Below are 47,500 nucleotides of genomic sequence, written 5' to 3' on the forward strand. Positions count from 1 at the left end.
GACTTGATCGACTTGAACCCGTATTTCCACGGCACGACCAGCCGGATCGGCGCACCGTTCTGCTTGGGCATGGGCTCGCCATAGATCCCCGTCCCCATCAGGGTCAGCGGATGCATCGCCTCATCCATGCGCAGCCCCTCGCGATAGGGCCAGTCGATATTGCTGCGCCCGGCCTGCCCGCGCATCTCTTCGGGGCGCACCAGCGTCTCAAAGGCCACGTATTTCGCCCCGGGCTGCGGACCGAACTTGGCGAGGATCTTGCTCAGCTCGATCCCGTTCCACGGAATGACCATCGACCAGGCCTCGACACAGCGGAAGCGATAGATCCGCTCCTCGATCTCGGCCTCATCCACCAGATCCGCGATGTCATAGGTGCCGGGCCGGTCCACGAGACCGTCCACCTTGATCGACCAGGGGTCCGTGGTCAGCGCCGAGGCATAACGCGCCGGATCCCCCTTATCGGTGCCGAACTCGTAGAAATTGTTGTAGCTGGTGATCTCTTCAAAGGTGTTGGGCTCTTCCCCGCCCGCGAAATCCCGCGCCGAGACCTGGCTTCCGGCCATGATCCCGGCCGCAGCCGCGCTGGCGAGAAAGCTGCGCCGGTTCAGGAACACGTCCTTGGGGGTGATGTCGGAATATCTGAGGTCTGGGCGAAAGCGCGTCATGGAGGTCTCCGGTTCTATTCGCTTGAGATAGGCGAACTGAGGCCGAGGTCCAAAACACAGGCGCTCACGTTGTAGCGGGTTCCTGAAATACGGGGTGCAACTGGTCGAACGGGACCGATGTGCCGTTGGGCTGCACAAGGCGCACATGATGACGGCGCATCTGGCGCGGCTCCTGCACCCCCACGGAATGAGAGATCGTCTCGACCTCCTTCACCAGACCGGTCGCGTAATTCGCCACGCGCTTGTACTTCTCCTCGACCACGAGCCCTTTCTGAAACCGGGGATCATGGGTGGTGATGCCCGTGGGGCAGGTGTTCTTGTTGCATTTGAGCGCCTGGATACAGCCCAGACTGAACATGAAGCCCCGCGCCGAGGTCACGAAATCCGCCCCCGCCGCCAGGGCCCAGGCCACATCGCCCGGATTGACCAGCTTGCCCGAGGCGATCAGACGGATCCGCTCGCGCAGCCCGTATTCACTGCGCAGGTCATCGACCATGGGCAGCGCCTCGCGCACGGTCATCCCCACCAGATCGATCAAAGGCATGGGCGCGGCCCCGGTGCCGCCCTCGCCCCCGTCCAGCGTGATGAAATCCGGCGCACTCTCGGGGCCGCGCCGGTTGATGGCCTCGAAAAGCTCGCGAAAGGGGCGTTCCGCCCCGGCCACCATCTTGATGCCCACGGGCTTGCCGGTGACCTCGCGCACATGATGCACGAAATCCAGCAGGTCCTCCCAATCGTCGATCTCCACATGGCGGTTGGGCGAATAGCTCGTCTGCCCCACCGCAAGACCGCGCACCTCGGCGATCTCGGCGGTCACCTTCTCGCCGGGCAGGATCCCGCCCTTGCCGGGCTTGGCCCCCTGGCTGAGCTTGATCTCGAACATGCGCACGGTCTCATGGGCGGCCATCTTCGCCAGTTTCTCGTCATCCAGCGCCCCCTCGGGCGTGCGCACCCCGTATTTCGCCGTCCCGATCTGATAGACGATATCCGCGCCCCCGGTCAGGTGATGCGCGCTCAAGCCCCCCTCGCCCGTGTTCAGCCAGCATCCCGCCGCCTTGGCCCCCTTGGACAGGGCCAGCACCGCCGGTTTCGAGATCGCGCCATAACTCATGCCCGAGATGTTGAAGATCGAGCGGGCCACGAAAGGCTGTCGCGCCGTGGGACCGATCAGCATGGGCCCGGCGGCGCTCGCCTGCTCGTCCAGGGGCGGAAAGGCCGCGTTCACGAAGATCGGTGTGCCCACCACGCTCAGATTGCGGGTCGACCCAAAGGCCACCGTGTTGCCCTTGCCCGAGGAGGCCCGGCTCACCCATTCCCGCTGGGCGCGGTTGAAGGGCAGCTCCTCCCGGTCCATTGCAAAGAAGTATTGGCGAAAGAATTCGCCCAGGGTCGAGAAGATATGCCGGAACCGTCCGATCACCGGGTAATTCCGCCGGATCGCGTCGGCGGTCTGCATCCGGTCGATGACAAAGAGCACGACAAGCCCTGCCGCGATCGCCCCCAGAACCAGAATGAACCCGTTCGACAGGACCCGGGCGACCCAGTCCGCGCTCTCCATCATATCCATCGCTCACCTCCGCAATATCTTGCCAAGGCTAGGCATCCCCCCGCCGCAAAACCAGCCCGGAGGCGATGAATTCCGAAACACTTTGCCGTCATTTGTCACGACGCTTCACAAAAATGTGTCTCGCATTCAGCTTTTCAGAGGGCTTAGGCCCAGCGCCGCTGTCGTCAACTCCGTCGGCGGAAAGCCCCGCTCGAAAACACACCTAACTGCCCGTCATCGAACAAGAGATCCGCCATGGGGGCGGATGTTTGACAGGGAGATACACTCATGATCCGCAGAACTTTTCTCGCCGCTTCCACCGCAGTGATGATGGCCGGTGCGGCCTTCGCGATGAGCGACGACGACAAGGCAAAGGATATCGTTGACGTGGCCGTGGAAGCCGGCAGCTTCGGCACGCTGGTCGCCGCCGTTCAGGCCGCCGGTCTGGTCGAGACCCTCAAGAGCGAAGGTCCCTTCACGGTCTTCGCACCCACCGACGAGGCCTTCGCCGCCCTGCCCGCAGGCACGGTCGAAGACTTGCTCAAGCCCGAGAACAAGGATCAGCTGACCGCGATCCTGACCTATCACGTGATCCCGGCCAAAGTGATGTCCGGCGATCTGTCCAACGGCATGGAAGCAGCCACCGTGCAGGGCAGCTCGGTCAAGATCATGACCGAGGGCGGCGTCACCGTGGATGGCGCGACCGTCACCGCGGCGGATATCGAAGCCTCCAACGGTGTCATCCACGTGATCGACACGGTCATCTTGCCGACCATGTAAGGTCACCCGCCCACTGGTTCGGCCGGGGTTCCGGCCGGACCAGCACCACACTTTTGAAGAAAAGAGAGACCCCAATGAACCGTCGTTTCGCACTCAAGTCCTTGGCAGCCGCCGGTGCCGTCGCCTTCGTCGCAGCATGTGACCCCATGGCCAGCACCTCCCCCGATATTGTGGATATTGCCGCATCTGATAGCCAGTTCTCCACCCTGGTCGCCGCCGTGGGCGCCGCCGGCCTCGTGGACACCCTCAAGAGCGACGGCCCCTTCACCGTCTTCGCCCCGACCGATGAGGCCTTCGCCAAACTGCCCGCCGGCACCGTGGAATCCCTGCTGGAGCCGGGCAATATCGATCAGCTGACCGCGATCCTGACCTATCACGTGGTGCCCGGTGCGGTGACCTCCGGCGATCTGGCCGGCGCCATGCTCGACGTCGCCACCGTGCAGGGCGGCACCGTCAAGGTCGACGGCACCGACGGCGTGAAGGTCAACGATGCCACCGTCATCGCGGCGGACATCATGGCCTCCAACGGCGTGATCCACGTGATCGACACGGTTCTGCTGCCCTGATCGGGACCCGACCCGCGTTACCAGTGCTCTGATTTCGAGTACCCAAGCCCCCGGCGCCGCCGCGTCGGGGGCTTTTTCGTGCAAGCCCCGCCCCCTCTTGTCTGCGCCCGGAGCTTCCCGCACTCTGAGCCCAAAGCGCCCCGCGCAAATGGGAGATCACATGTCCGAGAAAATCGCCGTCGTCACCGGAGCCGCCCGCGGCATCGGCCTCGCCACCACGCGCCTCTTCACCGATTCCGGCTGGAAGGTCGCGATGATCGACCGCGACGGAGAGGCGCTCGCCGATGCGATCACCAGCCTCGACAATGTCCACGGGATCGATTGCGACGTCTCGGATGCGGACTCGGTCTCGGGGATGATCGCCGAGACCCTGCGCAAGTTCGGGCGGATCGATGCGCTGGTCAACAATGCCGGCGTGGCCGATTTCGGTCCGATCGAGGATACGACCTACGCGCGATGGCGTACGGTGATGGCCACCAATCTGGACGGCCCCTTCCTCTGCGTGCAGGCCGCGACCCCGGCCCTGCGCGAGACCGGCGGGGCCATCGTCAACATTTCCTCGATCTCGGGCCTACGCGCCTCGACCCTCCGGGTGGCCTATGGCACCTCCAAGGCGGCGGTGATCCAGCTCACCCTGCAACAGGCCGTCGAGCTCGGCGAATATGGTATCCGGGCCAATTGCGTCTGCCCGGGCCCCGTGCGCACCAAGCTCGCCATGGCCGTCCACTCGCAAGAGATCATCGACGCCTATCACGACGCGATCCCGCTCAACCGCTATGGCTCGGAACAGGAAATCGCCGAGGCGATCGCCTTTCTATGCTCGGACAAGGCCAGCTATATCACCGGGCAGGTGCTCGCCGCCGATGGCGGGTTCGAGGCCACGGGCATCGGCCTGCCCGCCCTGCGCCGCTAGGGGCGTCGCCCCTCAGGCGCGACCGGCCGTCAGCGCATCATCGTGGCGTGGCCCGAGGCGATCAGGGCCGCGCCGATATCCTCGCCATCCGCCTGACAGGTACCCGAGGCAAAGCTCTGGATGCCCGCCCCCTGCATCTGGCAGGTCACGAGCTTGCCCTCGACAATCGCGCGCAACATCTCGGCCGCCGCTTCGCCCTGCGGACTGTTCGGCGGGGGCACCGCGATCCCTTCGAGCCGAACCGCCGTTCCGGACATCACGAGGGTTCCGGCATCGGCCACATAGACATCCCCCTTGGGAGCCGCGAGCAACAGAACGAAGGCCACGAGGGGAAACATGCGAAGGCTCCTTTTCTACGGTTCGGGACAGGATCCGCCGATCCCGTCAAGAAACCGTTAAAAGCCTAATGATTTATACTTTTTGTATCAACTATCATCTTCTGCGTTGCCATAGATTAACGCCTGTGACACATACCTCGCCATGAAGATCGGAACCATCATCGCGCGGGCGCGCCGGGCCACGGGGCTCAAGCAGAAAGAGCTGGCCGATGCGGCCGGCGTGCATGTGCAGACCCTCAAACGCCTCGAGGGTGGGTCCGGGGCGGGCTATGACACGGTCCGGGCCCTGGAAAAAGCGCTGCGCAAACATGGCGCGCGGTGGGAAGAGACCGAGACGGGCGTGCGGCTGACCGTGGATCTGGACGGCTAGGCGCCCGCGCGACCGCTAGCCGTTCTGCGCCGCATTGCAGTCGCGCGCAGCCTCGATCGCCTTCATCGTCCCGGTCAGATCGACCACGAATGCGAAATCCGTCTCGGGCAGAACGATCATCTCGTATTGCTGCATGATATCGGTGACGAATTGCGGATCATCCGAGATGATGTAGCCACCCTGATACCCGTCCCGCAGGCCCGAGCTGAGCGTGCGCGCCGAGCCCACATAGAGGTTCTCGCCCAGCAGCACCGCGACCGTTTCCTCCCCCGTCTCCAACGGGGTGTCCTGTTTGGTGAACACGCCCAGATAGCCAAAGCCGCGATCCACGGTCAGGCCCATCTGAACAACATTCTCCGCCGCATCGACCTTCTCGATCATGCAGGTCTTCCGGTCCTCATTGACAAAGACCGTCCAGCCTTCGATCGACCCATAGGCGCTGAACGTGGTGCCCGGAGCGGGCAGGACATCGGAATTGGCCTGCGCCATGGGCGCGGTGCAGGCGAGCGCTGTGGCAAACACGAGGGGTCGGAACATGGCTGGGCCTCCTGATCTGGCGATGTCCTCCTGACACTGACCGGCCCCCGTCACGGACGCAAACAAAAAAGGCCCCCGCATCCGGGGGCCTTCCTCAGGTGCCGTCTGGCGTCAATGGACCACCGCATCCTCCGGCGGTGTGCGCTGGGAACTCGACACGCGGTCCCCGACCAGAAGACCATCGGCCCCGGCACTGATCGGAATGCTGTCGCCATCGGACAGATCCCCCGACAGGATCATCTCCGCCAACTGGTCCTGCAGGGCCCGCTGGATCACCCGCTTGAGCGGGCGCGCGCCAAAGACCGGGTCATAGCCCTCATCGGCAAGCCAGGTCCGCGCACTGTCATCCAGTGCCAGCGTCAGCTTGCGCCCATCCAGCCGCTTTTGCAGCAGGGCGAGCTGGATATCGACAATCGCGTCCATATCCTCGCGCACGAGCCGGTCGAAGATGATCGTCTCGTCCAGCCGGTTGAGGAATTCGGGCCGGAAATGGGCCCGGACCGCATCCATCACGTCGCGCTTGGCCCCGCTCGTATCGGCCCCGTCGGGCAGCTGGCTCAGCGCCTGCGCCCCGAGGTTCGAGGTCAGCACGATCAGCGTCTGCTTGAAATCGACGGTCCGGCCCTGCCCATCGGTGAGCATCCCGTCATCCAGCACCTGCAACAGCACGTTGAAGACATCCGGATGCGCCTTCTCGACCTCGTCGAACAGCACGACCTGATAGGGCCGCCGCCGCACCGCCTCGGTCAGCACGCCGCCCTCGTCATAGCCGACATAGCCCGGAGGTGCCCCGATCAGCCGCGCGACCGCGTGTTTCTCCATGAATTCGGACATGTCGATGCGCACCATCGCGCTGTCATCGTCAAAGAGGAACTCCGCCACGGCCTTGGTCAGCTCGGTCTTTCCGACCCCGGTCGGCCCGAGGAAGAGGAACGAGCCCAGAGGCCGGTTCTCGTCGTTCAGCCCCGCCCGCGCCCGGCGCACCGCATTGGCCACCGCACGCACAGCGGATTTCTGACCGATGACCCGACGCCCGATCTCATCCTCCATCCGGAGAAGCTTCTCACGCTCGCCCTCCAGCATCTTGGAGGTCGGAATGCCGGTCCAGCGCTCCACCACCGAGGCGATCTGCTCCGGGCGCACGGCCTCCTCGACCATCACGTCGCTCTCGCCATTCTCGGCGGCGGCCAGCTGCTTCTCGAGCCCCGGGATCACGCCATAGGACAGCTCCCCCGCGCGGCCCAGATTGCCCTCGCGCTTGGCGATCTCGAGCTCGGCCCGCGCCTTGTCGAGCTGCTCCTTGAGGTCCCGCGCCGCGCTCAGCTTGTCGCGCTCGGACTGCCACTGGGCGGTCATCTCTGCGCTGCGCTGCTGCAGATCCGACAGATCCTTTTCCAGGCTCGCGAGACGGTCGCGCGAGGCCAGATCATCCTCCAGCCGCAACGCCTCCGCCTCGATCTGCTTCTGCAGGATCTCGCGGTCCAGCGCGTCGAGCTCTTCGGGCTTGCTGTCCACCTCCATGCGCAGCCGCGACGCCGCCTCATCCACGAGGTCGATCGCCTTGTCCGGCAGGAACCGGTCGGTGATATAGCGGTGGCTCAGGGTCGAGGCCGCCACCAACGCACTGTCCGAAATCCGCACCCCGTGATGCAGCTCGTATTTCTCCTTGATGCCCCGCAGGATCGACACCGTGTCCTCGACCGTGGGCTCCTGCACGATCACCGGCTGGAACCGGCGGGCCAGGGCGGCGTCCTTCTCGACATATTTGCGGTACTCATCGAGCGTTGTGGCCCCGACACAATGCAGCTCCCCGCGCGCCAGCGCCGGTTTCAGCAGGTTCGAAGCATCCATCGCCCCATCCGCCTTGCCCGCGCCCACAAGCGTGTGCATCTCGTCGATGAACAGGATGATCTCACCCGCCGCCGCCGTCACTTCCGACAGCACGGATTTCAACCGCTCCTCGAACTCGCCGCGATATTTCGCGCCCGCGATCAGGCTGCCCATGTCCAGCGCCATCAGCTTCTTGTTGCGCAAGGATTCAGGCACATCGCCATTCACGATCCGCAGGGCGAGCCCCTCGGCAATCGCGGTCTTGCCGACGCCCGGCTCGCCGATCAGCACCGGGTTGTTCTTGGTGCGACGGCTCAGCACCTGCATGGCGCGGCGGATTTCCTCGTCGCGCCCGATGATCGGGTCGATCTTGCCATCGGCCGCGGCCTCGGTCAGGTCGCGCGCGAATTTCTTGAGCGCATCATAGCCCGATTCCGCCGAGGCCGTATCCGCCGTCCGCCCCTTGCGAATGTCGTTGATGGCCCCGTTCAGCTTCTGGGCGGTCACGCCACCCGCCTCCAGCGCGCTCTTGGCGCCGGATTTCGTCACGGCCAGCGCGGTCAGGATGCGTTCCACCGGGACAAAACTGTCGCCGGCCTTGGTCGCGATCTTTTCCGCCTCGTCCAGCACCTTCGAGGTCTGGGCATCCAGATAGGTCTGCGCGCCATCGCCCGACACTTTGGGCAGCTTGTCCAGCGCCGTCTCCAACGCCTCGCGCACCCGCGCCAGATCCCCGCCCGCGCGTTCGATCAGGTTGGCCGCCAGGCCCTCGTCATCATCCAGAAACGCCTTCAGAAGATGCTCGGGCACCATCCGTTGGTGATTTTCCCGCATCGCAATGGTCTGGGCGGCCTGAAGGAAGCCGCGCGACCGCTCCGTGAACTTTTCCAGGTTCATCGGTTTCTCCTTTTTCCAAGCGCTTGCCCGGTGAGACGCCCGCTTCGCGGCACATCTGTTGCAAGCCTCACATCTCAGATGGGCGTGAAGAAACCGTTGCGCAAGAGCCACAGACCCGAAATCGGGCGCGAAAAAGCGCCCCTTGCAGGGGGGCCGGGCCTCTGGCAGGGGAAGGCAGCAACCATGGAGGCCCCGATGACGCAAACCGCAGATGATCGCCTGATTGTGGCGCTGGATGTTCCCAACGCGCTGGCCGGGCTCGAACTCGCCGGCAAGCTCGGGGATGCGGTGTCCTTTTACAAGATCGGGCTGGGGATGCTGACCGGCGGGGGGTTGGCGCTGGCCAATGAGTTGAAGACCGAGCATGGCAAGCGGATCTTTCTCGACATGAAGCTCTTCGATATCGGCGCGACCGTCGAGGCGGCGGTGCGCGGGCTGGCCCAGTTCGAGATCGATTTCCTGACCGTCCATGGCGATCCCCACGTGGTCGCGGCCGCCAAGCAGGGCGCCGCCGGGTCGGACATGAAGATCCTCGGGGTGACGATCCTGACCTCGCTGGACCGGGCGGATCTGGATGCCTGCCTGATGCCCGAGGGGCCGGTGCAGGATCTGGTGCTCGAACGCGCGGGCCGCGCGCTGGAGGCCGGGGCCGATGGCGTCATCGCCAGCCCGCAGGAGGCCGCGGTGATCCGCGCCCTGCCCGAGGCGAATGGCAAGCTGATCGTGACACCGGGCGTGCGCCCGACCGGCGCCGCGCTGGGGGATCAGAAACGGGTGGCCACACCCGCCAAGGCAATCGCCGACGGGGCCGACCATATCGTGGTCGGGCGCCCGATCTGGCAGGCCGCGGCCCCGGCCGCCGCCGCGCGCGCCGTGCTGGCCGAGCTGCCCACCGCCTAGCGGCCGTGGCGCGAGCCCGGCCTAGTCGTCGTTGATGTCATGCTCGAAGGTCTTCACCTGCCCCTGACGCAGGCCGAAGATCCGCCGCAGGGCCAGCCACGCGATCAGCGACAGCACCGCAAAGATCAGGCAGAGGATCGGGACGGATTGCGTCCAGCCGAGCTCCGCCGGGGTGACAAGCAGCAGCCCACCCACGAGCCCCGCGCCGATCGCGATCCCGAGAAAGATATAGCCGGGCGCCAGCATCTCGACAAAGCCGAGGATCAGCGCCGCCGCGAACCAGAACCATGGCGTGACCAGCATCAGCCGCGCCCTTTCAGCATGTGGAAGGCATTGGTGAAGGCATCCACCGCATCCGCAGGGACGATGACCGTCTGTGTGCCTTGGGAAGACCCCACCGCCGTGAGCGCCTCGACCTGTTTCAGCGCGACCTGATACTGCGCCGCCTCCAGCCCGTTATCCTGAATGGCCCGGGCCACGGCGCTGGTGGCATAGGCCTCTGCATCGGCGAGCACCCGGCGGGCCTTCGCCTCCTGCTCGGCGGCATAGAGCTCCGCATCGGCGGCCAGCTCCACCGCGCGTTTCTGGCCCTCGGCCTCGGTGACCTGGGCCCGGCGCGCGCGCTCGGCATTGAGCTGCTGCAACATCGCCTCGCGCGTGGCCGCATCCAGATTGACGTCGAGGATCTCGGCCCGGGTCACCTCGATCCCCCAGTCATCCACTGCATCCTCGACCAGCGCCTTGATCTGGCTGATCAGCTGGCTGCGGTTCGACTGCACCTCGTCCAGCTCCATCTTGCCGATCTCGGCCCGCACGATCCCGGCGACGGTGGTGGCAATCGCGCCGTCCACATCGCGGATCCGGTAGACCGTGCGCTCAGGCTCCAGGATCCGGTAGAACACGCTGGTCTCCACCTGCACCAGCACGTTGTCACTGGTGATCGCGTCCTGGCTGGCATTGGGCAATTGCCGCTCGAGGATCGACACCTCATGGGCGACCCGGTCGAGAAACGGCACGATGAAATTGATCCCCGGCCCCAGCACCGCGCGCAACCGCCCGAACCGTTCCACCACATGCTTCTCGGATTGCGGCACGATCCGAATCCCGAGGAACACGCAGAGCAGGATGAACGCCGCCAGCAGCAGGATCACGAGATTTTCCTGTACCAGCGTGAGAAGCAGGTCTTCCATGGCAAAGCTCCGTTACCGGCACGCCCCCTTGGCCTGCCCCGGGCGTGTCCGCCGCGCCCGCAGAGTAACAGTATCCACGGGGCCGTAAACGGCCCGATAACGTCTCGGCGACCTCCAACCAAAATGGCGATTGGGCGCTCGCCAAATTGTCGCAGCGCGCTAGATATGAGCGATCACTCAAGGAGACGAGACATGAGCACATTCACACGCCGCCAAGCCCTCGCCGCAGGTGCCGCCCTGCCCCTGGCCGCCGCCGCCGGCAGCCCGGCACTGGCCGCCGCCGACATGAAGGGCGCCACGGTGCCGACCCATAACCGCATCAAGCTCGGCGGGTTCGAGGTAACGACCCTCTTGGCCGGCACCACCAAGCGCGACGAGATCCAGTCGATCTTCGGCATGAACGTCTCGCCCGAGGAATTCGCGAAGGTCAGCGAAGAGAACTTCATCCCCGCCGACGCCTCGCAGTTCTTCTTCACCCCGACGGTCGTGAACACCGGCAGCGAGCTGGTGCTTTTCGACACCGGCCTGAACCCCGACGGCATCACCAGCGCCCTCGCCGCCGCAGGCTACAGCCCGGATCAGGTGGACACGGTGGTCCTCACCCATATGCATGGCGACCATATCGGCGGGCTGATGTCCGGCGATGACCCGACCTTCGCCAATGCGCGCTATATCACTGGCGCGGCCGAGCATAACCACTGGTCCAACGCGGCCAATGACCGGTTCAACACCAATGTCGCGCCGCTGAACGAGCAGTTCTCCTTCCTCGATGATGGCGGCTCGGTCGCCTCGGGCATCACCGCCATGGCCGCCTTCGGCCACACCCCCGGGCACATGACCTACCGGATCGAGAGCGAGGGCCAGGCCCTGATGCTCATCGCGGATCTGGCGAACCACCCGATCTGGTCGCTGGAGCGTCCCGACTGGGAAGTGCGCTTCGACATGGACAAGGCCGGGGCCGCCGCCTCCCGCCGCGCGGTGCTGGGCCAGATCGCCGATGAGCGGATCCCGATGATCGGCTACCACATGCCCTTCCCCGGGGTCGGCTTCGTGGAAACCCGCGGCGACGGCTTCCGCTACATCCCGCACAGCTACCAGCTGATGCTCTGAACACGCCCCCTCTCGGGACGACAAGCAGGCCTCCGGGCCTGCTTTTGCGTTTAGGGGGGCTGAAGGCTCTGTGGGCTCTGCTCGCGGTGTGTGTCGCGAACAGAGCCCGCCCGGTCTCGTGAGTGGTGACGCCCAGCGCCGTCCAACAGGGTGTGCGCCCTAAGGTGTGTCAGACGCTCGCCACGGTGCATAGCGACACGCATGCACCGGGCGTTTGGGGCCAGGAGGACCGGGTGTTCCCGCCTGTGAGTGACATTTAGGGATGCGCCGATACCGCTACCATCGCGCGATTACGTGACAAACCCGCAGGCCACCCCGCATGTATGTGCGCGCCCCGATCCCCGGGCCGGCACTCCGGCACATTTCTGCCACCCGACCGAGTTCGTCGCATGACGGCTTGTCTCCGGAACGACAAAGGCGGAAGCCATGTCCGACCCCAATGCGGCCCAACCCGCCGACCCTTGTGGCCTCCCGCCCGGATGGTCAGCGCCGATTGGACATGACAACACCCAACCACAGTGACCTGCCCCATGCCTTTCCAGACCGCCATCGCCGCTTGCTCCGTCTGCGCTCTGATCGCCTGTCTCGCGGGCGAGGCGCGGGCCGAAACACGCAGCGTCATCGCCGCAGCCCCTCTCGCCAAGGAGATGACCGGGCGCGATGTCAGCTTCCTGGCCCGCGATCTCGAAACGCAGGAGGCCTGCCTCCTCGAGAACAGCGATCTCGAAACACGCCATGGCCCCTGGTCAAGCTTCAAGATCCCCAATCTGTTGATCGCGCTGGAAACCGGCGCGGCTGACGGTCTGCATGCCGCGCGATCCTGGGATCCGCAACGCCGACCGGCGGCGGGATACTGGCCCGAGGACTGGCGCCGGGACCAAACACTCGAAAGCGCCTTCAGACGGTCGGCCGCCTGGTATTTTCGGGATATCGCCCTCGATGTCGGCGCGCAGACCTACCGGACAGTTCTCGACGCGTGGCGCTATGGCAATGCCGCCGCGCCCGAAGCGTCGGACAGGTTCTGGCTGGACCGAACCCTGCGCATCTCGGTCTCGGAGCAGGTCGCATTTCTCTCCCGCTTGCTCTCGGGGTCTCTCGATGTGGCGCCAGAAAACCTAGAGGCGCTCACCACAGCAAGCCTCGACCGTCGCAGCCCCGAGCTCAGCCTCCACGGCAAGACCGGATCGGGGCCCCTCGTCCCGGGGGATTTCTCACGCCCCTTCGAAGGTTGGTATGTGGGATGGGTGGCCAGAACCGGAATGCAACCGATCCCCTTCGCGCTCTATGCCCGTGCCGCCACCTATGGCGAGATCAGGAATTTCCGGCGCGAGTTTGCCCTCCGGATGCTCACGGAGTGCGGTTATCTCCCGGACGGGTTCGACCGCTGACCGACGGCACGCGCCTCGGGCAGCCGGTCGCGACCCCGCCGCGGAACCGATCAGACGGATCTTGCTGTTGTCGACAAGCGCCCCGCCGATCCCGATGCAGCTCCGGCCTCTCGCGGACCGCCAGTCGCTCAGCCCGGAAACCTCTGGCGCGACCAGACGCATAGGTGGCGGAAGTTGCCGAGCTCAGAGCCACCGCTCAGAGTGCTGGCATGAGCAGGTCGACATAAGTCTTGGAGGAGCTCGGGCAGGCGAGATGCTCCGTCGATCATTCGGAACTCCGAAGTGACTGCCGATACGCGCAAAACTTACGGCAGGGAACATCCGGGGGGACACCAAGGGGCGTGGTCGTCCATCTGTCTACATTGCGAGGGCTCTGGACCAGGACTGACTTGAGTGCATTCCAGAGGCTATCGCAGGATGTGCCCACCGAGCGACCAGACACAGTGCGGCGAGGGGCCGTGGCCGCAACTGTCGCCGAAGCGGCGAAAACACGATCTATCGGCTCGGGCTCAAATGCGTCCTTCGAAACAGTGGCGGGCCGCTCCTGCCCCTCTCTTCCCTCGCCGCCCCGTGCCTGCGATAGAGGGTCATGTCTGACCGCGCCCCCGATCTCACCGCTTTTCTACAGATGGCCCGCGCCACGGTGGCCGAGTTTCCCGCGCCCTTTGCGGCGCTGGCGGCGGAGGTTTCCATCGTCATCGAAGAGATGCCTCAGGACTGGATGCTCGACGATCTCGACATCCCGGATCCGCTCGATCTGACCGGGCTCTATGACGGGGTGCCGCTGACAGAGAAATCCGTCTTCGATCAACCGATGCAGCCGGACACGGTCTGGCTCTTTCGCCAGCCGATCCTCGCAGAATGGCGCGAGCGCGAGGGCGTGCGCCTTCCCGATCTGATCGCCCATGTGACCGTCCACGAGTTCGCCCATCACTTCGGCTGGTCCGATGAGGATATCGCCGCCATCGACCGCTGGTGGGAGTAGTGTTGCGCGATTTGGGGGGTAACGCGCGCCCGTGCCCGACACTTGCCCGACACATGTCCGACAGCTGTCCGACGGGGGGCCGACCGCCGTCTGGCAGGCCCGGCGCGCCCCTTTCCGGGGCCGCGTTGCGCCGGTTCGCACCGGTCTGCAGCGGGCTTGCGCGGGTGGATCAGGGCGCGATCCGCGAGGGCATAGGAGACGTCGGCCCGCACCGCTCGGCCCTGCCGTCGCGGGACCAGACCCGCCGCGCCGCACCTGCGCGCAAGCCGTTCCGGCGGACCTGTTAGAAGGGCACGGGTCCACTGCTTCCGCGCCCCTGAGCGCCAGCCTTCCGACCCCCAGGACCCGGTTTCAGCGTGGTTCAGAGCGTGTCAGTGGTTGCGCGTCGCCGAGGTGTCGCGCCAGCGGTTCACAATGGGATAGCGCCGGTCGAGCCAAAAGGCCCGCTCGGTCAGCCTTGCGCCGGGTGCCGATTGGAACCGCTTGTATTCACTGATGAAAATCAGGTGTTCGACTTTCTTGACCGTCTCAAGCTCGAACCCTTCGGCGACCAGTTCCGCCACCGAGGCTTCGCGGTCGATCAGGCCTTCGAGGATCGCGTCGAGCACCCCATAGGGCGGCAGGCTGTCCTCGTCCTTCTGATCCTCGCGCAACTCCGCCGACGGGGCCTTGTCGATCACCCGCTGCGGGATCACCTCGCCCGCCGGTCCCATCATCCAGTCGCGATGGTTCTCGTTGCGCCAGCGGCAGGTCTCGAAAACCCGGGTCTTGTAGAGATCCTTGATCGGGTTGTAGCCCCCCGCCATGTCGCCATAGATCGTGGCATAGCCCACGGCGACCTCGGACTTGTTGCCCGTGGTCAAAAGCATCTCGCCGAACTTGTTGCTCAGCGCCATCAGAAGCAACCCGCGCAACCGCGATTGCACATTTTCCTCAGCAATCCCCGGCGAGGTCCCGTTGAAGAAGGGCGCCAGCGCCTCCGAGACTGCGGCGCGCGGCCCGGCGATGGGCAGCGTATCCAGCGGGCAGCCAAGGCGGTCGGCCACGCCGGCCGCATCCTCGAGCGAGTGCTCCGAGGTATATTCCGACGGCAGCATCACGCAGCGCACGTTCTCCGGTCCGATCGCGTCGGCCGCGATCGTGGCAACGATCGCGCTATCGATCCCCCCGGACAGGCCGAGCAGCACCTTGCCGAAACCCGACTTGCGCAGGTAATCGCGCAGGCTCTCGACCATCACCCGGTAATCGGCCTCCCATTCGTCGGGGAGCGCGGCCTTCTCGCCCTCGCGGATCCGCCAGCCCTCGGGCGTCTCGTCGAGATCCAGATGGGTGATCGCCTCATCCATGGCGGGCATCTGCAAGGCCAGCGCCCCATGGGGGTTCAGGGCAAAGCTCGCCCCGTCAAACATCTGGTCGTCCTGTCCGCCCACCATGTTCAGATAGATCAGCGGCAGACCGGTCTCGATGACCCGTGCCACCATCAGGTTGAGCCGGGTGTCATGCTTGTTGCGGTGATAGGGCGAGCCATTGGGTACCAGCAGGATCTCGGCCGCCGATTCCGCGAGGGTCTCGGTCACATCCGGATACCACGCATCCTCGCAGATCGGCGTCCCGATGCGCAGGGGCCCGATCCGGTACGGCCCGCTCACCGGCCCCGAGGTGAAAAGCCGTTCCTCGTCAAACACATCCGCATTGGGCAGGTGATGCTTGAGCACCCTCGCCACCACGCGCCCGCCTTCGAGAATGGCATAGGTGTTGTAAAGCTTGCCGCCTTCGATATGCGGCGATCCGATGCCCAGCGCGGGCCCGTCGGCGCAATCCTGCGCCAAGGCGGCCAGCACCCGCTCCGCATCGGCGGCAAAGGCCGGACGCATGACCAGATCCTGGGTCTGGTAGCCGGTCAGGAACATCTCGGGCAGGGCCACGAATTGCGCGCCCGCCGCTTTGCCGGCCTCCCAGGCCGACAGGGCCTTGGCCGCATTGTCATCCAGCGCCCCGAGGGTCGGGTTCAGCTGGGCCAGGGTCAGGCGAAAGGTCTGGGTCATCTGGGGCGCCTCGGATTGACTGTCGCTGCGAAGCATCGCTTCGCCGTTGGGGCGTTTGTAGCAGGTCCTCCGCCGGGCGAAAGGCTCGGCGCGCCTTCGCGGCCCCCCGCCTAGCCCATTGCCCCCTGACGGGAGGTCCATTAGCCTTTTGCCCAACGAGAACGCCGCCGCATCCCGCGCGCAGGCCCGACAGGACAGAACCCATGCCGCATAAGTCTCCGCCCGTCTCTTCCCTGCGCCGGATCGCCCTGACGGCGGGCCTTCTGCTGGCCGCGCAGGGCCCGGCACTGGCTCAGGACGGGGCCATTGTGAAGCAATTCGACGATGGCGGGATCTATGAGGGGACCTTTGTTGACGGGCTGCAGGACGGGGTCGGCACCTATACGCTCCCCAATGGCTATGTCTATTCCGGCGAATGGGTCCGCGGCGAGATCCGCGGACAGGGCGAGGCCCGCTTCCCCAATGGCTCGGTCTATGTGGGCAGCTTCGTGAAGGGCAAACCCGAGGGGCAGGGCCGGATCACCTATCCCGATGGCGCGACCTTCGAAGGCGACTGGGTCGATGGCCGGATGACCGGAGACGGCACAGCGAGCTATGCCGATGGCGCGCTCTACACCGGCTCTTTCCTCAATGGCCGCCAGAACGGTCCGGGCCGGATGGAGGCCGCGGATGGCTATATCTATGACGGAGACTGGGTCGACGGCGTGATGCATGGACAGGCCCGGATCACCTATGCCGATGGCGCGGTCTATGAAGGCACGGTCGTGGCGGGCGAACGCACCGGGGCGGGCCGACTGACCCGACCGGACGGGCTCGATTACGATGGCGAATGGGCGAATGGCCAGTTCAACGGACAGGGGCGCCTGATCCAGCCCAATGGCGACATCTATGAAGGTACGCTGGTCAATGGGTTGCTGCAGGGCGAAGGCACCATGATCTATGCCAGCGGGCTGCGCTATACCGGCAGCTTCGCCGACGATCAGCGCCACGGGCAGGGCGTGTTCGAAGGCCCCGATGGCTACCGCTACGAAGGCAGTTGGGTCGAGGGCAAGATCGAGGGCGAAGGCACCGTCGTCTATCCCGACGGCTCGCGCTATGTGGGCAGCTTTGTGGACGAGAAGCCCCATGGCATGGGCGAGATCACCTATCCCGACGGTTCCACCTATGCGGGCACCTGGGTCGCGGGCGTGATCGAGGGCGACGGTGTGGCGCGCTACGCCAACGGCATCGTCTATGAAGGCCAGTTCCGCAACGCGCTGACCGACGGGACCGGCACGATCACCTATCCCAACGGCTACAGCTATACCGGCGGCTGGGTCGCGGGCGAGAAGGAGGGCGAAGGCACCGCCACCTATCCCGACGGCTCGGTCTATAGCGGCGCGTTCCGGGGCGGGATGCGCGAGGGCGAGGGCGTAGTCGTGCTTGCGGATGGGTTCCGCTACGAGGGCAACTGGACCGGCGGCGAGATCAACGGCTTTGGCCGCGCCACCTATGCCAATGGCGATGTCTATGTGGGCACGTTCGAAGGCGGCAAACGCTCGGGCCAGGGCACGCTGACCTATGTGGGCGGGCAGGTCGAATCCGGCGAATGGCAGAACGGCGCGCTGTTGCGCAATGGCGGCGAAGCACCGCCCAGCCCTGCCACCCAGGATGACGACGCGGCCACGCCGACCGAGTAACCCCGCCTAGATCCGTTCGCCCCGGTCGAGCCGCGCCAGCAGGTCCTCGGCCTCGGCCAAGACAGTCTCGCGCCGTGTCTCGTCCATCCGGTCAAAGGTCCGGTACATCTGCGCCATGCGCGGATTGCCCTCGAACTTCGCGCGATGCCGGATCAGGAACTGCCAATAGAGCAGGTTGAACGGGCAGGCCCCCTCCCCTGTCTTCTGCTTAACCTTGTAGGCGCAGGATTTGCAGTAATTCGACATCCGGTCGATATAGGCGCCGCTCGACACGTAAGGTTTTGAGCCCAGCACACCGCCATCGGCAAACTGGCTCATGCCGATGACATTCGGCGCCTCAACCCATTCATAGGCATCTGCATAGACCGCGAGATACCACTCATGCACCGCCGCCGGATCGATCCCGGCCAAGAGCGCGAAATTGCCCGTCACCATCAGCCGCTGGATATGGTGGGCATAGGCCTCGTCCCGGGTCTGGCCGACCGCCTGCGAGACACAATGCATATCCGTGTCGGCATCCCAATAGAAGGCCGGCAAGGGCCGGTCGTGGCCCAGCGCGTTGCGCTGCGTATAGTCGGGGCCTTCGCGGAAATAGATCCCGCGCATGTATTCCCGCCAGCCGATGATCTGGCGAATGAACCCCTCTACTGCGTTGAGCGGCGCGGTTCCGTCCCTGTAGGCGGCCTCCGCCGCGTCACAGGCCGCGCGCCAATCCAGCAGGCCCGTATTGATGTATTGCGCGATCACCGCGTGATAGAGAAACCGGTTCTCTGACAGCATCGCGTCCTGATAATCCCCGAATTTCGGAAGCGCATGCCGGATGAAGTGATCCAGCGCCTGCTGGGCCTGCTCTGCATCGGTGGCGAACCAGAAGGGCGTGAGCTCTCCGAAATTCTCGCCGAAACGGTCCGCGACGAGGGCGAGCACCTCTTCGGTGACCGCATCGGGCGCAAAACGCAGCGGCCCCTCGAAAGCCACATCCTCGGGTGCGGGTTTGCGGTTGTCGTGGTCGTAGTTCCACTTGCCGCCCTCGGGCTTGCCCCCCTCCATCAGGTAGCCTGTCTTGCGCCGCATTTCGCGATAGAAATACTCCATCCGCAGCTGCTTGCGCCCCTCGGCCCAGGCATCGAATTCCGCGTGGCTGGCCAGAAACCGCGTGTCGGGCATCTGGTGGACCGGCAGCGGGCAATCCTCCAACGCCGAGATGAGCCGCCATTCCCCGGGTTCCGTGGCGATGACCTCGGTCGCGCCCAGCGCGTCGGCACGGCGGAGAAGCTCGCCGGGGATCGACTGCGTGTTCTCCGGATCCTCCAGCTCGGTATAGGCGACAGTCCAGCCCTGATCGCGCAGCCGGGCCGCGAATTTCCGCATGGCGGCAAAGAGAAAGGCGATCTTCTTGGGGTGGTGGGGCACGTAGGAGGCCTCGTCCATCACCTCCGCCATGACCACCACGTCGCGGCCAGCCTCCGCCTCGGCCAGGGCGGCGATCTGGGGCGAGAGCTGGTCGCCGAGGATCAGGATCAGTCGCAGCGCGCTCACCAGGGCACCTCGGCCCCGGACCAGTCGAAGAACTGCCCCGTCTGGGCCGCGCCCACCCGGTCCATGACCCGGACCAGATTGGCCGCAGCCTCGGCCGGCGGAACGGACGGGTGGCGGCCGAGATACTTGGCCGTAAAGGGCGTCGCGACCGTGCCCGGATGCAGGCAAACCACCGCGGCCTCGCGATGGGTGCGCGCGATTTCGATCGCCGCCGTGTGGACCAGCTGGTTCACCGCCGCCTTCGCCGCGCGGTAGCTGTACCACCCGCCCAGCCGGTTATCCCCGATCGATCCGACCCGCGCCGAGAGCACCGCAAAGACCGCAGGACGGTCCTTGGGCAAGAGCCGTTGCGCATGGCGCAACACCAGCGCAGGCCCCGCTGCGTTCACCAAGAACTGGTCCAAAAGGGCCTGCGGCGTGAGGTCGCGCAGGGATTTTTCGGGGGCAGAACCGGCAATTTCCAAGGCACCGGTCGCAACGATCACCCGGTCGAACACCCCCTCCAGCGCGCCGAGCTGGGTGTCGACCGCTGCAGCGTCCGTGACATCGAAGCCCGTCTCACTCCTGGACAGACCTATGATTTCATGTGTTTTTTCGAGCTCGACCTGCAACGCGGCACCGATACCGCCCGAATTGCCGAGGATCAGCGCGCGCGGGGCCATAGCGTCTCTCCTTGTCATCGGCGTGACACTTAGGTCGCAGCGGCAATCTGCCGAGGGCTTTTATTAAGGAATTCAGAGTAGCCTTTCAGAAGGCTGAGGGAGGTAATGTAGAGTGAGACTGACGAATGACCAGACTATTCATTGCCGCGCTCGCATCCCTGTTGCTTGGGGCTCCTGCGTCCGCGATTGAGCTACACCTTCTGAGAAGCTTCCCGTCCGATGGCCCCTCGGGCCTCGCCTATGATCGCAATTTCTGCGGCCTTTGGGTTGCGAACGAGACCGGCACGGTCCGGCTCATCGACCTCTGGGGCAACGAGGTGCGCAGCTTCGAAGCGCCGCTTCACCGGGTTGATGCGGTCGCCGTCGAAGGTGACCACCTGCTGATCTCTGACGGCTCGGGCCTCTATCAACGGGTCTCGCGCGATGGCAAGGCTCTGGGCGAGCCGTTCCGGCTGTCCCTGACCCTGCGGGATACGGACGGCCTTTATGTGGACAATAGCAGTTCGGACTACTGGGTCGCGGATGACACGGCAGCCGAGATCGTGCAGATCCGCCAGGATGGGACCACGGTGCGCCGCCTGATCGGCTACATGCAGAGCCCGCAACTGATGGAGCCTCAGGGCATCACCCAGGACCCGGTCCATGGCACGATCCTCGTGGTGGATGACGCCGATGCGTCCGACAGCCTGTTCGAGTTCGATGCCGATGGCGTGCTGCAATCGGTGACCTCTCTGCAATTCGCGGGCAATGACGCCGAGGGCGTCACGATCAATGCAGAGGGCACCCAGGTCTATGTGGCCTTTGACGAGGGCGGCGTGATCGCGGTCTTCGACTACAGCCCCACAAGTGTGGGATCGTTTGGCGAAGCGCTGCCGTCGGCCTGCATGATTTCCAGCTTGGAATTCGCGGAGCCGCCCGTATAAAGGGGCCCATGACGCTGCAAACCGCCTCTGACACGATGTTGCCGCGCGCCATGACCGGCGCGCGCCTTCCTGCACGTCTCCTTCTTCTTAGCCGCCTCTGAGCGTGCCGTCCGGCGCGACCGCTCAGAGGTATTCGCTGCGCCACTTCGCGACAGAGACAAACGGCTAAATCAAGAGACATCCCATGACCGACAAGACGAAACAGGACCGCGTGTTGATTTTCGACACGACCTTGCGCGACGGCGAGCAGAGCCCCGGCGCGACCATGACCCATGACGAGAAGCTGGAGATTGCCGGTCTGCTCGACGAAATGGGGGTCGACATCATCGAAGCGGGCTTCCCCATCGCATCGGATGGCGACTTTGCCGCGGTGAGCGAAATCGCCAAGAATGCTCAGAATTCCGTGATCTGCGGGCTGGCGCGAGCGAATTTCAAGGATATCGACCGCTGCTGGGAAGCAGTGCGCCACGCTCGCCAGCCCCGGATCCACACCTTTATCGGCACCTCGCCCCTGCACCGGGCGATCCCGAACCTGACCATGGACGAAATGGCCGACCGGATTCACGACACGGTCACCCATGCGCGTAACCTGTGCGATAACGTTCAATGGTCGCCCATGGACGCCACGCGCACCGAGTATGACTATCTCTGCCGGGTGATCGAGATCGCGATCAAGGCCGGGGCCACCACCATCAACATCCCCGACACGGTGGGCTACACTGCCCCGCGCGAGAGCGCCGACCTGATCGCGCGGCTGATCGGCGACATCCCCGGCGCGGGGGACGTCACATTTGCCACCCATTGCCACAACGATCTGGGCATGGCGACCGCCAATGCCCTGGCCGCCGTGGATGCGGGCGCGCGCCAGATCGAGTGCACGATCAACGGCTTGGGCGAGCGCGCGGGCAACACCGCGCTGGAAGAGGTCGTCATGGCCCTGCGCGTGCGCAATGACATCATGCCCTACCAGACCGGCATCGACACGCAGAAGATCATGAACATCTCCCGCCGGGTCGCCTCAGTCTCGGGCTTTGCGGTCCAGTTCAACAAGGCGATCGTCGGCAAGAACGCCTTCGCCCATGAGAGTGGGATTCACCAGGACGGCATGCTCAAGAATGCCGAGACCTTCGAGATCATGCGTCCTGAGGATATCGGCCTCAGCGAAACGAACCTGGTCATGGGCAAGCATTCCGGTCGTGCGGCCCTGCGCGCCAAACTGTCCGATCTGGGCTATGAGCTGGGCGACAACCAGCTCAAGGATGTGTTTGTCCGGTTCAAGGCCTTGGCCGACCGCAAGAAAGAGATCTATGACGAGGATCTCGTGGCGCTGATGGGCGAGGCCAGCACGGATCCCGCCCGCGAGCGGCTGCAGGTCAAGTTCCTGCGGGTGATCTGCGGCACCGAAGCACCGCAATCGGCGGATCTGACTCTGACCGTCGATGGTGTCGACACCCAGATGACGGCCCAGGGCGATGGTCCGGTGGACGCGACCTTCAACGCGGTGAAGGCCCTGTTCCCCCATGCCGCGCGGCTGCAGCTCTATCAGGTGCACGCGGTCACCGAGGGCACCGACGCCCAGGCCACCGTCACCGTCCGGCTGGAAGAAGATGGTCGTATCGTCTCGGGCCAGGCGGCGGATACGGACACGGTGGTGGCCTCGGCCAAGGCCTATGTTCAGGCGCTGAACCGTCTGCTGGTGCGGCGCGAAAAGACGCCCGAAGGCAGCGACCGGCGCGAGGTGTCCTACAAGGATGTGAGCTGACCGGTCCGAAGACCGACGACGGCGGGCCATCCCGGCCCCCGTCAAGACCCCGCCCCTTCGGCTTGGCCTGATGGCGGAAAGCTGCCATAGGCTGGGGGAATGGGTCTTTACCCGCTGCGGTGCAGCGGTCATTAAGACGTGCACCTCGGCGCGCCCGAGTCTGTGCCAAGGATTCTAGACGTGGGGTAGGCGGGCAATGGCAGGTGGCTTTTCGCTCTTTTCAACGGATATGGCGATCGACCTCGGGACGGCGAACACGCTGGTCTATGTCAAAGGCAAGGGCATCATCCTGAATGAGCCCTCCGTGGTGGCCTATCACGTCAAAGACGGCAAGAAGCAGGTTCTGGCCGTGGGCGAAGACGCCAAGATGATGCTGGGCCGGACGCCCGGTTCGATCGAGGCGATCCGTCCCATGCGCGAGGGTGTGATCGCTGATTTCGACGTGGCCGAAGAGATGATCAAGCATTTCATCCGCAAGGTGCACCGCCGGACTTTCTTCTCGAAGCCCAAAATCATCGTCTGTGTCCCCCATGGCGCCACCCCGGTGGAGAAACGCGCGATCCGCGATTCCGTGCTCAAGGCGGGCGCGCGGCGCGCGGGTCTGATCGCCGAACCCATCGCCGCGGCCATTGGCGCGGGCATGCCGATCACCGATCCGACAGGCTCCATGGTGGTGGATATCGGCGGCGGGACCACCGAGGTCGCGGTGCTCAGCCTCGGCGATATCGTCTATGCGCGCTCGGTTCGCGTGGGTGGCGACCGCATGGATGAGGCGATCATCAACTACCTGCGCCGCCAGCAGAACCTCCTAATCGGGGAGGCGACCGCAGAGCGCATCAAAACCTCCATCGGGACGTCGCGGATGCCCGATGACGGGCGCGGGGCGACGATCCATATTCGCGGCCGCGACCTTCTGAACGGGGTGCCCAAGGAGGCCGAGCTCAATCAGGCGCAGGTCGCCGAGGCGCTGGCCGAGCCGGTGCAGCAGATCTGCGAGGCGGTGATGACCGCGCTCGAAGCGACCCCGCCGGATCTGGCCGCGGATATCGTGGATCGCGGCGTGATGCTGACCGGGGGCGGCGCGCTTCTGGGTGAGCTGGATCTTGCCCTGCGCGAACAGACCGGCCTGCCCATTTCTATTGCCGACGAGTCGCTGAATTGTGTAGCCTTGGGCACAGGCAAGGCACTGGAATACGAGAAGCAGCTGCGCCACGCGATCGACTACGAAAGCTAACGCAACCCGGCGGCACCGCCCGCTGAGGAGGGGCCTTGGCACGATACCGCAACGACGACGACAGTTACTTCAAGCCGATCCGCCGTGTGCTGGTCGGCTGTCTCGTTGTGGGGCTACTTGGTCTCTTCCTGCTCTGGCGCATCGACAGCCCCCGGGTCGAGCGGATTCGCATGGATATCGTCGAGCGCGTCGTGCCCGGGCTCGACTGGGCGATGGCGCCGATCACCGGGCTGTCGCGGATGGCCGAGGACTTTCAGTCCTATGCCCGGCTCTATGAGCAGAACGAGGAATTGCGCCGCGAATTGCAGCAGATGAAGGCCTGGCGCGAGGCGGCCTTGCAGCTGGAACAGGAGAATGCCCAGCTTAAGGATCTCAACACCGTGCGGATCGAGCCGGAGCTGACGTTCATCACCGGCGTGGTCATGGCCGATAGCGGATCGCCCTTTCGCCGCTCGGTGATCCTGAATGTGGGGGCCGAGGATGGGGTTCAGGATGGCTGGGCGACCATGGATGGCCTGGGCCTTGTGGGGCGGATCGCCGGGACGGGCGAATCCGTGGCGCGCGTTCTGCTCCTGACCGATCCATCGAGCCGCGTGCCCGTGATCCTGCAGCCTTCGGGCCAGCGCGCGATGCTGGTGGGTGACAATTCCGGCACGCCTCTGATCGATTTCATCGAAGCGCCCGAGCAGGTGCGCCCGGGCGACCGGGTGGTGACCTCGGGCGATGGCGGTCTGTTTCCCGCGGATCTTCTGGCCGGTCAGGTGGCACGCGCCACGGATGGACGGTTCCGCCTGCGGCTCTCGGCGGATTACGAGCGGCTGAAATTCCTGCGCGTGCTGCGCAGCCAGCCGACGCCGCCTCTGCCCGAGGCCGCCCCAATCGACGGCATCGTCACCCCGCCCCTCGCCGCACTAGAGGCGCTGGCCGATGGATAGCGCGCTCGATCTCCGACGGTGGAGCCTGCGGACCATCTTTGCGCTGATGGTTGCCGTGGTGCTGATCACGGCCCTTTTGCCCCTGCGGGTCGAGGCGCCGCGCTTTCCGGGCCCCGACCTCGTGCTCTGCGTGACGCTGGCCTGGGTGCTGCGGCGGCCCGATGTCCTGCCGGTGCTCTTTGTCGTGGCGGCGGTCCTGCTTGAGGATTTCCTGTTCCAGCGGCCGCCCGGGCTCTGGGCCCTGCTGGTGCTGATCGGCTCCGAGGTGATCCGGCGACAGGCTTACCGCGAGGGCGAGATCCCCTTCCTTCTGGAATATGGCATGGTGGCCGCGACGATCACCGGCATGATGGTGGCCGAACGGGTCCTGCTGGCGGTGGCCTTTGTGCCCCAACCGAGCCTCGGCGCGCATCTGCTGCATCTGGCAACCACCATTGCGATCTATCCGGTCGTCGTCGCGATCAGCGTGTTCATGCTCGGGGTGCGCCCGCTTGCCACCGATGGCCCGCGAATCCGGGGGATGCGTCCATGAAACGCTCCGAGAAAGACAGCAAGTTCAGTGTGCGCACGATCACCCGGCGGGGCCTGATCCTCGGCGGGTTGCAGACCGGTGTGCTGGGCGTGCTCGCGCTCCGGATGCGCGAACTGCAGGTCGAACAGGCCGAGCAGTTCCAGTTTCTCGCCGAGGAAAACCGGATCAACATTCGCCTGCTGCCCCCGGCACGGGGGCTGATCTATGACCGCAACGGGGTGCTTCTGGCCGGGAATGCGCCGAATTACCGGGTGGTGATCGTGCGCGAGGATGCGGGCGATGTGGACGCGGTGCTCAAGACACTGACTGATATCGTCCCCCTGCCCGAAGAGGATCTCGTCCGAGCCCGCCGCGAGATGAGCCGCCGCTCGCCCTTTGTCCCGGTGACCATCGCGGACCGCCTGACATGGGAGCAGTTCTCCGAGATTGGCGTGAACGCCCCCGCCCTGCCCGGCATCACCACCGAGGTCGGTCTGAGCCGGGTCTATCCGCTGGATCAGGATTTCGCCCATTCCATCGGCTATGTGGGCCCGGTCAGCGATTACGATCTGGAGCGCTTGCAGGATGATGACCCGCTGCTGCAGATCCCGCGGTTCCAGATCGGCAAGACCGGGGTTGAGGCCAAGCTCGAGCGGGACCTGCGCGGCTCCGCCGGGACGCGCCAGATCGAGGTCAATGCCGCGGGCCGCGTGATGCGCGAGCTGCGCCGGGATGCGGGCAATTCCGGCGCGAATGTGCAACTGACCCTCGATCATGCCTTGCAGAACTTCACCGAGGCCCGGCTGGCCGGGGAAAGCGCGGCGGTCGTCGTGCTCGACATGGCGGATGGCGATATCCGCGCCATCGCCTCGGCGCCCAGCTTTGATCCCAACAAGTTCGTGCGCGGCATTTCGGGCCCCGACTACCGCGCCCTGCTGGAGGATGAGTACCGCCCGCTCGCCGACAAGACCGTGCAGGGCACCTATCCGCCGGGCTCGACCTTTAAAATGATCACGGCGCTGGCCGCGCTCGAGGCCGGGCTGATCGACACCGAGGAGCGTGTCTGGTGCGGCGGCTATACAGAGCTTGGGCGGCGGCGCTTCCACTGCTGGAAGCGCGGCGGTCATGGTTGGATGAACATGGTCGACAGCCTGCGCGAGAGCTGTGACGTCTATTACTACGACATCGCCCAGCGCGTCGGGATCGAGAAGATCGCCGAGATGGCCCGCCGGTTCGGGCTGGGCCAGCGGTTCGATCTGCCGATGTCGGCCGTGGCCGAGGGCCTGATCCCCGACAAGGCGTGGAAAAGCGCCAATCGCGGCGAGGATTGGCTGGTGGGCGATACGCTCAACGCCTGTATCGGGCAAGGCTTCGTGCTGACCTCGCCCCTGCAACTGGCGGTGATGACCGCGCGGCTCGCCACGGGGCGCGAGATCATGCCCCGCCTCGTGCGCAAGGTCGACAACACACCCGTCCCCGTGGCCGAGGCCTCGTCTCTGGGCATCCGCCGGCGCTATCTCGAGGTGATCCAGCGCTCGATGTACGAGGTCAGCAACCTGCGCAAGGGCACCGCCTATGGCAGCCGCGTCACCGAGAAGGCGTACCGCATCGCGGGCAAGACCGGCACCAGCCAGGTCCGCAACATCACCGCCGAAGAGCGCGCCCGCGGGGTGTTCCGCAATGCGGATCTGCCCTGGAACCGGCGCGACCACGCGCTGTTCGTGGGCTATGCGCCGTTTGATGCGCCGCGCTACGCGATCTCGGTCGTGGTCGAGCATGGCGGCGGTGGCTCCAAGGCTGCGGCCCCGATCGCCCGGGATGTCCTGTTGCAGGCGCTCTATGACGGGCTGCCACCGCTCAGCGCCTACCCGGCCCACCAGCACAACATGATCGAGGAACGTCAGCGCGCGCTGGAACTGCGTCCGCGTCTCGAGCCGACCGAAGGGCGCAGCCGCGCATGAGTTATCTTGAGTCCCAGATTCAGCGCGTCCCCTCCGGCTTTGCCAAGGCGCTGCATCTCAACTGGGGCTTGATCCTGCTGCTGATCGCGGTCGCGTGCTTTGGCTTCCTGATGCTCTATTCGGTGGCGGGCGGGTCCATGACGCCCTGGGTCGAGCCGCAGATGAAGCGCTTTGCCCTCGGCATGACGCTGATGTTCATCGTCGCTTTCGTGCCGATCTATGTCTGGCGCAACCTCTCGGTGCTGGCCTATCTCGTCTCGCTGGTCCTGCTTCTGGCGGTGGAGTTCTTCGGGGTCGTGGGCATGGGGGCCCAGCGCTGGATCGATCTGGGCTTCATGCGGCTGCAACCTTCCGAGCTGATGAAGGTGACCCTTATCATGTTGCTCGCGACCTATTACGACGTGCTCGACGTCAAGAAGACCTCGCGCCCGCTCTGGGTGATCCTGCCGCTGATCGCGATCATGGTGCCCGTGGCACTGGTGCTGAAACAGCCCGATCTGGGGACATCGATCCTGCTCATGGCGGGGGGCGGTGTGGTGATGTTCGCCGCCGGGGTGCACTGGCTCTATTTCGCGGTGGTGATCTGTGCCGGGGTCGGTCTTGTCACTGCGGTGATTTATTCACGCGGGACGGAGTGGCAGCTCCTGCAGGATTACCAGTACCGGCGCATCGACACCTTTCTGAACCCGGAAAACGACCCCCTTGGCGCGGGCTATCACATCACCCAGTCGAAGATCGCCCTGGGATCCGGCGGGTTCACCGGCAAGGGCTTCATGGAAGGCACCCAGAGCCGTCTGAACTTCCTGCCCGAGAAGCATACGGATTTCATCTTCACCACGCTGGCCGAGGAGTTCGGTTTTATCGGCGGGATCTCCCTGCTGGCGCTTTACGGGCTGATCATCGCGTTTTGCCTGGTCTCGGCCCTGCGCACGCGGGACCGGTTCTCGAGCCTGCTGATCATCGGCGTCGCGGCGACCTTCTTCTTCTTCTTTGCGGTCAACATGGCCATGGTGATGGGGCTGGCCCCGGTGGTGGGCGTGCCGCTGCCGCTGGTCAGCTATGGCGGCTCGGCGATGCTGGTGCTGCTCGTTGCCTTCGGCCTTGTCCAGAGCGCCCATATCCATCGACCAAGGTAGCCTGCCCATGCCCCCTCGCATTCTCTTTGCCGCCCATGCGCAACGCTGGGCGCAGTATGAGGCCCCCTTGCGCGCCGCACTGGCCGACGCCGGGATCGAGGCGCGGCTCGATTGCGATCTGAGCGATCCGGGCAGCGTGGATTACATCATCTTTGCCCCTGCAGGGGATGTTGAGGATTTCACACCCTTCACCAACGCGCGGATGGTCCAGAACCTCTGGGCCGGGGTTGAGGGGGTGGTGGGCAACCCGACCCTGAACATTCCGCTGACGCGGATGGTCGATACCGGGCTGACCGAGGGGATGGTCGAATGGTGCACGGGCCATGTGCTGCGCCATCATCTGGGGATGGACCAGATGCTCGCGGCGCAGGACGGTATCTGGCGACATTTCGAGTTCATCCCGCCCCTCGCCCGGGATCGCCGGGTCACGGTGCTGGGGCTCGGGGCGCTGGGGGCGGCGGTCTGTGCCTCTCTGGTCGGGCTGAACTTTCAGGTGCGCGGCTGGTCCCGCCGGCCGAAATCCCTGCCCGGTGTCGACAGCTTCCACGGCGACGATCTGCACGCCGCGCTGGAGGGGGCGGAAATCGTCATCCTCCTCTTGCCCTACACCCCGGCCACGGACGGGATCCTGACCACCAATGGCTTGGACCAACTGGCCGAGGGCGCCGTGGTGCTGAACCCCGGGCGCGGTGGGTTGATCGATGATGATGCACTTCTGGCCGCGCTCGATCGCGGGCGGGTGGGGCACGCCACGCTCGATGTCTTCCGGACCGAGCCCTTGCCGCCAGAGCATCCCTATTGGTCCCATCCCAAGGTCACGGTCACCCCGCATATTGCGTCGGAGACCCGGCCCGGCACCGCAAGCCGCGTGGTGGTCGAGAATATTCGCCGCGCCGAAGCCGGGGAGCCGCTGCTCCATCTCGTGGACCGCAGCGCGGGGTATTGAGCGTTTATTGCAGGCGTGGCGGGCGGTCGGGGTCCATGCCCGGCGCTGCGGGGCCGGTATAGCTCTCGGCCTCGGGCAGATCGAACCGCAGCCCGTGGCGCGCAAGCGCACTGGCCACCGGGTCGCTGTCGCGCAGGAAGCCCACATCGAGCGCCCCTGCCTCGATCCCGGAGAAGACGAGCGCCTCGCGCGCGGCGGCCGCTAGTGCCGGTTCCGCCCCCGGGACAGTCCCGAGGAAGCCCAGCAGGTGACCCATGCGCCCGCCCTCGTAGCGCACGCCCGCAAGATAGGCCGTGCGCGCAAGCCCAGCGCTGGTTGCAAGCTTGGTGTCGAGCGCCGTCAGCACCGCCTCGGGCAGGCCCTTGGGGGGCAGGATCTCTTCGGGGGTGGCGGCGACCTCCTCGGGGTCTTCGGCCACGGTTTCGGCCAACCACGCCACAGCGGCCGGCGGCAAGAGCGTCGCCGACGGCGCCACATCGAGATTGACACCCAGCCCAAGCCCCTGATCCGCCAAGAGCTGCACCACCGTGCGCCCGGAGAGCCCCGCATATTCCGCAGCCCCCTCGGCGAACCGCGTCAGCCGATCCTCGCGGTCAAAGACCAGCACGTAGGTATCGTCCTCGACCGGAAAGAGCTGCGGCGCGACCTGATCGCCCTCTGCCTCCCCCGCGAGCAGCATGAACAGCTCCGCATCCGCCAGCCGCTCGTAAAATCGCAGCCGCGCCGCGTCATCTTCGGGGGCCGCCTCCATTGCTGCATGGGCAATGTCGAGCGGGCTGAGATCGGTCATGCAAGCACCTCGGCCAGACGGGTTCGCAGGGCGGGCAGGACCTCCGCCTCGAACCAGGGGTTTTTCCTGAGCCAAGCGGTATTGCGCCAAGACGGGTGCGGCAAGGGGAAAACCTCGGGCGCAAAGTCGCGCCAGTGTTGGACCGTCTTGGTCACGCCCCCCTTGCCTCGGTCGCCCAGATGCCATCGTTGGGCATAGGCACCGATCAGCAGGGTCAGGCGGATCTCGGAAAGCGCCTCAAGCACCGGCGCGCGCCATGTCTTGGCGCAGATCTTGGGCGGGGGCAGGTCGGATTTCCTGGCGTCATAGCCCGGAAAGCAAAAGGCCATGGGCACGATCGCCACCTTGCTGCGGTCATAAAACAGGGTGTCGGACACCCCCATCCAGTCGCGCAGCCGGTCGCCGGAGGGATCCGTGAAGGGTTTGCCCGACAGATGCACCCGCATCCCCGGCGCCTGCCCCGCGATCAGAATGCGCGCCGCCGGGTCGAACCATGTCACAGGACGAGGGCTGTGCCCGGAGGCGGTTGCCGCAAAACGCTCGGCACAGAGGGTACAGCGGCGCAACTCCTCCGTCACTTGGGACACGGTCATAACTTAGAATGCGGCAGGATGGCGTTTTCACCAAGGGGGTTGCTTTTTTCTACATTTCTACAATTATAGAAATATGGAAACATCTGAGTCCCCTCCCCGCCTTGCCCCCACGCGCCTCGACGCCGCCGCGGCCTTTGCCGCGCTGGGTGCGCCCCAACGGCTGGGCGTTCTCGAAGTGCTCGTGCGCGCGGGTCCCGAGGGCCTGCCGATCGGTGTACTGGGAGAGCGTGCGGGAGTGACCGGCTCGACCCTGACCCACCATGTGAAAGCGCTCGTTCAGGCCCGGCTCGTAACGCAAACCCGTGAGGGGCGGATCATGCGCTGTACCGTGGCCTATGGCCGGGTCGAGGCGCTTTCGGATTACCTTCTGGCGCAATGCTGCGCGGACACCACCACAGGACATGACCATGGCCGAGACCTCGACACAGCCTCCTAAGCTGCGCGCGCCCGCTCCGCGTCGCCGCCTGCCCCGCCCCGATCCGGCCCTGAGCCTGATCGCGTTGGCACTCCTGGCGCTTGCCCTGTTGGATCGCGCGGCCCTGAGACCCGTGATCGAGAACACGCTGGGCTCGTTCGGGCACACCCTGATCTTCATCCTCTTTGCCATTGGCAGCGTCGCCTATCTGCGGGCGACCGGGGCGACCACGCTGCTGGCCAAGGCCTTTCAGGGCAATGAGACTCGCATGATCCTGATGGCGGCGGCCTTTGGCGGGCTTTCGCCCTTCTGCTCCTGCGAAGTGATCCCGTTTGTGGCCGCGTTGCTGGCGGTGGGTGCGCCCCTGAGCGCGGTCATGGCGTTCTGGCTCGCGTCGCCGCTGATGGATCCGGCGATGTTCTTCATCACCTCCGGCGCCTTGGGGATCGAGTTTGCCCTGGGCAAGACCGTCGCTGCCATCGCGCTCGGCATGATGGGAGGCTTCTCAGTCAAACTGCTGGCGGGCACCGCGCTCTACGCGGACCCGTTGAAATCCGCGCCGAAGCTGAGCTGCTGCGGCAGTTGCGGCCCCGCAGAACTGGAGGGCAAGCCGGTCTGGAAATTCTGGACCGAGGCGCCGCGGCGTCAGGAATTCCGCGAGGTTGCGGTGCAGAACACGCTGTTTCTCGGGAAATGGCTGCTGCTGGCCTATGTGCTGGAATCCCTGATGCTGCGCTACATTCCCTCGGAGATGATCGCAGGCGTGCTTGGCGGTGACGGCGTTGGTCCGATCCTGATCGCGAGCCTTGTGGGGGCGCCCGCCTATCTGAATGGTTATGCGGCCGTCCCGCTGGTGGCCGGACTGCTGGAGCAGGGCATGTCCCCCGGCGCCGCCATGTCCTTTGTCATCGCAGGCGGGGTCAGCTGCATCCCGGCGGCAGTGGCGGTCTGGGCTCTGGTCAAGCCCCGGGTCTTTGCCTCCTATCTCGGCTTCTCGGTCACGGGCGCCATTCTCGCCGGGCTCGTCTGGAACATGGTGGCCTAGCACGCGCCCTCCCGGGGGCAGACGCCCCCGCCCCCTCTTTTTGCCGAAACATCCCCGGATAGGCAGGCCGCACCGCCCCGCTCCGGCCGAGATTGGCCGGGGCTGCGATATAGATGGCATTGAAGCTAAATTTCTGGAACATCTGGAACATTCATTAAACTGTTGCCGATATCGATACGACAAACCAGCGACGGAGCCCCCTCGTGATCGAATTCGATCAGGTCAGTAAGTCCTTTTGGACCGGAAAAAGCCGCAAGGTCATCCTTGACCAGGCGTCCTTTCGCGTCGATCTCGGGCGCTCCATGGGCATTCTCGCACAGAACGGGACCGGCAAGACCACGTTGATCAACATGATGGCGGGACTTGAGCAGCCCGATGAGGGCACGGTCGTCCGCAAGAGCCGGATCTCCTTCCCATTGGGTTTCATGGGCGGCGTGACCGGCAAGCATTCCGGGCGGGAAAACGCACGCTACATCGCCACGCTCTATCATATGGATGCGGATTACGTCGAAGCCTTCTGCCGCTATCTTTCCGGGATCGAAGAATATTTCGACATGCCCGTGGGGACTTACAGCGCCGGGATGCGGTCGCGTTTCTGCTTTTCCCTGATGCTGGCGCTGGATTTCGACATCTACCTGATTGACGAGGGCATGCCCGCCTCCACGGATGTGGGGTTCAACAAGCGGGCCGCGGTTGTTCTGAAACAGCGGCTGGAGCGGGCGACGGTCGTGATCGTCTCTCACCAGGCCAGCACGCTCGAAAAATTCTGCCGGTCCGCAGCGGTGCTGCAAAACGGTAAACTTCACATGTTCGATACGCTCGAAGAGGCAAAGAGGCTCTATGACTACGAAGCCCACAGCTAAGAAATACCGCATTCGTCGCGAGGATGTCGCCGCCTCTCTCGAGGCAGCAGAGCGGCCCGAGGCCCCCCGTGACCCCAATGCCGAAGCCCGCGCCGACAGCGAGTTGGATGCCGCCATGCGCACAGCCGAGGCCAAGTCATCGCGCCGCGTGGATCTCAAGCCCAGCATGCAGGACGCCGTGCGCACCACGGAGGCGCAAGACCCGGAGCCAGAGGGAGAGTCCCCCGCGGCGCAAGCCCCGGGCAAGGACACCGCCCCCCCTGCGCAGCCCGCTGCCAAGGGCAAGCCTGCCAAAAAGCCGGGTGGCAAGGGCAAGAAACTCGACCCCGACAGCGATGCCGCCATCCTTGCAGAAGGATTGACAGGTCGACAGCTGCGGATTGCACGACGGGTTGCAAACCGCCACGGGCTAGAGCCCGCAAATGACCTCGAGGCTGTGCGGATGCTGCGCAAGAAGGGGATCGATCCCTTCACCCGCGAGACGATCCTCGATCTGGCGCGGGGCTCTGGCAAAATCCAGCTTCCGGACACCATCCCCAATACCGAGGTGCCCTCGCCGCAGGTCCATACGGAGGCGGATGTTGCCCGCGAGGTGCGCAAGATCCAGCAAGAGATCGTCAGCCGCCGCAGAAAGCGTTTCCTGCTGCTCGCGGCCCGCGTGATGCTCTTCGTGTTCCTGCCGACCTTCCTCGCGGGCTACTACTTCTTCAAGGTTGCGACGCCCATGTTCGCCACCCATTCCGAGTTCGTGATCCAGCAGGCGGAGCCGTCGGCGGGCGCTGGCGGGCTGGGCGGGATGTTCTCGGGCACAATGCTGGCCACGACCCAGGATGCCGTCGCGGTTCAGAGTTATCTGACCTCGCGCGAGGCGATGCTGCGTCTGGACGAGGATCTTGGCTTCCGGAGCCATTTCGCGGCGGAGACCATCGACCCGCTCCAGCGGCTGGAACCGGATGCGAGCTATGAAGACGCCTTTGCCGTCTACAAGAAGCGGGTGAAGATCAGTTTCGATCCCACCGAAGGCATCGTCCGGATGGAGGTCATTGCCGCCGATCCCGAGACCAGCCAGGCCTTTTCCGAAGCGCTTCTGTCCTATGCCGAGGAACAGGTCGATCACCTGACACAGCGCTTGCGGGCGGATCAGATGCAGGGTGCCAGGGACAGCTATCAGGACGCCGAAGCGATGGTGCGGGACGCCCAGAACCGCGTTCTCGACCTGCAGCAGGCCCGTGGCGTGCTGAGCGCCGATCTCGAGGTCACAAGCCTGATGTCGCAGATCTCCGCGCTGGAGGTCGAGATGAACACCGAGAAGCTGCGCCTGCAGGAGCTGCTCCAGAATGCCCAGCCCAATCCGAGCCGCGTGGCGATCCTCGAAGGCAACGTCCAACGCCTGAGCGATCTGGTCCTCGATCTGCGCAGTCAGATGACCCAAGGAGGCAATGAAGGGGCCTCGCTCGCACGGATTTCCGGTGAGCTTGTCATTGCCGAAGCCGATCTGCAGACCCGGCAACTCATGCTCAGCCAGTCTTTGCAGCAATTGGAGATGGCGCGTATTGAGGCGAACCGGCAAGTGCGGTATCTGTCCACCAGCGTGAGCCCGATTGCGCCGGACGAAGCCAGCTATCCGCGGTCGCTTGAGAATACCTTCCTCGCCTTCCTCGTTTTCGCCGGGCTGTACCTGCTGATCTCTCTCACGGCATCGATCCTTCGGGAACAGGTTTCGGGATAGAACAAGGTTGGGGCGGCATGAAAACGATCGCGATTGGGGCGTTGAATGTGGGCAACGATGCCCCGCTCACGGTGATCTCCGGCCCCTGCCAATTGGAGAGCCTTGACCAAGGCCTTGAGATTGGCGCCACCTTGAAGAGCCTCTGCGAAAAGGCTGGTGCGCAGTACATTTTCAAAGCCTCCTACGACAAGGCCAATCGGACATCTGCCTCGGGGAAGCGCGGAATGGGAATCGAACAGGGTCTGGATGCCCTGTCGCAAATCCGCTCAAAGCTGGACGTCCCCGTCCTCACGGATGTGCATGAAGCAGCCCATTGCCAGATGGCAGCGGAAGCGGTTGATGTCCTGCAAATACCGGCATTCCTGTGCCGGCAGACAGACCTCTTGCTGGCCGCAGGCAAGACCGGTGCCGCGGTCAATGTGAAGAAAGGTCAGTTCCTTGCGCCGTGGGACATGGACCATGTGGTCGCGAAGATTGAGAGCACCGGCAATGACCGGATCCTGCTGACCGAGCGCGGTGTGTCCTTTGGCTACAATGCCCTCGTTGCGGATATGCGCAGCCTGCCCCAGATGATGAAGACCGGCTATCCCGTCGTGATGGATGCCACCCATTCCGTGCAGCAACCGGGCGGGCTCGGCGGCGCTTCGGGCGGGCAACGGGAGTTTGCGCCGGTGATGGCGCGGGCGGCTGTCTCCTTGGGCGTTGCCGCGGTCTTCATCGAGACCCATCCGGCGCCCGACATGGCGCCTTCGGATGGTCCGAACATGATTCCGCTTGATGAGATGGACGCGTTGATCGAAACGCTCATGGCGTTCGACACCCTCGCCAAAGCCCATCCTATACGGCTCTGAACGCCCGCGACCCCTCTCGGTCAGACCTGCATTCAGCCACTGGCGCTTTTCAGTGAGACGGCGCCGAAAAAATCGCAATCGGGTCTTGCACTGACCTATCAGGAGTCGTATCCCCTCCCGCACTGTTGGGGTGTAGCCAAGCGGTAAGGCAGCGGTTTTTGGTACCGTGTACCGTAGGTTCGAATCCTACCACCCCAGCCATCTTTCTCTCTATAGCGGCCAATGATGACCTGCCTTTTTCTGGGCAAGACACGCGATCGCTGCGAAGCATGACCCACGGCTGGATGGAAACAGCAGCGCTACGCGACCCTGATCCCTCGGTTCTTCGCAAATCACCAGCGGATCACCCTCGCGGAGTTGGTCAATCTGAACCGACGCATTTGGCCCTACGATCCCGGGCGGGGAAAATGCGGTTGTGTCTGTCGCGTCGCCTGGCCGTGGCTGGTCGTGTGTCGACCGGCTGAAATCACCGCGCTAGCGAGGTTGGCAGCCTGGGGGTCTTCCAACATACCCTTTTGGGTCTTCGAGCACAGATCAGGGCGGAAACTCTGCGAGACGGCTGCAGTCGAAACAGAGTACTCCTTTGGTTTGACGGGTCCTCTTTGATGTTTCGCCAAAGGAGCTCCCGCCTGTCCATGTATGCATTCCGAACCGGAATCTCAGAGCACCAATCAGGATGAACAGGTAATTGTCGAAGGCAGCTTGCGGAGCAGTCCTTGTTCAATGGCGTTCTCGACCTCTGCAGAAAAGAGCGTCTCTCCACCGCTCATGAGCATGCCTTTCAGAGGGTCGCGAATGTCGAGAAAGCCCACTTCGTTGACCGAACCCGCATCGTCGGCATGGTCCCATCAATCAACGATCGCCTTGTTCGTCGTCTCCCGCCGTTTCCGCGATCAATGTGTCACGCACAGGATCACTCCTCCCAGAAGGGGGGAGACACCGTCGCTCTTGACGGTCTTCATTTCTGCGTTCGGGTCAGGCTTGTCAGAGGCGTCCAGCCTGCGCATGGCGCGAAGCACAATCGGCTCTCGTGTTCAGAACATGCATGCACTTTCGCTGATCTCGTAGGCATGAATGTAGTCTCGACATGAGAAACCAATCCTCAGGCGCTCGGCCGGAGAAACCTCGGCGCAACTCGGGCGGAACAGCGGACACACGCCCATCGGCCATCTTCTTTGGCGAAATCGTAAAAAACAAATCCGCATCAAGGGCTTCAAACAAAAGCTGGACATGAAATCCCCTCAAGTTTTGCCGCATATTCCATGGTGCAACGGGCGGTCAAATCCATGGTCAGATCTATTTGCCGCTGTTGCTGGCGGATACGACCACTGGTGCCCCTTTGCTCGGAGCATCGACCAAGCCAAGGCGAAACCCTGACTCTGCACGTCATTTTCGTTGACCCAAGCGCATGATTGACCATCCTTGTCAGGCTATGGGACATGGGAACATTCGCGCATGAAGAGGCTTCTATCGCTAATCGCGGTGGTGTCTCTGTTCGTCGCAGACCTCGCATACGCGCAGTCGTTCTTTGCAGACTTTGCCGCGGATCCGACAACGGGCGTTGACAGAGGCTCGACCTCACGGCTCCGGAAAGTGGACGAAAACACCGAGTATCTGACCTTCACTTCGAACGGCTCAGACGAACTCGGGCCGTACAACGCTGCGATCGGCATGTCCCGTCCCGATTTTGCAGCGACCGGGGACCAGTTCGATTCCGTTCTCTTCATCAGCGGTCCGTCGGAGGAGAACGACCTCGAACTGGCCGCACTTGGTCGTGGGTACCGCCTGCGATTGCCGGACACTGACGTCACGCTTTTCGCATCCGCGGATCACGGCGAATACCGGTTGGGATCACTGGAGAGCCTCGCCCGAGACATCAGAGGGGACCAAACGAACATCGCCGTCGGCGTAAGGCGGCTTGTGGCGACCGAGAACAGCCGGATTTTGGCGAGCTTTGAGATCGCGCTGCGTGACAGTGCGGCAGAGGCGTTCGGCGCGACTGTTGTGGACGAAAAACTCCGGCTGGTTCGTGCGGCGCTGCAGCGCGAGACCGGCCAGATCTTCGGGTTGAGAACGCGGCTCGCGGGCTCGATTACCAAAGGGTTGGACGCACTCGGCGCATCACCGGTGGATAACCCAATGGCCTCAGCCCCCGGGACCACCAGTGACTTTCTGCGCATTGCGTTCAGTTCCGAAGCCTCGGTCCCGGTCTCGAAGCGTGTTCTGATCAATGCCGGTGTCGTTGCCCAATGGACTGATGACAGTTTGCCGATCTCGCAGCGGTGCGGGTATGGGACGAACAATTATGCACGGGGGTTCGACCAGAGCTTCGTGAACGGAGACCGCTGCCTCGGGAGCCGGGTTGAGCTTGCCTACAATTTCAAGCTACCGTCCTTGGGCGCGGCGCGGCTGGATCTGCGACAGGGGTTCTTCGGGATTGATGGAGGCTGGATCGAAGATGTCCGGAACGCGTTTCTGCCCGGGAACACCGAAAGGTGGTCCAGTGCATCGATAGGATACAGGACCGCGATTGGCGATTTTCTTGGCGAAGTCTCTGTCACCCATATTCTGGACGAACCGGTTGGCGCATTTGACCAAGACACCACCCGCGTCTGGTTTCGCACAGCTCTCAGGTTCTGAAATCTGGCCCCGCGCTCCCATCAACCGCGGCTGAGCTTGCCCTCGCCTTCAGGACAATTCGCAGGATCGACAACAGCATCAGAGCCATGATGCCAGAGAAGGGCACCGCGCCGACGATCATGGTGTCACGGACCGACGACACGCCTCCAACAGCCATGACCGCACCGGCGATACCTGCAATGACGACCGCCCAGATCATCGAATGCAGCGGGGTTTCGGCCACGACCGCGCCTGACGCCCCTATGGACTTGATTGCGATGATCGCAGCGGATGTGGAGGCCACGATCAGGATAAGGAACAGGAACACGATCACGCCTTTCATGATCGTTGCGGCGATGGGATCCAGCGCCAGATCGAGGGTTTGATAAATCCGCATTGCATGGGGCGCGCCCAGGATCGAGCCCTCTGCGATCCCATCGGCCTCGAGAAGGAGGGCCGATCCTCCGAGGACCGCGAACCAGAGGAAGCACATGAGCGTCGGTGCGATCACAGCGCCAAGGATGAATTCGCGAACCGTTCGACCACGTGAAATGTGTGCCAGAAACAGACCGACGAAGGGTGCGAAGGCAATCCACCAAGCCCAGTAGAAGATCGTCCAATCGGCTTGCCACCGCGCTTGCTCGGGGCCCGGAGGGTCACTTGAAGCGCCGTAAACGATGAACATCTCGGTGGGCAAGTGGCGCAGATAGGCTAGACCAGCCTCCACCAATCCCGCCAGCAACCGCCCGACAGGCCCGGTCAGAAGGAACACGAACAGGACCCCGAATGCGACGAGAAGACCGAGGTTCGAGATCCACTTCACGCCACGATCCACACCCGACAGAATGGATGTGGTCACGATGGACAATGCAACGAGCATGGCCGTCAGGAGGGCGACCAAAGGCGGGTCCCCGGCGAAATCTGCAAAGAATGTACTGCCGGTCAGGACCGACAAGCCGGAGCATATCTGTTCCAGCCCCAGAACGATCGTGGTGGTGATGCCGGCGATGATGGCGAGGATCGACAGGATGTCGACGCCATTGCCCAGCCAGCCCTCCAGCCGCGCTCCGAAGAGCGGGACAAGCGCCGATCGCATCGTCATCGGTTGATCATTGCCGTGGCAGTTCAGACCGAGCGCCAGTGCCACGATCGCGTAACAACTCCAGGCGGAGATGCCCCAATGCAAGAAGGTAAAGCGCAGTGCAGATGTGATCACGTCGCCATCTGTCCCACCGTCCAGGATATCCGGGTTGGAGATCGAATGAGACACCGGTTCGCTTACCGAAAAAACGAGAATGCCAATCCCGATCCCGGCGCAGATCATCATCGAGAGCCAGGACTGCGTGCTGTACTCCGGCACGTCTGAAGGTTTGCCCAGTTTCAGACGCCCGGATACGGGAAGAACGACCAAGGCCGCGCTGACAACAACGAAAAGCCCGAGGAGATTGATGTACCAGGCTGAAAAGAGAGACAGCGTCACGGCCTTGAGTTCCTGCAACTGATCGGCTGCCCCGGTCGGGTTGGCGACAAGCGCCAGAACCAGCAGCATGATGATCAGCTTTGAAATCAAAGAGACCGTTGGATTGAAGCCCTTATAGAAGCCCCTTTCCACAATCCGAATTTCCAGCCTGTCGGCGATTGGAACCTTTGCCACGCTTTGCGCCTCCGATTGCCCTGACATGCAGGTTGGAAGCGCATTGTTGTGGAAATATTTGTGCGTCTAGTTTTGACGGTTGGATCGTGCCAGCTGTGGCAGATGAAGGGCGGTTTCCTGCGGCACAATCTCTGGCCCAAAGCGACGCACAAGCAGGTTGACCGGCGTCAGGAGAGAGTTCTGCCGGTGTTCGGGATCTTCGAAAAGGCGCGCACTCAGATAGGTCACGAACCTGAGCAGCCCCTTTGCGCGCTTGCGTGAAAAGAGCAGTGCCATGGCTTTGGCCCGCAGAGAGGGGGAGATCGGATCGCTGAACAGCGGTTCGAAAATCAGCATCGTCGCCGGACGCGCCTTGTAGAGCCGTTTTAACGTCGTGGCGAGTTTTGCGTGATCACCAGACGCCTTGTAGGCCTGGCACAGCAAGGTCAGCACATAGATCTGGAAATCGGATTTGGGCGTACTCAGTTGCTCGGCCTGCAACAGATAGTTCTCCGCCACGTCCATGTCGCCAATGAAGGAATAGAGTTGCCCTACGATCGCAAGGGACGACGCGATCGCCGTGTTCGATCGATGCGCCTGTGTCGCGAGCTCCAACGCGAGGTCGCGATAGCCCTGATCGACGAAATACAGCAGTTTTGCGGCCATCACGGCCAGTTCCGGTCGCGTCTGCGCGAAGTCGAGTGCGTCCAGAACGCACCGTTCGATCTCGGCTTCATCCTCGCTGCAGGTGTCTGTTCCTTCCGTAAACAGATCGTATCCGTTCAAAACGTATTTCGTGTGAAGATGGGTCGCCCACATCATCTTGAGCTCGGGATCGTCGGGTTGCTCTCTTCGCAGGTCTGTCAGCCTCCGGTTCGCAATCTCCCATGAGTTGCTGTCCGTGGGCAGTTCGGCTGCATGGTGCATTGCGATGGGCAATGGCGCTTCGCCGATGCCTTTCCGCGTCAGATCCTTCCAGTAATTCGCCATGATCAACCGGGCAAGGTCACGCGACTGAACGGAGAGGTTCTGATACCCTTTCGGTCCCGCCTCAATCGCGAAGCGCTTGACCATGAAGATATGCCCGCCGGGGGCGCGGCGGGCCGAGACGACACTTTCGAAACCCGCCCCGTGCTGGAAGAAACTGATCTGAATATCGATCTTTCGACCGCTGGCGATGATGGCCGGATCATCAGCCAAGTTTTGGGCAACGACGACAGTTTCGTCCGGTGGGATCTGACTGCGGAAGTCTGCCTGCAGGAAGGACACCAATGCCCGGCCGTTTTCTTCGAGTTCACCGAGGGTGGCGAGCCCCTTCATCGGTTCTATCAGGATGAACGCGGCCTCGACCTCATCCGGGGCCGGGATACCCGAGAAAAGCCAGACATAGCCCTCCCCGTACCGCGTTTCAATAAAGCGTGGGTTTCTGGCGCTATCGCGAAGCTTCGCACGAATTCGGTTGATGAGAAAATCGATGTTTCGGTCGTTTTTTTCTGATCCACTCTCGCTGATTGCGTCCAGAAGGAAATTGCGAGACAGCACGCGACCCGCAGAATTAGAGAAAACCGCCAGCGCCCGCTTTTCCATTCGGGTGAATTTAACTTCTGTTCCATCTTCGAGCCGCGCCGCCGAGAAGTCTGGCTCGAACGTCAATTTTTGAGACAAGGAATCCTACGTAAGCGATGGGAAATCTGTTGGGTTCCCTATCATAAGCGCGCTTTTCTCGCTGTCGAGAAGCATGTCCCGTCTTGGCATCGAGGTCCCGAGCCCATCCGAGTGCCCGCCCTGTGCCGAGGCCCGGATCCAAAGCGTGGCGAAACACGCTAGTTCAAGGGGCGCTGCCCTTTCTTATGCTGGCTGCCGAAGATCTCGCAGATACGAAACAGGTTTATCGGCAGCAGGACAGCGTGCAGAACAAAAATCGGCCCAAGACCCGCCAACTGGGCATACACGAGAAACGCCACATTGCTGCCCAAGGCGAACACACGCAGCCATAGCATCGACCGCATGATGAAAGTCGCGACAACCAGAGAGGCCGCAAGATAGCCCACCAAGTCGCTTTGTTGTTCGAACCAGCCGAACTCAACCATCGCCGCTCCCCTCAAGACGTCCGCAGGACGACCAAGACATCCAGCGTTACCGCTCGAATGCGTTGTTCAACGATGATTGTTGCAGAAATGTTTGCGTCCTCGTTTGCAATTTGTCGGGCACGCTTCGCGATTTTCGCGGAAGCCGCTCTCATCAGAAGCGTACGTTGTCAGAGCACTGTCGAGCCTCCGACCAAGGCGCCGGAGGGAACAGATCGGAACGCCTCGCTTGCCACGGTCTCGCCATTCGAGGTCGCGTTGGGCAGGGCGCGTCGATGCTTCATCCGCGAACCCTGCGCCAGACCGAAAGAGGTGAAGCCGGCGCTCAGCCGGGCTTGATCCCCCTTCTGGCAAGAGACCTGCTAGCGACCGAAGCGCGCGGTGATCGACGTCCGGTCCAAGGCAGTATTGTTGGCAAAGTAGCCAACCAAGGCGCCAGAGGCTGTTCTATCAATGGGAAGAGTGCCTTGCGGCATCGCAAACACGGTGAAGATGTATCGGTGCGGCGCCGCGCCTTCGGGTGGGCACGCCCCACCGAAAGCATTCACAGAGTAGTCATTGCGCGCATTGAACGCGTCGCCGGGCAGATCAAAGTCAATTGCACCTGCGCCCTCGGGCAGCTCGGAAACATCCGCCGGCAAGTTCACCAATGCCCAATGCCACCAGCCCGAGCCTGTGGGCGCATCAGGGTCATAGGCGGTGATGACAAAACTCTTGGTGCCTTCCGGCGCACCCGACCACTTGAGAGAGGGTGACAGGTTGCCACCGTCGCAGCCGAAGCCGGAGAAGACTTGCGCCTGATCCATGGTCTGCCCTTCGACAATGTCGTCGGAGCTGAGCAGCATGTCCGCAGACGCGGCACTCAGCATCATGGGGGCAACAATAGCGGTGGCAATTGCTGAAAGGGTCACTTTCCTCATAAGATTTTTCATTGGGTCGCTCCTGCATTGTGGCTGTGCCGACCCTACGAGGTCACAACCGAGCGCTCGCCTCCTATCCGATCAAATCCTGCCCCGATCTGATCAAAGCCCCGCTTCGAATGGCGGAAGGCGTCACGTCGAAGCGATCCCGAAACCGTGCCGCGAACTTTGACGGCGACGCATAGCCGACCTCCAACGCGATACGGTTGATCGACAGGTCGGTTGACTGAAGCAGAGCCAGCGCTTGTGTCATGCGGACATCTGAAAGCAGCGCGCTGAAGCTCGTTCCATTGCTTGCCATATGTCGTCGCAACGACGCCTCAGACAGGCCCAACCGCGCCGCCACATCGTCGGCCTTCCAAGGCGTATCGAGTGACGTATTGATGAGTGCGCGCGCGATTCACCACGGTCTCCTTGCGGGAAGGAGGCAGGTAGATGCCGACCTCAGCGAGCCAAAGAAGAACCTCTTGCACATAATGCGCGCGCAGCTGCTCTGGCACGAGCGGGTCAGTACAGGAAATCAGGGCACGCTCAAATGCACCGACAACGCGACTGTCGTTGGTCGCCGACAAATGGCAATCCGCTTTGGTCTGCACAACGAGGTGACGGGGGATCACGATTGTAGCCGCACAATAGCCCCTCTCCGCGCCAAGCCTGTTGCAAATCTCCAAAGGAATGCAGTCCGGAAGCAGCAAGACAGACCCGGCCTGCGCAGTATAGCTGCCCGACTTGCTTGCAACCTGCTTCTGGCCGCCACGCACAAGAACAGCAACTGGCGCGGATGCAACGAGGTTTCGGAATACAGCTTCCGAGCGCTGGTGGATACGTGCCGCGACTGTTGTGTCCACCGGATCATACCTCAGTAGAAGTGAACAATGTGATCTACCTCACAAAACAAGAACACTTGTTCCCGAGCACTAAGCCAAACAAGGCCACGGTGGAACTCTTTTGGGCGGCTCAGTTCTGGTTCATGACCAATGATGCTAACCCGCCCCGGCCCTCCGACCGTTCATGTGTAGAGTCCGCTGCAGTTTCAGTGTCCCACACATCTCAAAGTACCTTGCCTTGCTTCCACGACTGGACACAACCAGACGCTAGCATCGCCCCTTGGGGCGCTAAGGTTCTGAGATATATTATGATTTTGGTTGCGGGAGTAGGATTTGAACCTACGACCTTCAGGTTATGAGCCTGACGAGCTACCGGGCTGCTCCATCCCGCGCCAGTTGCGTTGGCATTTTCTGCCTGGCGCTTTTTGTTGAGATCGTATTGAGAGTTCTAGGCTTTTTTCTAGGTTTGGCGGTGACCTACTCTCCCACGCCTTAAGACGCAGTACCATCGGCGCTACGGTGCTTAACGACCGAGTTCGGGATGGGATCGGGTGTTTCACTCGCGCTATGACCACCAAACCAAGGAAAAAGCCTTTGCAGAGCAAAGGCTTTTAGTTGGAGGCAGCGTTTCGACAAAGTCGACAACGCGTTCCAACACCGTTGATCTGCTGGGCGTACCACATTGAACACTGTCAGGTGTGGTGCGCTTTTTCACATCGGCGTCCAAGCCAAATACGTCTGTTATGTATGCTTTGATTATCCGCAGGGGCATTTGCCGTCTACTGGATCAAATCAAGCCTATCGGACCATTAGTACCAGTCAGCTGAGCACATTGCTGCGCTTACACCTCTGGCCTATCGACGTGGTGGTCTACCACGGTCCTCAGGGATACCTTGTTTTGAGGGGGGCTTCCCGCTTAGATGCCTTCAGCGGTTATCCTGTCCGATCATAGCTACCCAGCACTGCCGTTGGCACGACAACTGGTCCACCAGTGGATCGTTCACCCCGGTCCTCTCGTACTAGGGGCAACTCCTCTCAAGTATCCTACACCCACGGCAGATAGGGACCGAACTGTCTCACGACGTTCTAAACCCAGCTCACGTACCTCTTTAAACGGCGAACAGCCGTACCCTTGGGACCTGCTCCAGCCCCAGGATGAGATGAGCCGACATCGAGGTGCCAAACGGTGCCGTCGATATGGACTCTTGGGCACCATCAGCCTGTTATCCCCGGCGTACCTTTTATCCGTTGAGCGATGGCCCTTCCACTCGGGACCACCGGATCACTATGGCCGTCTTTCGACTCTGCTCGACTTGTCAGTCTCGCAGTCAGGCTGGCTTCTGCCATTGCACTCAACGAGCGATTTCCGACCGCTCTGAGCCAACCTTCGCGCGCCTCCGTTACGCTTTAGGAGGCGACCGCCCCAGTCAAACTACCCGCCACACAGGGTCCCGGATCCGGATAACGGACCGCGGTTAGACATCAAGCAATGCAAGGGTGGTATCTCAAGGAAGGCTCCACAAGAACTGGCGTTCCTGCTTCGAAGCCTACCACCTATCCTGCACATGCATGGCCTGATGCCAGTGTGAAGCTGTAGTAAAGGTGCACGGGGTCTTTCCGTCTAACCGCGGGAAGCCTGCATCTTGACAGGCAATTCAATTTCGCTGAGTCGATGTTGGAGACAGCGGGGAAGTCGTTACGCCATTCGTGCAGGTCGGAACTTACCCGACAAGGAATTTCGCTACCTTAGGACCGTTATAGTTACGGCCGCCGTTTACTGGGGCTTCAATTCGGAGCTTGCACTCCTCCTTTTAACCTTCCAGCACCGGGCAGGCGTCAGACCCTATACGTCGTCTTGCGACTTCGCAGAGCCCTGTGTTTTTAGTAAACAGTCGCCACCCCCTGGTTTGTGCCCCCCGCCTATAGTTGCCTACAAACGGGGCCTCCTTCTCGCGAACTTACGGAGGTATTTTGCCGAGTTCCTTCAACATCGTTCTCTCAAGCGCCTTGGTATTCTCTACCAGTCCACCTGTGTCGGTTTAGGGTACGATCTCATGGAGGGCTATTTCCAGGAACCGATCAGCGGCCCACCCAATCCGATAAGGGTGAACAACAGTCTCGATCCGTCACATCCTCCTGGCTCCGGAATATTAACCGGATTCCCATCGACTACGCCTTTCGGCCTCGCCTTAGGGGTCGGCTTACCCTGCTCAGATTAACTTTAAGCAGGAACCCTTGGACTTTCGGCGACAGGGTCTCTCACCCTGTTTGTCGCTACTCATGTCATCATTCTCACTGGTGATCACTCCACCGGATCGCTCACGCGCCGGCTTCACAGTCAAACCCGATCCTCCATAACACCCGAAGGTGCTGTAGAGGACTGGGTTATTTCACACCACGCTCTGCTACCATGCACTATGTGCATCCTAAGCTTCGGCTCATGGCTTGAGCCCCGTTACATCTTCGCCGCAGGACAACTTAATTAGACCAGTGAGCTGTTACGCTATCTTTAAAGGATGGCTGCTTCTAAGCCAACCTCCTGGTTGTTTTGGTCGTCCCACCTGCTTTCCCACTTAGCCATGAATTAGGGGCCTTAGCTGTAGGTCAGGGTTGTTTCCCTCTCCACTACGGACGTTAGCATCCGCAGTGTGTCTGCCATCTAGTACTCCCGGGTATTCGGAGTTTGGTTAGGATCAGTAAGCCTGTGGGGCCCCATTACCCATCCAGTGCTCTACCCCCCGGGGTATTCGGATGACGCTCTACCTAAATAGATTTCGCAGAGAACCAGCTATCTCCGAGTTTGATTGGCCTTTCACCCCTAGGCACAATTCATCCCGACCTTTTTCAACAGGTGTGGGTTCGGACCTCCAGTTAGTGTTACCTAACCTTCATCCTGATCATGCCTAGATCACTCGGTTTCGGGTCTGATCCCACGAACTCATGCGCCCTATTAAGACTCGCTTTCGCTGCGCCTACACCTAACGGCTTAAGCTTGCTCGTGAGACCAAGTCGATGACCCATTATACAAAAGGTACGCCGTCAGCACTGATGTGCCTCCGACTGCTTGTAGGCGTCCGGTTTCAGAAACTGTTTCACTCCCCTCGTCGGGGTGCTTTTCACCTTTCCCTCACGGTACTGGTTCACTATCGGTCAGTAAGGAGTACTTAGCCTTCGAGGGTGGTCCCCCGATGTTCAGACAGGATTTCACGTGTCCCGCCCTACTTAATACGTCCAATTGAGCTTCCAATACGGGGCTGTCACCCTCTATGGCCTGTCTTTCCAGACAGTTCTTGTCACTCGCATGGCTCGGCTGGTCCCCGTTCGCTCGCCGCTACTAGGGGAGTATCTGTTGATGTCCTTTCCTCCGGGTACTTAGATGTTTCAGTTCCCCGGGTTTGCTCTTTAAGACCTATGTATTCAGTCAAAAAGTACCTGGTTCAGTCCATTATTAGCTGCACCGAAGTGCAATAATAACAAACTGTCAGGTGGGTTGCCCCATTCGGAAATTCATGGATCAAAGCCTATTCTCGGCTCCCCATGACTTATCGCAGAGTATCACGTCCTTCATCGCCTCTTACTGCCAAGGCATTCACCAAACGCCCTTTTCGCGCTTGATTTGATCCAGAAGACGACAAACGCCGCTTCTGAACCAAAGCATACTATTTCCCGCTCATGGACCCGTGCGGATCCATGAACTTGGTCCAATTCCGTAGAATTGAACCGGGTTAGTGTACTTGACTTGGACAAAATTGCTTTGTGAATGAGATCCCGAAGGATCAA

The 47,500-nt window shown here is 63.0% G+C and carries 40 protein-coding genes, 2 tRNA genes and 2 rRNA genes (1 of these 44 cut by a window edge); 24 read left to right on the top strand and 20 right to left on the bottom strand.

The genetic code is table 11. The annotated features are described in order from the left end of the window. Together msrP and ACP15I_RS15100 are read right to left on the bottom strand one after the other, a co-directional pair. Nucleotides 1–665: the 5' portion of a protein-methionine-sulfoxide reductase catalytic subunit MsrP gene (gene msrP / locus ACP15I_RS15095; RefSeq protein ID WP_424965350.1), read on the bottom strand. Its footprint begins 244 nt before the window's first position; the window shows 665 of its 909 coding nt (coding positions 1–665); it begins with the start codon at nt 663–665; its stop codon lies beyond the left edge, outside the window. A gap of 64 nt (nt 666–729) precedes the next feature. Continuing rightward, nucleotides 730–2,232 (bottom strand): FMN-binding glutamate synthase family protein, encoded by a 1,503-nt coding sequence (locus ACP15I_RS15100; protein ID WP_424975726.1) that lies wholly within the window; start codon nt 2,230–2,232, stop codon nt 730–732. 267 nt (nt 2,233–2,499) lie between these two features. Here ACP15I_RS15100 and ACP15I_RS15105 point away from each other — a divergent pair, with 267 nt between their 5' ends. From ACP15I_RS15105 to ACP15I_RS15115, 3 genes are all read left to right on the top strand, one after another. Further along, a complete protein-coding gene (locus tag ACP15I_RS15105; protein ID WP_424965352.1) occupies nt 2,500–2,991 on the top strand; it encodes a fasciclin domain-containing protein in 492 nt (163 codons plus the stop codon). A 74-nt stretch (nt 2,992–3,065) separates the two neighbouring features. Beyond that, nucleotides 3,066–3,557 (top strand): fasciclin domain-containing protein, encoded by a 492-nt coding sequence (locus ACP15I_RS15110; RefSeq protein ID WP_424965353.1) that lies wholly within the window; start codon nt 3,066–3,068, stop codon nt 3,555–3,557. A 160-nt stretch (nt 3,558–3,717) separates the two neighbouring features. Next, nucleotides 3,718–4,470, top strand: a complete 753-nt coding sequence (locus tag ACP15I_RS15115; protein ID WP_424975727.1) for an SDR family NAD(P)-dependent oxidoreductase — start codon at nt 3,718–3,720, stop codon at nt 4,468–4,470. Nucleotides 4,471–4,499: 29 nt separating this feature from the next. Here the strand turns inward: ACP15I_RS15115 and ACP15I_RS15120 are convergent, their stop codons facing one another. Further along, a complete protein-coding gene (locus ACP15I_RS15120) occupies nt 4,500–4,808 on the bottom strand; it encodes a thermonuclease family protein (protein ID WP_424965355.1) in 309 nt (102 codons plus the stop codon). Between the two features lie 142 nt (nt 4,809–4,950). Here ACP15I_RS15120 and ACP15I_RS15125 point away from each other — a divergent pair, with 142 nt between their 5' ends. Further along, nucleotides 4,951–5,178: a helix-turn-helix domain-containing protein gene (locus ACP15I_RS15125; RefSeq protein ID WP_424965356.1), complete on the top strand. Its 228-nt coding sequence runs from the start codon at nt 4,951–4,953 to the stop codon at nt 5,176–5,178. 15 nt (nt 5,179–5,193) lie between these two features. Here the strand turns inward: ACP15I_RS15125 and ACP15I_RS15130 are convergent, their stop codons facing one another. Together ACP15I_RS15130 and clpB are read right to left on the bottom strand one after the other, a co-directional pair. Continuing rightward, the gene (locus tag ACP15I_RS15130) at nt 5,194–5,715 is read right to left on the bottom strand and encodes a hypothetical protein (RefSeq protein WP_424975728.1); all 522 of its coding nucleotides are present in this window, start codon (nt 5,713–5,715) and stop codon (nt 5,194–5,196) included. A gap of 111 nt (nt 5,716–5,826) precedes the next feature. Further along, on the bottom strand, nt 5,827–8,442 hold the full coding sequence (clpB, locus tag ACP15I_RS15135; RefSeq protein ID WP_424975729.1) for an ATP-dependent chaperone ClpB: 2,616 nt from the start codon (nt 8,440–8,442) through the stop codon (nt 5,827–5,829). 195 nt (nt 8,443–8,637) lie between these two features. On the opposite strand from clpB, the gene pyrF reads away from it, so the two are divergent. Beyond that, complete coding sequence (gene pyrF, locus ACP15I_RS15140) at nt 8,638–9,342, top strand: orotidine-5'-phosphate decarboxylase (protein ID WP_424975730.1); 705 nt, start codon at nt 8,638–8,640, stop codon at nt 9,340–9,342. Nucleotides 9,343–9,363: 21 nt separating this feature from the next. Here the strand turns inward: pyrF and ACP15I_RS15145 are convergent, their stop codons facing one another. Further along, a complete protein-coding gene (locus tag ACP15I_RS15145; RefSeq protein ID WP_424965360.1) occupies nt 9,364–9,645 on the bottom strand; it encodes an NfeD family protein in 282 nt (93 codons plus the stop codon). After that, nucleotides 9,645–10,532 carry an SPFH domain-containing protein gene (locus ACP15I_RS15150; RefSeq protein WP_424975731.1) on the bottom strand — a complete coding sequence of 296 codons (888 nt, stop codon included), beginning with the start codon at nt 10,530–10,532 and terminating at the stop codon, nt 9,645–9,647. Before ACP15I_RS15150 ends, ACP15I_RS15145 begins: the two co-directional genes overlap by 1 nt. Before the next feature lie 192 nt (nt 10,533–10,724). On the opposite strand from ACP15I_RS15150, the gene ACP15I_RS15155 reads away from it, so the two are divergent. The 3 genes from ACP15I_RS15155 (at nt 10,725) to ACP15I_RS15165 (ending at nt 14,015) form a co-directional block, all read left to right on the top strand. After that, nucleotides 10,725–11,642 carry an MBL fold metallo-hydrolase gene (locus ACP15I_RS15155; protein ID WP_424975732.1) on the top strand — a complete coding sequence of 306 codons (918 nt, stop codon included), beginning with the start codon at nt 10,725–10,727 and terminating at the stop codon, nt 11,640–11,642. Nucleotides 11,643–12,172: 530 nt separating this feature from the next. After that, a complete protein-coding gene (locus ACP15I_RS15160) occupies nt 12,173–13,030 on the top strand; it encodes a penicillin-binding transpeptidase domain-containing protein (protein WP_424975733.1) in 858 nt (285 codons plus the stop codon). 589 nt (nt 13,031–13,619) lie between these two features. Then, nucleotides 13,620–14,015: a metallopeptidase family protein gene (locus tag ACP15I_RS15165; protein WP_424975734.1), complete on the top strand. Its 396-nt coding sequence runs from the start codon at nt 13,620–13,622 to the stop codon at nt 14,013–14,015. Nucleotides 14,016–14,386: 371 nt separating this feature from the next. Here the strand turns inward: ACP15I_RS15165 and ACP15I_RS15170 are convergent, their stop codons facing one another. Continuing rightward, nucleotides 14,387–16,060, bottom strand: a complete 1,674-nt coding sequence (locus ACP15I_RS15170) for an NAD+ synthase (protein ID WP_424975735.1) — start codon at nt 16,058–16,060, stop codon at nt 14,387–14,389. Between the two features lie 203 nt (nt 16,061–16,263). Here ACP15I_RS15170 and ACP15I_RS15175 point away from each other — a divergent pair, with 203 nt between their 5' ends. Beyond that, a complete protein-coding gene (locus ACP15I_RS15175) occupies nt 16,264–17,739 on the top strand; it encodes a 2-isopropylmalate synthase (RefSeq protein WP_424975736.1) in 1,476 nt (491 codons plus the stop codon). 6 nt (nt 17,740–17,745) lie between these two features. On the opposite strand, the gene ACP15I_RS15180 is transcribed toward ACP15I_RS15175, so the two are convergent. Then, nucleotides 17,746–19,269 (bottom strand): cryptochrome/photolyase family protein, encoded by a 1,524-nt coding sequence (locus ACP15I_RS15180; RefSeq protein WP_424975760.1) that lies wholly within the window; start codon nt 19,267–19,269, stop codon nt 17,746–17,748. A 5-nt stretch (nt 19,270–19,274) separates the two neighbouring features. Beyond that, nucleotides 19,275–19,940 (bottom strand): SDR family oxidoreductase, encoded by a 666-nt coding sequence (locus ACP15I_RS15185; protein ID WP_424975737.1) that lies wholly within the window; start codon nt 19,938–19,940, stop codon nt 19,275–19,277. A 125-nt stretch (nt 19,941–20,065) separates the two neighbouring features. On the opposite strand from ACP15I_RS15185, the gene ACP15I_RS15190 reads away from it, so the two are divergent. From ACP15I_RS15190 to ACP15I_RS15225, 8 genes are all read left to right on the top strand, one after another. Next, a complete protein-coding gene (locus tag ACP15I_RS15190; protein ID WP_424975738.1) occupies nt 20,066–20,863 on the top strand; it encodes a hypothetical protein in 798 nt (265 codons plus the stop codon). A 184-nt stretch (nt 20,864–21,047) separates the two neighbouring features. Further along, on the top strand, nt 21,048–22,625 hold the full coding sequence (locus ACP15I_RS15195; protein ID WP_424965370.1) for a 2-isopropylmalate synthase: 1,578 nt from the start codon (nt 21,048–21,050) through the stop codon (nt 22,623–22,625). A gap of 196 nt (nt 22,626–22,821) precedes the next feature. Next, on the top strand, nt 22,822–23,859 hold the full coding sequence (locus ACP15I_RS15200) for a rod shape-determining protein (RefSeq protein ID WP_424965371.1): 1,038 nt from the start codon (nt 22,822–22,824) through the stop codon (nt 23,857–23,859). A gap of 35 nt (nt 23,860–23,894) precedes the next feature. Continuing rightward, nucleotides 23,895–24,794 carry a rod shape-determining protein MreC gene (gene mreC, locus ACP15I_RS15205; protein WP_424965372.1) on the top strand — a complete coding sequence of 300 codons (900 nt, stop codon included), beginning with the start codon at nt 23,895–23,897 and terminating at the stop codon, nt 24,792–24,794. Then, entirely contained in the window at nt 24,787–25,326 is a 540-nt protein-coding gene (locus tag ACP15I_RS15210) for a rod shape-determining protein MreD (RefSeq protein WP_424975739.1), read from the top strand. The genes mreC and ACP15I_RS15210 overlap by 8 nt, the downstream gene beginning before the upstream one ends. Further along, the gene (gene mrdA / locus ACP15I_RS15215) at nt 25,323–27,266 is read left to right on the top strand and encodes a penicillin-binding protein 2 (protein ID WP_424975740.1); all 1,944 of its coding nucleotides are present in this window, start codon (nt 25,323–25,325) and stop codon (nt 27,264–27,266) included. Before ACP15I_RS15210 ends, mrdA begins: the two co-directional genes overlap by 4 nt. Further along, nucleotides 27,263–28,402, top strand: coding sequence for a rod shape-determining protein RodA (rodA, locus tag ACP15I_RS15220; protein WP_424975741.1), 1,140 nt, complete (start codon nt 27,263–27,265; stop codon nt 28,400–28,402). Before mrdA ends, rodA begins: the two co-directional genes overlap by 4 nt. A 7-nt stretch (nt 28,403–28,409) precedes the next feature. Next, nucleotides 28,410–29,348: a 2-hydroxyacid dehydrogenase gene (locus tag ACP15I_RS15225; protein WP_424975742.1), complete on the top strand. Its 939-nt coding sequence runs from the start codon at nt 28,410–28,412 to the stop codon at nt 29,346–29,348. 4 nt (nt 29,349–29,352) lie between these two features. Here ACP15I_RS15225 and ACP15I_RS15230 read toward each other — a convergent pair whose 3' ends face one another. Further along, complete coding sequence (locus ACP15I_RS15230) at nt 29,353–30,138, bottom strand: SseB family protein (RefSeq protein ID WP_424975743.1); 786 nt, start codon at nt 30,136–30,138, stop codon at nt 29,353–29,355. Next, nucleotides 30,135–30,731 carry a uracil-DNA glycosylase family protein gene (locus ACP15I_RS15235; RefSeq protein ID WP_424975744.1) on the bottom strand — a complete coding sequence of 199 codons (597 nt, stop codon included), beginning with the start codon at nt 30,729–30,731 and terminating at the stop codon, nt 30,135–30,137. The genes ACP15I_RS15230 and ACP15I_RS15235 overlap by 4 nt, the downstream gene beginning before the upstream one ends. Before the next feature lie 73 nt (nt 30,732–30,804). Here ACP15I_RS15235 and ACP15I_RS15240 point away from each other — a divergent pair, with 73 nt between their 5' ends. The 7 genes from ACP15I_RS15240 (at nt 30,805) to ACP15I_RS15270 (ending at nt 38,274) form a co-directional block, all read left to right on the top strand. After that, a complete protein-coding gene (locus tag ACP15I_RS15240; protein WP_424975745.1) occupies nt 30,805–31,167 on the top strand; it encodes an ArsR/SmtB family transcription factor in 363 nt (120 codons plus the stop codon). Next, the gene (locus tag ACP15I_RS15245; RefSeq protein WP_424965380.1) at nt 31,139–32,191 is read left to right on the top strand and encodes a permease; all 1,053 of its coding nucleotides are present in this window, start codon (nt 31,139–31,141) and stop codon (nt 32,189–32,191) included. The genes ACP15I_RS15240 and ACP15I_RS15245 overlap by 29 nt, the downstream gene beginning before the upstream one ends. Nucleotides 32,192–32,394: 203 nt before the next feature. After that, entirely contained in the window at nt 32,395–33,054 is a 660-nt protein-coding gene (locus ACP15I_RS15250; protein ID WP_424965381.1) for an ABC transporter ATP-binding protein, read from the top strand. Then, nucleotides 33,032–34,783, top strand: a complete 1,752-nt coding sequence (locus ACP15I_RS15255) for a capsule biosynthesis protein (protein WP_424965382.1) — start codon at nt 33,032–33,034, stop codon at nt 34,781–34,783. Before ACP15I_RS15250 ends, ACP15I_RS15255 begins: the two co-directional genes overlap by 23 nt. Nucleotides 34,784–34,800: 17 nt before the next feature. Then, nucleotides 34,801–35,634: a 3-deoxy-8-phosphooctulonate synthase gene (gene kdsA, locus ACP15I_RS15260; protein ID WP_424975746.1), complete on the top strand. Its 834-nt coding sequence runs from the start codon at nt 34,801–34,803 to the stop codon at nt 35,632–35,634. Between the two features lie 126 nt (nt 35,635–35,760). Beyond that, a tRNA-Gln gene (locus tag ACP15I_RS15265) sits at nt 35,761–35,835 on the top strand. Nucleotides 35,836–37,227: 1,392 nt separating this feature from the next. Then, nucleotides 37,228–38,274 carry a ShlB/FhaC/HecB family hemolysin secretion/activation protein gene (locus tag ACP15I_RS15270; protein WP_424975747.1) on the top strand — a complete coding sequence of 349 codons (1,047 nt, stop codon included), beginning with the start codon at nt 37,228–37,230 and terminating at the stop codon, nt 38,272–38,274. On the opposite strand, the gene ACP15I_RS15275 is transcribed toward ACP15I_RS15270, so the two are convergent. The 8 genes from ACP15I_RS15275 to ACP15I_RS15310 form a co-directional block, all read right to left on the bottom strand. Next, the gene (locus ACP15I_RS15275; RefSeq protein WP_424975748.1) at nt 38,264–39,907 is read right to left on the bottom strand and encodes a BCCT family transporter; all 1,644 of its coding nucleotides are present in this window, start codon (nt 39,905–39,907) and stop codon (nt 38,264–38,266) included. The genes ACP15I_RS15270 and ACP15I_RS15275 overlap by 11 nt on opposite strands. 66 nt (nt 39,908–39,973) lie before the next feature. Continuing rightward, nucleotides 39,974–41,539, bottom strand: a complete 1,566-nt coding sequence (locus tag ACP15I_RS15280) for a winged helix-turn-helix domain-containing protein (protein ID WP_424975749.1) — start codon at nt 41,537–41,539, stop codon at nt 39,974–39,976. A 170-nt stretch (nt 41,540–41,709) separates the two neighbouring features. Next, nucleotides 41,710–41,976 carry a hypothetical protein gene (locus ACP15I_RS15285; protein ID WP_424965405.1) on the bottom strand — a complete coding sequence of 89 codons (267 nt, stop codon included), beginning with the start codon at nt 41,974–41,976 and terminating at the stop codon, nt 41,710–41,712. A gap of 359 nt (nt 41,977–42,335) precedes the next feature. Continuing rightward, nucleotides 42,336–42,905 carry a YbhB/YbcL family Raf kinase inhibitor-like protein gene (locus ACP15I_RS15290; protein WP_424975750.1) on the bottom strand — a complete coding sequence of 190 codons (570 nt, stop codon included), beginning with the start codon at nt 42,903–42,905 and terminating at the stop codon, nt 42,336–42,338. A 61-nt stretch (nt 42,906–42,966) separates the two neighbouring features. Then, entirely contained in the window at nt 42,967–43,239 is a 273-nt protein-coding gene (locus ACP15I_RS15295; RefSeq protein WP_424975751.1) for a helix-turn-helix transcriptional regulator, read from the bottom strand. Nucleotides 43,240–44,035: 796 nt separating this feature from the next. After that, nucleotides 44,036–44,112 (bottom strand) — tRNA-Met (locus ACP15I_RS15300). A gap of 72 nt (nt 44,113–44,184) precedes the next feature. Beyond that, nucleotides 44,185–44,299: ribosomal RNA gene (gene rrf, locus ACP15I_RS15305) — 5S ribosomal RNA — on the bottom strand. A 209-nt stretch (nt 44,300–44,508) separates the two neighbouring features. Further along, nucleotides 44,509–47,337 (bottom strand): 23S ribosomal RNA (locus ACP15I_RS15310). Nucleotides 47,338–47,500: the final 163 nt, after the last annotated feature.

The organism is Dinoroseobacter sp. S124A, assembly GCF_049801015.1.
GTDB lineage: Bacteria > Pseudomonadota > Alphaproteobacteria > Rhodobacterales > Rhodobacteraceae > Dinoroseobacter.

Coding starts and splice junctions, on each gene's coding strand:
- ACP15I_RS15225 (WP_424975742.1), top strand. CDS start 28,410: ATGCCCCCTCGCATTCTCTTTGCCGCCCATGCGCAACGCTGGGCGCAG.
- ACP15I_RS15230 (WP_424975743.1), bottom strand. CDS start 30,138: ATGACCGATCTCAGCCCGCTCGACATTGCCCATGCAGCAATGGAGGCG.
- ACP15I_RS15185 (WP_424975737.1), bottom strand. CDS start 19,940: ATGGCCCCGCGCGCGCTGATCCTCGGCAATTCGGGCGGTATCGGTGCC.
- ACP15I_RS15245 (WP_424965380.1), top strand. CDS start 31,139: ATGGCCGAGACCTCGACACAGCCTCCTAAGCTGCGCGCGCCCGCTCCG.
- ACP15I_RS15255 (WP_424965382.1), top strand. CDS start 33,032: ATGACTACGAAGCCCACAGCTAAGAAATACCGCATTCGTCGCGAGGAT.
- kdsA (WP_424975746.1), top strand. CDS start 34,801: ATGAAAACGATCGCGATTGGGGCGTTGAATGTGGGCAACGATGCCCCG.
- ACP15I_RS15130 (WP_424975728.1), bottom strand. CDS start 5,715: ATGTTCCGACCCCTCGTGTTTGCCACAGCGCTCGCCTGCACCGCGCCC.
- ACP15I_RS15120 (WP_424965355.1), bottom strand. CDS start 4,808: ATGTTTCCCCTCGTGGCCTTCGTTCTGTTGCTCGCGGCTCCCAAGGGG.
- ACP15I_RS15175 (WP_424975736.1), top strand. CDS start 16,264: ATGCCGCATAAGTCTCCGCCCGTCTCTTCCCTGCGCCGGATCGCCCTG.
- ACP15I_RS15190 (WP_424975738.1), top strand. CDS start 20,066: ATGACCAGACTATTCATTGCCGCGCTCGCATCCCTGTTGCTTGGGGCT.
- ACP15I_RS15235 (WP_424975744.1), bottom strand. CDS start 30,731: ATGACCGTGTCCCAAGTGACGGAGGAGTTGCGCCGCTGTACCCTCTGT.
- ACP15I_RS15195 (WP_424965370.1), top strand. CDS start 21,048: ATGACCGACAAGACGAAACAGGACCGCGTGTTGATTTTCGACACGACC.
- rodA (WP_424975741.1), top strand. CDS start 27,263: ATGAGTTATCTTGAGTCCCAGATTCAGCGCGTCCCCTCCGGCTTTGCC.
- pyrF (WP_424975730.1), top strand. CDS start 8,638: ATGACGCAAACCGCAGATGATCGCCTGATTGTGGCGCTGGATGTTCCC.
- ACP15I_RS15145 (WP_424965360.1), bottom strand. CDS start 9,645: ATGCTGGTCACGCCATGGTTCTGGTTCGCGGCGGCGCTGATCCTCGGC.
- ACP15I_RS15210 (WP_424975739.1), top strand. CDS start 24,787: ATGGATAGCGCGCTCGATCTCCGACGGTGGAGCCTGCGGACCATCTTT.
- ACP15I_RS15125 (WP_424965356.1), top strand. CDS start 4,951: ATGAAGATCGGAACCATCATCGCGCGGGCGCGCCGGGCCACGGGGCTC.
- ACP15I_RS15155 (WP_424975732.1), top strand. CDS start 10,725: ATGAGCACATTCACACGCCGCCAAGCCCTCGCCGCAGGTGCCGCCCTG.
- ACP15I_RS15290 (WP_424975750.1), bottom strand. CDS start 42,905: ATGAAAAATCTTATGAGGAAAGTGACCCTTTCAGCAATTGCCACCGCT.
- ACP15I_RS15240 (WP_424975745.1), top strand. CDS start 30,805: ATGGAAACATCTGAGTCCCCTCCCCGCCTTGCCCCCACGCGCCTCGAC.
- ACP15I_RS15150 (WP_424975731.1), bottom strand. CDS start 10,532: ATGGAAGACCTGCTTCTCACGCTGGTACAGGAAAATCTCGTGATCCTG.
- ACP15I_RS15105 (WP_424965352.1), top strand. CDS start 2,500: ATGATCCGCAGAACTTTTCTCGCCGCTTCCACCGCAGTGATGATGGCC.
- ACP15I_RS15165 (WP_424975734.1), top strand. CDS start 13,620: ATGTCTGACCGCGCCCCCGATCTCACCGCTTTTCTACAGATGGCCCGC.
- ACP15I_RS15170 (WP_424975735.1), bottom strand. CDS start 16,060: ATGACCCAGACCTTTCGCCTGACCCTGGCCCAGCTGAACCCGACCCTC.
- ACP15I_RS15115 (WP_424975727.1), top strand. CDS start 3,718: ATGTCCGAGAAAATCGCCGTCGTCACCGGAGCCGCCCGCGGCATCGGC.
- clpB (WP_424975729.1), bottom strand. CDS start 8,442: ATGAACCTGGAAAAGTTCACGGAGCGGTCGCGCGGCTTCCTTCAGGCC.
- ACP15I_RS15285 (WP_424965405.1), bottom strand. CDS start 41,976: ATGGTTGAGTTCGGCTGGTTCGAACAACAAAGCGACTTGGTGGGCTAT.
- ACP15I_RS15200 (WP_424965371.1), top strand. CDS start 22,822: ATGGCAGGTGGCTTTTCGCTCTTTTCAACGGATATGGCGATCGACCTC.
- ACP15I_RS15110 (WP_424965353.1), top strand. CDS start 3,066: ATGAACCGTCGTTTCGCACTCAAGTCCTTGGCAGCCGCCGGTGCCGTC.
- ACP15I_RS15100 (WP_424975726.1), bottom strand. CDS start 2,232: ATGGATATGATGGAGAGCGCGGACTGGGTCGCCCGGGTCCTGTCGAAC.
- ACP15I_RS15160 (WP_424975733.1), top strand. CDS start 12,173: ATGCCTTTCCAGACCGCCATCGCCGCTTGCTCCGTCTGCGCTCTGATC.
- mrdA (WP_424975740.1), top strand. CDS start 25,323: ATGAAACGCTCCGAGAAAGACAGCAAGTTCAGTGTGCGCACGATCACC.